This is a genomic window from Nostoc sp. (assembly GCF_036917515.1).
GTDB lineage: Bacteria > Cyanobacteriota > Cyanobacteriia > Cyanobacteriales > Nostocaceae > Nostoc.
The window spans coordinates 1-57,671 of sequence record NZ_JBALDE010000099.1 but is presented as its reverse complement, the minus strand read 5'-3'; the positions used below and the strand labels follow the sequence as shown (position 1 = coordinate 57,671).

At 39.7% G+C, this 57,671-nt stretch carries 44 protein-coding genes and 1 tRNA gene (1 of these 45 running past the window's edge); 25 read left to right on the top strand and 20 right to left on the bottom strand.

Annotated features, from left to right (window positions below; translation table 11 throughout):
- On the top strand, nt 1-403 hold the 3' portion of the coding sequence (gene hetI / locus V7K89_RS11670; protein WP_335187250.1) for a 4'-phosphopantetheinyl transferase HetI. It extends 305 nt beyond the left edge of the window; 403 of the gene's 708 nt are visible here — the last part of the coding sequence; its start codon lies off the left edge, out of view; the stop codon is at nt 401-403.
- Nucleotides 404-461: 58 nt separating this feature from the next.
- Here hetI and V7K89_RS11665 read toward each other — a convergent pair whose 3' ends face one another.
- The 6 genes from V7K89_RS11665 to V7K89_RS11640 form a co-directional block, all read right to left on the bottom strand.
- Nucleotides 462-1,265: an SDR family NAD(P)-dependent oxidoreductase gene (locus tag V7K89_RS11665; RefSeq protein ID WP_335187248.1), complete on the bottom strand. Its 804-nt coding sequence runs from the start codon at nt 1,263-1,265 to the stop codon at nt 462-464.
- Between the two features lie 779 nt (nt 1,266-2,044).
- A complete protein-coding gene (locus V7K89_RS11660; protein WP_335187246.1) occupies nt 2,045-3,559 on the bottom strand; it encodes a thioester reductase domain-containing protein in 1,515 nt (504 codons plus the stop codon).
- A gap of 2 nt (nt 3,560-3,561) precedes the next feature.
- Nucleotides 3,562-5,238, bottom strand: coding sequence for a PfaD family polyunsaturated fatty acid/polyketide biosynthesis protein (locus V7K89_RS11655; protein WP_335187244.1), 1,677 nt, complete (start codon nt 5,236-5,238; stop codon nt 3,562-3,564).
- A 225-nt stretch (nt 5,239-5,463) separates the two neighbouring features.
- A complete protein-coding gene (locus V7K89_RS11650) occupies nt 5,464-10,215 on the bottom strand; it encodes a PfaB family protein (protein WP_335187242.1) in 4,752 nt (1,583 codons plus the stop codon).
- A 146-nt stretch (nt 10,216-10,361) separates the two neighbouring features.
- Entirely contained in the window at nt 10,362-12,077 is a 1,716-nt protein-coding gene (locus V7K89_RS11645) for an SDR family NAD(P)-dependent oxidoreductase (RefSeq protein WP_335187240.1), read from the bottom strand.
- 118 nt (nt 12,078-12,195) lie between these two features.
- A complete protein-coding gene (locus V7K89_RS11640) occupies nt 12,196-17,667 on the bottom strand; it encodes a beta-ketoacyl synthase N-terminal-like domain-containing protein (RefSeq protein ID WP_335187238.1) in 5,472 nt (1,823 codons plus the stop codon).
- Nucleotides 17,668-19,580: 1,913 nt separating this feature from the next.
- Between V7K89_RS11640 and V7K89_RS11630 the strand changes: the two genes are divergently transcribed.
- The 19 genes from V7K89_RS11630 (at nt 19,581) to hypB (ending at nt 39,799) form a co-directional block, all read left to right on the top strand.
- On the top strand, nt 19,581-20,789 hold the full coding sequence (locus V7K89_RS11630) for an ABC exporter membrane fusion protein (protein WP_335187236.1): 1,209 nt from the start codon (nt 19,581-19,583) through the stop codon (nt 20,787-20,789).
- Nucleotides 20,790-20,863: 74 nt separating this feature from the next.
- Entirely contained in the window at nt 20,864-22,042 is a 1,179-nt protein-coding gene (gene devC, locus V7K89_RS11625) for an ABC transporter permease DevC (protein ID WP_335187234.1), read from the top strand.
- Nucleotides 22,043-22,250: 208 nt separating this feature from the next.
- Entirely contained in the window at nt 22,251-23,255 is a 1,005-nt protein-coding gene (locus V7K89_RS11620) for an NAD-dependent epimerase/dehydratase family protein (RefSeq protein WP_335187232.1), read from the top strand.
- 191 nt (nt 23,256-23,446) lie between these two features.
- A complete protein-coding gene (locus V7K89_RS11615; RefSeq protein WP_335187230.1) occupies nt 23,447-24,433 on the top strand; it encodes a glycosyltransferase family 2 protein in 987 nt (328 codons plus the stop codon).
- 77 nt (nt 24,434-24,510) lie between these two features.
- Nucleotides 24,511-24,978: a DUF2141 domain-containing protein gene (locus V7K89_RS11610; protein WP_335187228.1), complete on the top strand. Its 468-nt coding sequence runs from the start codon at nt 24,511-24,513 to the stop codon at nt 24,976-24,978.
- Nucleotides 24,979-25,208: 230 nt separating this feature from the next.
- The gene (locus V7K89_RS11605; RefSeq protein WP_335187292.1) at nt 25,209-26,468 is read left to right on the top strand and encodes a glycosyltransferase; all 1,260 of its coding nucleotides are present in this window, start codon (nt 25,209-25,211) and stop codon (nt 26,466-26,468) included.
- 649 nt (nt 26,469-27,117) lie between these two features.
- Nucleotides 27,118-28,401 (top strand): glycosyltransferase, encoded by a 1,284-nt coding sequence (locus V7K89_RS11600; RefSeq protein ID WP_335187226.1) that lies wholly within the window; start codon nt 27,118-27,120, stop codon nt 28,399-28,401.
- A 218-nt stretch (nt 28,402-28,619) separates the two neighbouring features.
- Nucleotides 28,620-28,751 (top strand): hypothetical protein, encoded by a 132-nt coding sequence (locus V7K89_RS11595; protein WP_335187224.1) that lies wholly within the window; start codon nt 28,620-28,622, stop codon nt 28,749-28,751.
- Between the two features lie 373 nt (nt 28,752-29,124).
- Complete coding sequence (locus tag V7K89_RS11590; RefSeq protein ID WP_335187222.1) at nt 29,125-30,099, top strand: hypothetical protein; 975 nt, start codon at nt 29,125-29,127, stop codon at nt 30,097-30,099.
- Nucleotides 30,100-30,179: 80 nt separating this feature from the next.
- The gene (locus V7K89_RS11585; RefSeq protein ID WP_335187220.1) at nt 30,180-30,446 is read left to right on the top strand and encodes a hypothetical protein; all 267 of its coding nucleotides are present in this window, start codon (nt 30,180-30,182) and stop codon (nt 30,444-30,446) included.
- Nucleotides 30,447-30,454: 8 nt separating this feature from the next.
- Nucleotides 30,455-30,679, top strand: a complete 225-nt coding sequence (locus V7K89_RS11580; RefSeq protein ID WP_292774648.1) for a hypothetical protein — start codon at nt 30,455-30,457, stop codon at nt 30,677-30,679.
- Nucleotides 30,680-30,735: 56 nt separating this feature from the next.
- On the top strand, nt 30,736-31,581 hold the full coding sequence (locus V7K89_RS11575; protein ID WP_335187218.1) for a NifU family protein: 846 nt from the start codon (nt 30,736-30,738) through the stop codon (nt 31,579-31,581).
- 636 nt (nt 31,582-32,217) lie between these two features.
- The gene (locus V7K89_RS11570; RefSeq protein WP_335187216.1) at nt 32,218-33,432 is read left to right on the top strand and encodes a hypothetical protein; all 1,215 of its coding nucleotides are present in this window, start codon (nt 32,218-32,220) and stop codon (nt 33,430-33,432) included.
- Nucleotides 33,433-33,459: 27 nt separating this feature from the next.
- The gene (hypF, locus tag V7K89_RS11565) at nt 33,460-35,808 is read left to right on the top strand and encodes a carbamoyltransferase HypF (RefSeq protein WP_335187214.1); all 2,349 of its coding nucleotides are present in this window, start codon (nt 33,460-33,462) and stop codon (nt 35,806-35,808) included.
- A gap of 82 nt (nt 35,809-35,890) precedes the next feature.
- Nucleotides 35,891-36,151 (top strand): HypC/HybG/HupF family hydrogenase formation chaperone, encoded by a 261-nt coding sequence (locus V7K89_RS11560; RefSeq protein ID WP_335187212.1) that lies wholly within the window; start codon nt 35,891-35,893, stop codon nt 36,149-36,151.
- A 136-nt stretch (nt 36,152-36,287) separates the two neighbouring features.
- Complete coding sequence (gene hypD, locus V7K89_RS11555) at nt 36,288-37,466, top strand: hydrogenase formation protein HypD (RefSeq protein WP_335187210.1); 1,179 nt, start codon at nt 36,288-36,290, stop codon at nt 37,464-37,466.
- 40 nt (nt 37,467-37,506) lie between these two features.
- Nucleotides 37,507-38,610 carry a hydrogenase expression/formation protein HypE gene (gene hypE / locus V7K89_RS11550; RefSeq protein WP_335187208.1) on the top strand — a complete coding sequence of 368 codons (1,104 nt, stop codon included), beginning with the start codon at nt 37,507-37,509 and terminating at the stop codon, nt 38,608-38,610.
- Nucleotides 38,611-38,630: 20 nt separating this feature from the next.
- A complete protein-coding gene (hypA, locus tag V7K89_RS11545) occupies nt 38,631-38,972 on the top strand; it encodes a hydrogenase maturation nickel metallochaperone HypA (protein WP_335187206.1) in 342 nt (113 codons plus the stop codon).
- On the top strand, nt 38,963-39,799 hold the full coding sequence (gene hypB / locus V7K89_RS11540) for a hydrogenase nickel incorporation protein HypB (protein WP_335187204.1): 837 nt from the start codon (nt 38,963-38,965) through the stop codon (nt 39,797-39,799). Before hypA ends, hypB begins: the two co-directional genes overlap by 10 nt.
- A gap of 206 nt (nt 39,800-40,005) precedes the next feature.
- Here hypB and V7K89_RS11535 read toward each other — a convergent pair whose 3' ends face one another.
- The 6 genes from V7K89_RS11535 to V7K89_RS11510 form a co-directional block, all read right to left on the bottom strand.
- Nucleotides 40,006-40,380: a hypothetical protein gene (locus V7K89_RS11535; protein WP_335187202.1), complete on the bottom strand. Its 375-nt coding sequence runs from the start codon at nt 40,378-40,380 to the stop codon at nt 40,006-40,008.
- Nucleotides 40,370-41,377: an LLM class flavin-dependent oxidoreductase gene (locus V7K89_RS11530; protein WP_335187200.1), complete on the bottom strand. Its 1,008-nt coding sequence runs from the start codon at nt 41,375-41,377 to the stop codon at nt 40,370-40,372. The genes V7K89_RS11535 and V7K89_RS11530 overlap by 11 nt, the downstream gene beginning before the upstream one ends.
- A 158-nt stretch (nt 41,378-41,535) precedes the next feature.
- On the bottom strand, nt 41,536-41,898 hold the full coding sequence (locus V7K89_RS11525) for a hypothetical protein (protein WP_334764246.1): 363 nt from the start codon (nt 41,896-41,898) through the stop codon (nt 41,536-41,538).
- Between the two features lie 189 nt (nt 41,899-42,087).
- On the bottom strand, nt 42,088-42,399 hold the full coding sequence (locus V7K89_RS11520) for a hypothetical protein (RefSeq protein ID WP_335187199.1): 312 nt from the start codon (nt 42,397-42,399) through the stop codon (nt 42,088-42,090).
- 2 nt (nt 42,400-42,401) lie between these two features.
- The gene (locus V7K89_RS11515; protein WP_292739819.1) at nt 42,402-42,689 is read right to left on the bottom strand and encodes a hypothetical protein; all 288 of its coding nucleotides are present in this window, start codon (nt 42,687-42,689) and stop codon (nt 42,402-42,404) included.
- Between the two features lie 35 nt (nt 42,690-42,724).
- Nucleotides 42,725-43,147: a hypothetical protein gene (locus V7K89_RS11510; RefSeq protein WP_335187197.1), complete on the bottom strand. Its 423-nt coding sequence runs from the start codon at nt 43,145-43,147 to the stop codon at nt 42,725-42,727.
- A gap of 1,002 nt (nt 43,148-44,149) precedes the next feature.
- Here V7K89_RS11510 and cysK point away from each other — a divergent pair.
- The 4 genes from cysK to V7K89_RS11490 all read left to right on the top strand — a co-directional run bounded on the left by cysK (nt 44,150) and on the right by V7K89_RS11490 (nt 48,393).
- Nucleotides 44,150-45,109 carry a cysteine synthase A gene (cysK, locus tag V7K89_RS11505; protein ID WP_335187195.1) on the top strand — a complete coding sequence of 320 codons (960 nt, stop codon included), beginning with the start codon at nt 44,150-44,152 and terminating at the stop codon, nt 45,107-45,109.
- 683 nt (nt 45,110-45,792) lie between these two features.
- Entirely contained in the window at nt 45,793-46,488 is a 696-nt protein-coding gene (locus V7K89_RS11500) for a LabA-like NYN domain-containing protein (protein WP_335187193.1), read from the top strand.
- Nucleotides 46,489-46,588: 100 nt separating this feature from the next.
- A complete protein-coding gene (locus tag V7K89_RS11495) occupies nt 46,589-47,299 on the top strand; it encodes a response regulator transcription factor (RefSeq protein WP_292725822.1) in 711 nt (236 codons plus the stop codon).
- 5 nt (nt 47,300-47,304) lie between these two features.
- The gene (locus V7K89_RS11490) at nt 47,305-48,393 is read left to right on the top strand and encodes a sensor histidine kinase (protein ID WP_335187191.1); all 1,089 of its coding nucleotides are present in this window, start codon (nt 47,305-47,307) and stop codon (nt 48,391-48,393) included.
- A gap of 298 nt (nt 48,394-48,691) precedes the next feature.
- Here the strand turns inward: V7K89_RS11490 and V7K89_RS11485 are convergent, their stop codons facing one another.
- The 3 genes from V7K89_RS11485 to V7K89_RS11475 form a co-directional block, all read right to left on the bottom strand.
- Complete coding sequence (locus V7K89_RS11485; protein ID WP_335187189.1) at nt 48,692-49,573, bottom strand: succinate--CoA ligase subunit alpha; 882 nt, start codon at nt 49,571-49,573, stop codon at nt 48,692-48,694.
- A 417-nt stretch (nt 49,574-49,990) separates the two neighbouring features.
- Nucleotides 49,991-51,217 (bottom strand): succinate--CoA ligase subunit beta, encoded by a 1,227-nt coding sequence (locus V7K89_RS11480; protein WP_335187187.1) that lies wholly within the window; start codon nt 51,215-51,217, stop codon nt 49,991-49,993.
- Nucleotides 51,218-51,659: 442 nt separating this feature from the next.
- The gene (locus tag V7K89_RS11475; RefSeq protein ID WP_335187185.1) at nt 51,660-51,812 is read right to left on the bottom strand and encodes a hypothetical protein; all 153 of its coding nucleotides are present in this window, start codon (nt 51,810-51,812) and stop codon (nt 51,660-51,662) included.
- A 53-nt stretch (nt 51,813-51,865) separates the two neighbouring features.
- Here V7K89_RS11475 and V7K89_RS11470 point away from each other — a divergent pair, with 53 nt between their 5' ends.
- On the top strand, nt 51,866-53,614 hold the full coding sequence (locus V7K89_RS11470) for a hypothetical protein (protein WP_335187183.1): 1,749 nt from the start codon (nt 51,866-51,868) through the stop codon (nt 53,612-53,614).
- Between the two features lie 349 nt (nt 53,615-53,963).
- Here V7K89_RS11470 and V7K89_RS11460 read toward each other — a convergent pair.
- From V7K89_RS11460 to rsmA, 5 genes are all read right to left on the bottom strand, one after another.
- A tRNA-Gly gene (locus V7K89_RS11460) sits at nt 53,964-54,035 on the bottom strand.
- Between the two features lie 170 nt (nt 54,036-54,205).
- Nucleotides 54,206-54,811, bottom strand: coding sequence for a sporulation/spore germination protein (locus tag V7K89_RS11455; protein ID WP_335187181.1), 606 nt, complete (start codon nt 54,809-54,811; stop codon nt 54,206-54,208).
- A 189-nt stretch (nt 54,812-55,000) separates the two neighbouring features.
- A complete protein-coding gene (locus tag V7K89_RS11450) occupies nt 55,001-55,327 on the bottom strand; it encodes a DUF3082 domain-containing protein (RefSeq protein WP_335187179.1) in 327 nt (108 codons plus the stop codon).
- A gap of 150 nt (nt 55,328-55,477) precedes the next feature.
- On the bottom strand, nt 55,478-56,431 hold the full coding sequence (ispE, locus tag V7K89_RS11445) for a 4-(cytidine 5'-diphospho)-2-C-methyl-D-erythritol kinase (protein WP_335187177.1): 954 nt from the start codon (nt 56,429-56,431) through the stop codon (nt 55,478-55,480).
- A gap of 90 nt (nt 56,432-56,521) precedes the next feature.
- A complete protein-coding gene (rsmA, locus tag V7K89_RS11440; RefSeq protein ID WP_335187175.1) occupies nt 56,522-57,364 on the bottom strand; it encodes a 16S rRNA (adenine(1518)-N(6)/adenine(1519)-N(6))-dimethyltransferase RsmA in 843 nt (280 codons plus the stop codon).
- Nucleotides 57,365-57,671 lie beyond the last annotated feature (307 nt).

The following is a 57,671-nucleotide window of genomic DNA, read 5'->3' as shown; positions in this document are numbered from 1 at the left end:
GGCGTTTAACTTGTCTCATTCCCAAGGATTGGGTTTGTGTGCAGTGAATTGCACTCGCCCAATTGGTGTAGACCTAGAATATATTCGCTCGATGTCTGATTTAGAAGCTCTTGCCAAACGGTTCTTTTTAGCGAGAGAATATCAAATGTTGCGATCGCTATCTCCCAACAAACAGCAAGAGGTATTTTTCCGTTACTGGACTTGTAAGGAAGCTTATTTAAAGGCAACTGGAGACGGACTATCCCAGTTAGAACAAATTGAAGTATCACTGACTCTCACAGAACCAGCCAAGTTACAGATATCTGAAGACTGGAGTCTTTTTGAATTAGTACCTGCTAACAATTATGTTGCTGCTGTTGCTGTAGAGAATTTTGGCTGGAATTTAAAGTGTTGGCAGTATTAATCCTAGTCATTTGTCATTTGTCATTAGTTATTAGTGAATGCCCAATCCCCAATGCCCTCTACTTATCTTCCTGCATATTTCGTACAATTTTTGTCACCAGCTTTCTGGGTACAAATCTGACACTTTTTGCAAGTAATTTATTCATAAAGCCAGGAATCACAATGGTTTTGCCTTTCATTAAGGCGTGAAAACCAATTTCGGCTACTGTTTGTGCATCCATCATCTTTTTGCCCTTGAGCAACTTAGAACCAGCCATTCCCGTTCTTTCGTGGAAAGCAGATTCGGTTGAGCCTGGGCACAGAACTGTCACAGTGACACCTGTACCTTCTAGCTCATTAGCGATCGCTTCTGAAAAAGATAAGATATAAGCTTTAGTTGCAAAATAAACTGCCATCAAAGGCCCTGGTTGAAAAGCAGCGGCTGAGGCAACGTTTAATATTTTACCTTCACCTTGCTTTACCATGCCCTTCACGAATAGCTTGGTTAAATGGGTGAGACACACCAAATTTACCTGTAGCATTTCCAGTTCAGTAGCTAGGTCAGTTTCGTGAAATAATCCATAAATCCCAAATCCGGCATTATTTACCAGCACATCAACATTTATATCGGCTTTTTGCAACTCTGTAAAAATTTCTTCAGGAGCCGTTGATATAGATAAATCCTTAACAATAGGTTTGACAAAAATTCCAAATTCTTCTTGGAATTTGACAGCAACTTCTACTAGCTTTGGCCCATTTCTGTCTACTAAGACCAGATTATAATCATGAGCAGCAAAAATACACGCTAATTGGTAGCCAATTCCACCAGCTGACCCAGTAATAAGAGCAGTTTGTCTACTCTGTCCTTGATGTGTTTTGTTCATGTAAGAATATTGGTGAATTCAATTTGATGAAGCTGTATTGCATTTACAGTCGTTCTCGTTCTACAATTAAGTGCACGTAATATTTGAACGGAGAAAAAATATATTAAGTTATTCTCCTTGTAAATAACTTGTGTGATGCCTTAGATATAAGATTCCTATTTGATTTTTGAACAAGATTCAGTACGTATTCATCCCTTTTTTTTATACCCTATACCCTGTTCTCTGTTCCCTCTCCACGCAAGTAAATTCAGGAATCAAACCGGATTCCTATAAATGTATCAGTACAAACGCAAATTTAGCACTTATGCATCGAATAAGTTGGGCATTAAAGAAGTTCAGTTATTTCAAACTACTAGCGTTTGGCTTTTGATTACTCACAAAAGCCAGTAGGTAAAATCAAACCTTCATGCCCGATACTAACCATTCTACCCTCAATTGCTTCTGTCAAGAGTTGAATACTAAAAATTTATATTATTGGGCAGAAAAAAACAAGGCAATTATATTGCTGCTGTTAGTCTATAATTTGTTGCTGGTATCTGAAATATTGGCTATTCAGTAGTACTGAGTTTTAAAAAAATGGACTAAATAAAATTATTTTGTAGTGAAGGTTCCCGATGCTCGATAGCGAGGCGGTAGCGAGTACTAGAGCGTCTGTAAAAGCGTCTGAACTCGCTACCACTGCGCTATGCGTAGCAACTAGCGTTGTGCTTTTGTAACGCACCGAAAATATCTGGGGCGGTATGTTAAGTTCCTACACATCCTACACAATTTTTGAGTTTCTAAGCGATATTTAAGAAGCCACTTTGAATTAAGTAGGCAGTGTAAGTCATAAACAATTGAGAATTAATTGGAGGACAAGCAATAGAACTACCTGCTAGTGCATGAAGAGTATCTTGGCAGCTAATATGAGGTCTTCTAGCTTGCAAATACAAATCAGGAATAGTCAGTTGCTCATCAGACCAGCGCTCTAGTAAAAATGGTCGCAGAGTATACAAAGGATTGTCTACAGAAGACACATTATTGATTAACTCTGATTGCCATTTTTCGTAGGGAATCATCTCAACTGAATAACCAAAAGAGCGTATCCAATCAACTAATATTTTCAAAGAGACAGGTTGAGGATGTTGTAAATTGAAAGCTTTACCTATAGATTCTTTTTGCCGTGATAGATAAACAATGGCTTGACTTACATAGTCCACAGGAGACATATCCAACATATAATCTACATCGGGAAAACTTCCCATTTGTAGACAGCCCTTGACCATCAGATTGATAAAGTCATGTGTATTACAAATACCTGTTTTGCTATCACCTGAAATCAGTGGTGGTCTGTGGATAGTTACAGGAAGTCCACGGTCACGAGCAATTTTTACTAACTTTTCAGCTACCCATTTAGTTTGTGAGTAACCAAGATAAATACCTTCCCAATGATTGAATTCATCCTGTTCTTTGACAACCTTACCAGCATAGGCAGTGGATTCAAAAACAGCCACACTAGAAACGTAATGTACAGGCTTGACTTTAATTTGACAAGCCAATCTCAAAACTTCCTGTGTTCCTAAAACATTGGCTGCTTTCAGTGCTGAATATGGAAAAACATAATTCAATAAAGCACCACTATGATAAATAGTATCAATATTGGTAGCTAAAACTTGAAATTGTTCCGAACCAACACCTAATAATGGCAAAGATAAATCACCGACAATTGGAATAATTCGGGAGTTAAATTCTTCCTGCCAAATTGCATATTGTTGCAAATTATTTTGGAGTTTTGTTTTGCCTTCTTCAGTATTAGCAGCACGCACTAAGCAATAGATATCCGCCTGGGTTTCTTGTAGTAATTCCCAGATGATAAAAGCTCCTAAAAAGCCTGTTCCTCCAGTTAAAAAGATGTTTTTGGGTTCACCCACAGCCACATTAGATGCAGCACCGGGATGGATGGTGGGGTCAAGAACAACCTCAGCACCTAAATCTAGAATAGAGGATGCAGCATTGGCATTAGAGGCTACCACACCTGTATCTTGAATCGGTGAATCTTCTTGTACTTCTTCAGCTAAACGCTGTGAAAGAGCTTCAATATTTGGGTAATGCCATAGAAGCAATGGAGAGGGTTGAAATCCGAGTAATTTTTCTAAGTTACTTACTAAAACCATTGCTTGAGCTGAATCCAACCCATAATTTTCTAAATGTTCTTTGATATCTATTTCATCAGTTGCAACTCCTAGCAACTTAGCTAAGTTAGATACCAAAAATATTTGAATATCGTCTGCTGTAAAAGACTGTTTTATAGTCATTTTTAAATCTCCAACAATGATGTAGAACGAACAGGGTGATATTGACTGTAATAATCGGAAGTTTGCAGTCCTTGAATTTTCAAATTTTGGACACGATACAAAAAGGCTGCACCAGTCATAATTTGATTAGCAACATCAACTACACCACGATTATTTGGTTCAGACAGATAAGAACCGCGTACCCAGTCATTGAAACCGCCCATTGCTGGACCACACCAAATTTGATAATCGACTTCTCTACCTTTTTCACCAGAACTAGACCAGCGAGAAGATAATCCTAGATACCAGCGGAAAATCAACGCCATTTTCAGTTTAGGATTATTGACTGCTTTCCCAAGTTTCTCTGGATTCTTTTGGGACAAATAAGCCGCAGTTCCTTCCCATACTTCAGCAATAGTTTTGCGAAAAACTTGTTTTTCTAATTTCTCTTTTTCTGCCAAAGGAATCTCTTCGATGGAATTATAAGCGCGATAGAGTTCAAATAATTTCTGCGCTCGCATAGGGAACATCGTACCCCGTTTGAGAACTTGCAATTTGACTCCCATTTCAAACATATCTGCGGCTGGAGCCATAATCATATCAGCCATTTCTGCTTGAGCTAGTAACTTTTTGGTATGTTCACAAGCCCCAGATTCAACGCATGACTGATTGATTGAGCCAGTCATTATATAAGCAGCACCCATCATGAAAGCTGCTAATGCTGATTGAGGTGTACCAATTCCACCTGCAACACCGATTCTAATCGGTGTTTGGTAATGATATTGTGCTTGAATTTCATCCCGCAAAGCAATAATAGAAGGTAACAAACAAACCAAGGGACGGTTATCTGTATGACCTCCAGAATCAGCTTCGACGGTAATATCATCAGCCATTGGAACTTTAGCTGCAAGAGTTGCTTGTAACTCAGTAATTAATCCTTGTTGCAGAAGCTCTTTAATAATTCTAGCTGGTGCTGGATGTAGGAATTTAGTAGCAACTTCTCGGCGAGAAATTTTGGCAATGACTTTATTTTTGATTTCAATTTGATTGGCGTTATTCAACTCCAATCCAGTAACGCGGTAATAAACAATGTTGGGCGTCAAGTCGAGAAATGCAGATGCTTCTACTGTTCTCACCTGATATTTGAGGTATAAATCCACAGCCCGGCGTTCAGTTGCAGGTTCATTAGGGCTGTGAATTAAATTAAAAGCATAAGGCCCTTGAGGTAAAGCTTCTTGAATGCGATTTATGGCTACTTCCAAACGTTCTGGAATTAAACCACCTGCACCAAAGGAACTCAAAATTTGCTCTTTTCCGAGTGCAATGACCATTTCTTCAGAAGCAATTCCGCCAGCCATTGCGCCGGTAACGTAGGCATATTTCACTCCATGAGAGGAGAGAAAATTAGGATCTCCAAATTGTTGAATGCGGATTGGTGCTGCAAATGTTAGCAGTTCTACTTGTGCTGTTGTGCCATTATCACCAGGGGATAAATAACCCTCATTAGTGACACCGATTTTTCCGGCAACTTTCACGATGTAGCAGGGTTTATTTAATACCATCAATTTATCTTTGATGGTTTGTTTTTCAAAAGATACAGTTTCTAAAGAACCTTTCCAAACCTGGTTTTTGTTATAAGACCAGGAAGAGAAATTAAGACCATTATCGTGTTTACTTAGTACCGTATCTACGGTTGTCACGGCAGTTATCCCTCGGATTACAAACAATGGATGATAAAATTGAAAAAATCTATATATTCATACCAATCCTGCACGAATATGCACGTAATAATTTTTAAATGAACCGCCTTCTCTACGAGAGGCTTCCGCCAACGCGTAGCGTCTCGTAGAGAAGACGCTAAGGGCGCAAAGGAAGAAATGAGTTAAGAATTAGTCAGTGCAAGTTTAGAGAATTGGTATGATTTATTAGGATTCGTCGTTAAGCAAGTTTTGAGCACAAGCTAGTTGCAATTGAATTATTTCGCTCATTTGTTGACTGTAATCTTGTCTAGCTTGTAAAAAGGCTGTGTGTGCTTTAGTTATCTTTGAATTATTAGCATTGAGCTTTTGATACTGGGTCTTATTTAAATCGAACATGCTGATGATGCTACTAATTTTTTTAGTTCTGACGGGTGGGGAAAAAATAGGAATCGGCTGTTGAATTGCGCTTGACTCAGAAGATTGTAATTGTTCTCTCGGTTCAAAAACGTTATCAATGATATTTTTTTGTTTGAGTTCTTCTAACTGAGGCAAGATGTTAGGGGAATAACTTTTTTGTTCGGTGATTTGGTTGGAAGTGTTAAGAGAATCTGTGATTTCAGATTGTTGGATATCAGGTATATTTAGATACTGTATTTTGAAACGATCGCTCCTAAGATCCCCAGCGAAATCTTCAACAAGTTTACGATTCTCTTCGCTCAAAATTGTAGCTGCGATCGCTTTCCCACCCAAGGTAACTGTTCTCAATGTCGCTTTATTAGAATTAGCCGTTTTTTGAAGTTTGCTATACAGTGGTGATAAATCTAAGTTCACCTGATGACTGAGTAGTTTTGCTAATGCTTTGACCATCGAAACATGGTCATCCATGCCTCTACGATTCAGAGAAACTGTGATATGTTCTTTGCTACCGAGAATTTTATCAATCCATCGTGAACAGACACTACCAGCGCCTGCTTCCAAAAATATGCGGACTCCATCACCGTAGACACGATTAACTAATCGTGGAAAATCAAGTTCTTGACACAATCCTTTGGCAATGTTGTGAGCGATCGCTTCACTTTCTACTGCAATTGGTTGATAATCGGCAGCAGAATAAAACACAATACCGGGGAGATTTTGCGATGGTAAGGTGTTTACCTTCTTGATTTCCTCGTACTGCGATCGCATCGCTTCACAATGTATCACATGGTCGAAGGGAGCGGGGAAAGCGTTACAACCTAAAGTTTGAATGACTCGTTTACAGGCTGCATCCTCACCAGCAATTAATACTTCTTCTGGTGTGTTGATTTGAGTTAAGTAGACGTGATTTTCATGTTTCAGGCATTCTCTAACTTGAGATGGAGTAGCCATGAGAACATAGGTATTCCAAAAATTATTGTTAGGTGAATCTGTTAATCCCCAATATTCACGTACAGCATTTTTCGGGCCGGATAACTTATCGCCAAACAGAGGAGATGAATTTAAAGTGTTACTTCCACCAGAAAAATTGCTCCAAACTCCTTGGGCAGACATCATGCTAGTTTCACCGAGGCTATAGCCAAAAACACATTGTGGTTTGACTTGGAAATCATCTCGAATAATTGTAGTAATCAGTCGAGAATAGGCGATTTCTGTTTCAAACATCGCTAGGGAATCATCTAGAAATTCTTTTTCCAGAGTTTCTAGTTGCCTGGTGGAAAATTTCTGCAAGCTTCGGGGATAAAGTCGCTGATGAATTTCGATAGCACGATTAGCAAGACTATTGAATATTGTGTCATCGTAGATTTTTGGGAATAAGCGGAAGAGATTCTGACCGATACCTACATAAGAATTGACAGCTGCCGGATAAACGTAAGCTAATGCTCCAGTTTTACCCAATGGTTTAGCTGTGAAATAGCTTCCTATTGGTGTTTGCCAATCTGTACCGTTCTCAAAGGCATTATTTACACCTTTGCGAGCAGATTCAATTTCTTTGAATAGTTCTTTTTTATTACGTCCTGTGATTGATAAGACGTATTTTGCATCAGAATGTCTTTCAAAATTGGCAAATGTTTGGCTAGCGGTAGCTGATAAAGAGGAACTTTCTTCGATGGTTTGTTGAAGATTGTTTAGTAAATCTGGTATGTTGGAGCGATCGCTAACTGCGATCGGGAACAGATGATAAGGTATTTGCTGCAAATACCTGTTGTCCCGTTCTTGTTGGCTGGGTTCTTCCGATAAGATTAAATGGGCATAACTTCCATCTATACCCATGCTATTAATTGCTGCTATTCTGCGTGTAGCGCCTTGATCGATAAACCAAGGTCTTGATTCCATCGCCACATAGAAGGGACTACCTGACCATACTTGCGGTGTTTTAACACCAGACCATTTGGGTGTGGCGGGAATATACCTGTAATAAAGACAGAGAGCGGTTTTGATTAGGCTAGCGATTCCCGATGCTGTATAGGTGTGACCGATATTGGCTTTGACGCTGCCCAATGCACAGTGCAAACCATTGCCCACTTTCGGATAAGCTTGCAATAAACCTGTGATTTCCGCTTCATCCTCTTGGGGAATGCCACTACCGAAGACTTCCACATAGTTAACCTCTGTGGGTTGAATATCTGCTATCTGGAAGGCTTGTTTACAGACATTGCTGATAATTGAAGCATCAGGTTTTACCAAAGTGTTACCCAAAGTAGAATTACTTTGAGCGAAACTCACTGCATCAATTACTGCATAGATGCGTTCATTCTCTTGTTTAGCAGCTTCGTAACGCTTCAGGACAACAGCACCTGCACCTTCGCCAACCGTCCAGCCATTAGCTTGTTGGTCATAACCCAACGTATTGATACCCGTATTAATCGGTGCAAATTGGTTGCGGAACAAGACATTTTCCACACCGCCTGCCAAATCTACTGCACCAACAACCACTGCATCTACTTCTCTAGTTGCGAGTAGCATTTGGGCAACTTCCAACGCCTTGAGAGCAGAATTTTCGCCAGCCGTCATGGTGAATGCAGGGCCGGTGAAATCCCACAAAGCAGAAATTCGACTTGCCATGATGTTGGCAATATGACTGACATATTCGCCGATTTCTACTGGGTGGTGAATGCTGTCTTTGACAATGGTTTCTAGTTGCGCCAGCTGTTCAGTAGGCAAAGAAATTTCTTGGTTGAGTAAGCCGTCCTTAACCTGCCAAGATAGGTTCCATCTTTGCTGTAGCTGATGCACAGAAAACTCTGTCTCAGCAGCGATAATAACTGCTACATTGCTACCCTCCTTTAGTTTCGCATCTTTAGCCGCGCGATCACTAACTTTCAGGAGCAACAATTGTTGTGGGTTTAATTTCTCTATTTCATTTGGTGGAATTTTACACGATAAAGTATCGATTTCAAAATCTTTTATGTATGCCCCTACTGGTGCTTTTCCATCTGTTAAACCATACTCTTTCAGGATACTTTCTTGATTTTCTATACCATGCCATCTTTGAGGCGGTAGAGAAGTAAAATGCTGTGTTCCATCATAAATACTACGTTCAAAAGCATCTAAACCATCACAGTTACCAAAAAAGGCATCCATGCCCACAATGGCAATTTTGCTAGGTGGAACAGGTGGAATTGATTCAACTGATTCTGTTGTAGTTCCTTGTTCTAAAATCAGATGAGAATTAGTGCCGCCAAAACCAAAAGCGCTAATAGCTGCTCGTTTTGTTGATAAGTTGTTATTCGGCCATGTCGTAGTTTTTCTAACAATTGTATCGGCGGAAATTGTCTTATTTTCCGAAGATAAAGGTTCAGTAACATTAATGGTTGGTGGAATTACATCATGAGACATACTCAAAATTACTTTAGTCAAGCCAACCATGCCAGCAGCAGTTAGCAAGTGACCAGTATTTGCCTTGGCAGAACCTACTAAAGGCGCAGCTTTATTTTCACCAAAGAAGGTTTCTACAGAGTTGACTTCAGTTGTATCTCCTAGTAATGTGCCAGTAGCATGACACTCTAAATAATCAATATTTTTTGGATTAAGATTTGCCTCATTATAGGCTCGCTCAAAAGCTAAAATTTGTCCCTTAGGATTCGGACTTAGTAGATGCTTGCCTTTGCCATCATTTGAAAGTCCATTACCACAGATGGTAGCGAGAATATTATCGCCATCTCTGATAGCATCAGAATATCTTTTCAGCATCACCATCCCAACACCATCGGCGGGAATTAATCCTCTAGAGGATTTATCTAAAGGACGACTGATATCATTTTCTGGATAGCCTTGAACACCAGAAAATAACATCCGCACAAATAGTGAATCTGCACTACTGATGGCTCCAGCTAACATGGCGTCAGCTTTACCAGACCATAAGTAATGAGATGCTAATTTAATAGCATAAAATGATGATGAACAAGCAGCATCTAGACAGAAATTAATCTCAGATAGAGAGAGGGCTTGAGCAATGATAGATGCTGGTAAGCCAGATATCATTGCATTGTACAAAGACGCTTTATTGACAGTTGGTAGAGTAGCTAAATCAAAGTCTTCATACTGCAAAAGTTCTTTAACAGCAGGGATAAGAACTTTTTGGTAAATGGGAGAGAATAATTGATTAGATAGTTTTGTCGGTAATGACAAATTACCTAAAATGATGCCACATTTTGAGAGAATAGTTTGATTCCCCCAATAACCACTCTGCACAATTGCTTGTTTAGCAGTATACAATGACCATTTGAAGGTGTTATCTAAACTAGCAACAAATTCTGATGGCAAATTGTATTCACTAGGATCAAACTGAAAGTTACGGATGTATCCGCCTTTGAGTGAATAGGTTTTGTCTGGTGTACCTTTAACTGGATTGTGAAAGATTGTCGGATCTACTCCGATTTCTTCGAGTGTTGCAGAGGATATCGAATCTTTTTGAGTAACAATATTTTGCCAGAATTCTTCTGGATTTTTAGCATCAGGAAATAGACAGGATAATCCGATGATAGCTATTTTTTCCACTATTTATATCCTTAAGGTTGGGTATTAGGCAAGAGATATTTAAAAGGCAGGATTTACGCTGTTCCCCAAACTTTCAAGACACGGTTGCTAAAGAAATAGCTGACGTATGAGGCAAAAGAGTTGCACAGAGAAGAAGTTAAAAATTACTAGTTTCTGAGTGATTTCATTGACCAAATAATTGCGTGGGCACCGAGCATACGCGAATATATTTGTCCTTGACGGTCATGTATGATAAAGTCAGCGATCGCACTAGTTGCTGTTTTCGCTTTCACTTCACAAGAAACGTAAAAGGGTTTGTTATGTGGTGTAGGTGCAAACTGTTCATATATTTCCACCTTCCCAGGTAAACAAGCTTCTTGATAAAAGTGCTGTGTCCAAATCCATAACCCGTGCATACTCAAATCAATTGTATAAGGATTGACCCATTGCACTGGAAATTGTCCTTGTTGCTGATGGCTGATTTCTTCCCAAAGGCATTCTGTAGTAATTTTTTCAGGGCTGATATTTAAAACTTTTTTGACTTCCTGAAAAGCAGGGCCATGAAATAATGTAGTTCCTCCATTTTGGTAAAAAGCTTTTCCGGTAGCGGTGATAATGTTATCTTGTTCTAAATTAATTGATTCATAAATGGGGGCAATGGGGATTTCTCGCTGGAGATTGAGTTGAGCGCTAAAATGGTAATGAGTTTTTCCTTCTGGGTTTTTACTCCAGATTTTTGCTTTAACTTCAATGTTTTCCAAGCTAACTTTGGAAATTTCTTCTATTTCTAAAGTATGTTCCTTTGCTAAAGATTCATTGAAAGTAATTCCTTTCAAAATTTTAAAATCTTTGTGATTGAACAATCTGTAACCAGGATAAAGTTGTTCACAGGTATTAATCATCCATGTCATTGCACAAGTTGCTGGTAAAACTGGAGAACCAGCGATAGTATGATCCAGCAAAAAGGGATTATCTGCTAGTGTGATTTGGCGACGGATACGATGGGTTCGTAGTTGAGAATCTAGTTCTGTCGCAACTGGAATCAGTTTGCTACCAATCACAACTTGTGTAGTTGCATGATTAGCGTTACCCATTTCTTTAACGAGCATTTGTGCCCCAGCTGCAATCGGAATTACTTCAATTCCTCGCTCTTGAAAAACTTTTTTTAATTCCGGTGTCACCATTCCACTATCCCAAGCGCCCCAATTAATCGCCACTACATGACATGAGGGATATTGTTGCTTGACGATATGCGCTGATTTATTGAGAATTTCATTAGCGATCGCATAATCAGATTGTCCGATATTTCCGTGAAATCCTGTTACAGAAGAAAACAAAACTAAATGCTGAAGTTGATTAGGGTTAATGCAAGCCAACAGGTTTTCTAAACCTTTAACTTTAGCGGTGTAAACTTTTTCAAAATCTTCTTCTGTTTTCTTTTCAATTAACTTATCAGCTAAGTTTCCAGCGCCGTGAATGATTCCTGTAATTGACCCAACATTAGCCAGCTTTTCTTGTAAAGCCTGCGTATCTGTAACATCAACACTGATATATTCTGCTTTCGCTCCTGTTTTTTCAATTGCTGCTAGGGTCTTTTTAATCTCGCGGCTGGAGGTAATTTTGTTATATATTTTTTGCACATTCATGGGCGTAGGCTTCTCCCCTTGGGAAAGAAGATTTTCCATGATGCATTTTTTCAATGCGGATTCATCACAATCTTGAGCAAAATCTGGCTCAGTTTCTAATAGTTCGGAGCGACCGAGGAGGATGAATTTACAGGGTTGCTGTTGGGCTAATCTGATAGTACACTCAGCCGTAATCCCTTTTGCACCACCACTCACGACAAAGACAGATGATGGACTAAGCTGGGCTGTTTGTGTCATAAATCCTCTGATATTAATTCGTAATTAAGACAAGTTGTTTTTTATCTCTTTCTCTGTGTCCTCTGCGCCTCTGCGGTTTTTTTTAAACTAACCACAGAGACGCACACAGAAGAAATTTTTAATCGGCGATGAGGGTGACTCGTCCTTGTGAGCCGTAGCCAACTTCACTGATATAAAGATTGGGGTCGTGAAGTTCGGCGATGATATTGTGTACTGACTCTTTAGCGTCAAGTCTGGGGCTTAGGTCGATCGCACGAGTGAATACTTTTGGCCATTCCCATCTCAGGGTTTTGGTTAATCCAAACAAACCAGCGCCGATCGCACCGAAGTTAACTTTGTACTCTAAACCGAAGGCTCCATCGAGATGAGCTACTGTGCAGAAACAACTACGTCCATGCTTTGCGGCTTCGTTTAGGGAAGGTTTGAGGTGTTTCGCCATCAAGAATACATGCTTGACGATCGCCTTTTCTTGTTCGTTATAAGAAACACTTCCAGTGTGATTTCCTACAAACATCGGATGGAGATGGATGAAGGCCCCAATCGCTCCGCAGTGAGATGCGATCGCTTGCAATTGTTGTTGAAGATGTTCTTCACTTAAGTTTGCTAAGGTAACGCGGGTTACTCCTGTGGGTAAGGGCGCTTGTTGGGCGATCAGCGATTGGGGGAAGCTGATAACTACTACTTTCCAGCCTTTAGCGATTAGGGATTCGGTTAATTTATAAGTGGTGAGGGAACCATCATCGGTGATTAAAGCGATGTGTCCCTCTGGTAACGTGAAATCCAAATAATCGGGTTGTAGTAAGCTTCTGAGTTTGACCGGATGACGTTGGATATTATGCTCTAATTCCGGTGGCTGCTGCTGGACAAACTCAGGCTCATACTTTTTTTTTTCACCTCCAGCTAACTGCTGTAGGTAATCGACTATTTGACCGATGGTGCGGAGTTCTCCGAGTTCTTCGATATTCGGTTTGGGTAAGTTGGGGTACAGTTCTTGCATCGCCCCTAAGATTTCTACCCGTTTGATAGAGTCAATCCCTAAGTCGGCTTCCATGTCCATTTCTAGTTCCAGCATCTCTACTGGATAACCAGTTTTATCGCTGGTGATGGCTAGTAGGGTTTGACCTAAGTCTGCAAATTCATCAGTTACAACTAGTTCTGTGTTGAATGCGACAACTATACTTGCTTCAGGTGAAGTAACTACCTCAACTACGGGTACAGTCTCTACTACAATCTCGGTTGGTTGTTGTACTTCGTGAATTGCAATTTCTACAGTAATACTTCTGGAAGCCTGGGATTGCAGATACTCTACAACTTGACCGATGGTGCGGAGTTCTGCCAGTTCTTCCACGTTTGGTTTGGGTAGGTTGGGGTACATTTCCTGTAGCGCCCCCAGAATTTCTACCCGTTTGATGGAGTCAATCCCTAAATCGGCCTCCATATCCATGTCCATTTCCAGCATCTCTACTGGGTAGCCCGTCTTGTCGCTGGTGATAGCTAATAGGTTTTTATCCAAGTCAACAACATCAATGATTGCGCCAGATACAGGTGCAGCAGTTATGGATGTTGGTTCTGGGGTGAATGCAACAATTTCATTGACTGGAGGTGAACTAATTTTGACTACAACCTCGCTTTGAGGTTCTACAACTGGGACAGGTGGCTCGGCTACAGGCTCTACTGTCTCGACAGTGGCGAAGTGGGGAGTGGGAAGTAAAGACGCGATTGATCGTGTCTCTGGGGATACAGGAGTTTCAACTACAGGCTCTATAGCAGCCGCGAGAGGTGCTTGGGTAACATTTAAGCCATTTTTAGCTACAGGCTCAGTTACAGGCAAAGGCTGACTTTCTACTATCTTGGTAGTAGGAGGTACTGGTGCATCAGTAACAGTTGTTTCTGTAGTGAAGGGAGTGAAATTGCTGAGTTTTTCTGGAGGTTGAGTTACTCCCTCACCAGAGATGATTTGAGAATACTCTTGCTGTATGAGTTGGAAAAAGTTTTTAGTATATTCCAACTGCTCTTGAAGATATTGTTCATGGATGCGTAGGGTTTCACCTTGTTGAGAGTGAAACTGCATCATGCTGCGCTCTAAGCTTTCCATGACAACTAACTTCATTTTGGCAGTTTCGGCTGTTGATTTACTTTCACTCAACAAAGAATTCTGCTGCTGCATCAGTTGGAAAAACGCTTTAGCATATTCCATTTGATGGTTGAGATAAGTACCGTGAACTTGTAAATTCTCGGCTTGATTTTCCTGGAACTGTGTCAGGAGATATTCTAAACTTGCTAAAAGTTGTTCGTAATTTGTAAGTTTTTCTGGCGTTGGTTGCATCTTAGATTCCTGGGCTGGTTGTGAAAGGGTCACAGGATTCATCTGTTGCTCTGTTTGGGTGATGAGATGAGAAGTCACACCGTTCATTGATGGGGTGGCGATTAGGGGTGTTTTATGATGTCCGTTAGTTTTTCCCACTGCAAGAGTTGGATCTGGACTAGTAAATAAAGGAGCCACATCAAAATATTCGGGGGTGGGATGACTCGGTGTCACAGTAGGTAATGTAACTTTGTGTCCGTTCTCCAAAGCTTGAGCGAAGGCATTTTTCGTTTTTTCGGATCTGTAGTTTATCCCGTTTAAACGGACATTTAATGTCTTCTTCGTCTCAATTGGGGGGATAGTTTGGGGAAGTTGGTAAGGATCGAGGTTATTCAAAGCCAAACCAATCACCCGCAACTGCACAACTGCTTCTCGTAAGCAGCGATCGCTATTCTTTTGAGTGCTGGGGTTCAAAGATACGGTAATATGAGGGCGATCGCCAAGGATTTCTTTGACCAAGTTGCTGAGAATTCTTCTCGGCCCAAATTCCACAAAGCAAGTACCACCTGCTGCATAGATATTTTCAATTTCCTGTTTAAACAGCACTGAATTAGAAAGGTGCGTTTCCAAGATTTTTTGAATATTTAGGGGTTCTTTGGGATACTGCTTACTGGTGACGTTGCTGTAAACAGGGATTTTGGGACTTTGGAATTTGACAGACTTGGTGGCGATCGCAAAGGATTTTTGAGCAAAGGCGATTAGCGGTGTATGGAACGCTGCTGATACAGGTAACAATACAGCTGTATATCCTTTCTGGTGTAAAGCGTCTCTGACTCTCGCTATTTCTGCGGTCGGTCCAGCCAAGACAAATTGAGTTGGAGAATTTTGATTAGCGATCGCAACTTGCGGAAAATGTCTGATTACTGCTTCCACTTTGCTGATGTCTTCTTTGACAGCCAGCATACTACCTGCATCATGATCCGGATCTTCGGGAGCCGCCATTGCTTGACCCCTAGCTTTCACTAAGAACAGGTAATCTTCCGTACTCAAAACTCCCGCAGCCCATAGCGCTGTCAGTTCACCAAAACTATGTCCCGCCACAAAATCTGACTTGAACCCAGCTTGTTGCAGAATGCTGTACATCCCTGCACTCAACACCCCAATAGCTGGTTGAGCGTATTCTGTGCGTTGTAAGGCAGCAATTTGGACATTTTTTTCTGCTTCTCCAAACACAGGATGAGGAAAAACGATTTCTGACAACGGCTGCAAATTATCTTTGAGCAACAGGCTATCCATATAACCATGAAGACGGCGCATCAAAGGGAAATTCATTACTAATTCCCGGCCCATCTCCAAGTATTGCGAACCTTGACCAGAAAATAGAGAGACAACTTTTCCGCCCAACTCCATACCAGAGGCGCGGTAATAAATTCCTTGGGGATGCTCCCAAGATGCTGCTGTTCCTTTGTGTTTCAGCCAGTCAATGCTAGTTTGCAGCAACTTGCAAGCTTCTTCGAGATTCTCAGCTACAAACCCAAATCTGGGAGCAGAAAGGGGAATTTGTGGCGATTTGCATTCATTGACTAATTGTGCATAGTGTGCGTGGGCATCTGGCGATACTCCTGCGGAGTCACTTCGTGAACGCAACTTACCTAAAATCTCTTCCGATTTGCTCAACAATTGCTCTACTGTCGGAGCAAACAACAGCACTTCACTAGCACCAGTGTGTAAGCGGTAAGCGTCGTTTTGGTCGGCTTCATATTCTTCCAAAACGACGTGATAGTTGGTTCCGCCAAAGCCAAAGGAACTTACACCTGCGCGTCTGGGTGCTTCCCCTTCTGGACGAATCCAAGGTCTGGTTTCAGTATTGAGATAAAAGGCTGAATTTTTAATGTTGAGTTTGGGGTTTGGCTCAGTAATATTAATTGTGGGCGGTAATACTTTGTGATGTAAAGCCAAAGCAGTTTTAATCAAACTCGCCGCACCCGCAGCCGCTTTTGTGTGTCCGATTTGTGATTTCACACTACCCAAAGCGATGTGCTGCTTTTTGCGATCGTGTTCATCAAAGTAGTCTTTTAAAGAACCGAATTCTGTCGGATCTCCAGCCATTGTACCAGTACCATGTGCTTCCATTAAGCCAACGGTAGCGGGAGAAAAGCCGGCATCTTCATAAGCACGTTCTAAGGCTTTGACTTGACCTTCTTTGCGGGGAGCATAAATGCTCTTATAACGCCCATCACTAGAAGTACCAATACCTTTAATTACGGCATATATTTTATCGTTGTCCCGTTGAGCATCTTCCAAACGTTTAAGGACAAGCATGGCGATACCTTCACCTAGCATCATCCCATCGGATTTAGCATCGAAAGGTTTGACATTTTCACTAGGAGAAACCGCCGGTGTTTTGCTGAAAGATATGTAAGCCATGATGGTGTTATCGGTATCAACTCCACCAGTCAGCATCATGTCAGAACGATGCTCAATTAGCTCACTAATCGCCATTTTTAAAGCACCAAAGGAACTAGCGCAAGCGGCATCAACTACACAATTCATCCCGCCAAAATTCAGGCGATTAGCAATTCGTCCAGCGACTACGTTAGCTAACATTCCAGGGAAAGCATTCTCATCCCATTTCACATAAGCGCTTTTGATTTTATCAACGATTTTTTGCGTATCTTCGTCAGATAAACCACTGCTTTTGAGTGCTTTTTCCCAAATCGGATATTCCAATCTTGCAGAAAGTGGCATTCCTAATTGCTTGGCCATAGCCACGCCTAAAATTACCCCAACCATCTCGCGGTTAAACTCACGTTTTTCCCCATAACCTGCATCTTCCATTGCCTCTTTCGCAACCACTAAACTTAATAGTTGCGATACATCTGTAACTTCCAAAATACTAGGTGGTATACCGAATTCCATCGGGTTAAAATCTACCTCTGGAAGAAATCCACCTCTTTTACAGTAGGTTTTATCTTCCGGAGTTCTGGGATTTGGATCGTAATAATCTTCAATGCTCCAGTGGGTAGAAGGAACATCCGTAATACAGTCAATTTTGTTTACTATATTTTGCCAGTATTCCCGCAAATTCCTGGCTTGAGGCAATAGAGAAGCCATCCCAACAATGGCGATAGGATTATGTTGTAATTGTCTGTTAATTTTGTTGATTGACACTGATTTATCTGACTTCATGTTTTTTTCCTCTATAGACCTCATCACAGCCTTTTCACAATTACTGATCAGGCTCTCTAACTCCGCTAAGGCAGCATCAATTGAATAAGCAGACATAGGGCATAGTTAGTACTGTGGATTGTGTAGCTACAGTAATTTCTGTTGCCTACTAATTAATGAAAATCTCTCATCTTGTAAAGCAGCTAGCTATCCTATCTGTGCTAAATGCTTATTTTGAAATCAACACCACACGACACATACTGCCTTGACAAAGCCTTAGATTTATAGGCGATTTTGGCACACTGCGATCGCGAAAAAATGTTATACAACGCTAGACTCTTGATATTGTGGCAATAGGTCAACCAATTTTGGATTTTAGATTTGCGTTAGTGATTAATCAGGCGTAGTTACGAGCATCTTTTAGATTTGTTTCATCCACAACAAATGGAGAATGAACCAAAAAAATTCAAAATTCAAAATTGGCACAGTCGATGAAGTCGTTAAAACTGGTAAAATAGTTTTGGAGTGTAACAACTGCTTGACCAGTGAATTCAATCCATTTGTAATAATAGAGATTTTGAGCAATGGTATCCTACTGGAGCGAAGAAAACTGAGGAGTAGCTAAGGAAACAGAAACGTTTTTTTACCGGAAATCGTTTGATTATCTAGGCTAAACACAGCAACATAGCTGATGTTATAACAACGTTCTGTATCTCAATAAATATCATAGCTAGTTTCAACGTCCGGATAATATATTTTATGGGATTTAACCCAGTAAAGTTGACAAGTTCGTTACAGAAAAGACACCGCCTTTAATCCGAGTTTAAGCAAGTTGAAAAAGTAATTAAACAATCGCTAGGTAATGACAACGCAGTTATCTTTAGTTATTTTTAATTTCAAAATATCAATTAAATAACTAGTTTGTTTAACCACTTTAAAGCATTGAATTAATAAAAACACTAACATACTTTACAGAAACTAAATCATTCCTTTAAAGTTATTTTATAAATAACCACTAATATAATTTTGAGTTAAACTCAGTATAAAGTATAATTTATAACTATATAAATATGTGATTATTTTAGATATTTACGGATTAAGCATAAATATTCTCTTGATTAAGCTAACACTACAAATCTATTGTTTAGTAAGTAACAATTCAATGAATACATAGATAAATTCAATAACTATAAGTATTATTTTTCAGAAAAGCATCATAATTGAGACAAAGTTTTTGGTTATTTTTTAATATAAGTCAATTTCAGAAACAAAGTAGTTATTTATAAAGCAAATATTAATTTTTAATATGTTGCTTGATAAACATAATATGGCTTAAATGAATCTTCAGTAAAAAGTATACATACATTTCATCTACGAACTAACCCGCTTTGCAAGTCCCTTATAGGGCTAATAGCTTAAGTAAGGGCAATTTATCAATTACCCCTACTAGAAATCGCTAGAAGAATGTCTCATATTACACAACCTTGCTCATAATAATCTGTTATTAATATCAAATCTGCTTAATAACGAACTATTTGTAGGTATTCAATTGCTAGACAATAGATTAGCGAGCGGTACATTTTTTCAGCACCTAATTTGATAATGATAAAATATTTTAGTGAGAGAATCAGGACTTATACAAATTCAATTAGTTGACAATAATCAACTTTTAGACCATACTTAATAACAAGTTTATCCAGGTTTTGATATTATTTTTTAGCGCTTAATTGTCCTTGAAAGTTAAGTTTTCTGAATAGCGCTATTGTATTTTACGCTACGGGATTAGATGACAAAATAGGATATAACTTAGGAAGCTTTGAAGTAACACGCCATTAATTTTCACGCCACAATAATAAGTTTGGGCAGTAAAAGCGTACAACAATTCATATAAAACCAATTTAGACCCATCCACTTGATTTAAGGTAGAAAACCTAGAGAAAAAACACTCTTGGTAGTTGGTGGATGAGTCTATTCTAATCGACTAAATATAACCAGGATATCCTCTAAAAAAGCAGAATTGGAATGAAAATATGGCAGTAAATAAAGAAAGTCGATTATTCACAAAACCCGTAGGGCGATCGCAAGTAATTTTAGCAGCTTCTCTGACTTTAGCGGCTGGATTAATCGCTTTCTATAGTTTGGCATCCTATTGGTCTAAACCTAAAGTTGTGACATCGCAAGCGATTCCTCCAAAAGTTGCCACGCCTGTAAAAGCTGCTGTGACAGCTTTGGGACGTTTAGAGCCAGAAGGCGAAGTTACTTCTTTGACTGCTCCTGCTTCTAATAATGGAGTAAGAGTAGACAAACTGTTGGTGAAAGAAGGAGATACGGTTAAAGCAGGGCAATTATTGGCCTATCTTGAAAATTATGGTCGTTCTAAAACAGCTTTACAACAGGCTATAGACCAACTCCAAGTTGCCAAAGCTAAACTAGCGCAGGTGAAATCTGGAGGTAAAACCGGAGATGTCGATGCTCAAAAGGCTGTAATCGCCCGGTTAGAGCCACAATATAAAGGAGACGTTGCCACCCAACAGGCGACAATCGACCGCATCCAGGCAGAAGTAGATAATGCTCAAGCTGAGAACGATCGCTATCAGAAATTATATAAACAAGGTGCGATCGCGGCTTCTGTAGCAGATACCAAAGCTTTGCAACTAAAGACTACACAACAGCAGCTAACAGAAGCTCAAGCCACCCTCAAGCGGACTCAAGATACATACCAAGAACAACGCAAGCAAGCACAAGCGCAACTCACCAGTATTAGTGAAGTGCGTGGTGTAGATGTTCAAGTAGCACAAACTGAAGTTAACAGTGCCACAACTTCTGTTCAACAAGCAAAAGCTGACTTGGATTTGAGTTACATCAAATCTCCTATAAATGGCAAAATTTTGAAAATTAACGCCAAAACCGGAGAAGTCATCAGCACCAGCAGAGGATTTGCTGAGATCGGTAAAACATCTCAAATGTATGTGATTGCAGAGGTGTATCAAACCGATGTTCAAAAAGTGCGTGTAGGACAAAAAGCCACCATTACCAGCACTGCATTTACTGGAACAATAAAAGGAACTGTAAAAGAGATTGGTTGGCAAGTTGACAAGCAAAATATCTTCAGCCTCAACCCTAGTTCAGATACAGACCGCAGAATAGTTGAAGTAAAAATCTCCATCGATAATCCCGTAGATAGTGAAAAGGTTGCTCGTTTAACTAACTTACAAGTGGATGTCGCCATTCATATTTAGTCATCAGCCATAGATCATTCACAAATGACCAATGACAAATGACAAATAACAAATGATAAATAATAAATAAATCCATGATTTTCAAAATTCCTTTAGCATGGCTACAGCTAGCCCAGCAAAAAGTTCGTTTACTAGTAGCTGTAGCCGGTATTGGTTTTATTGTGCTGCTAATGTTTGTGCAACTTGGTTTTCAAGATGCCCTGTATTCCAGTGCAACCGCAGTCCATCAGAATCTCAAAGGAGATTTATTTTTAGTTAGTTCACAATATAAATCTTTGACTTCAAATCAAAGTTTTTCGCGGACTCGTTTATACCAATCTCTGGGGTTTGATGGTGTAGAGTCAGTTAGCCCCATGTATTTGCAATTTGCCAAACTGAAAAATCCGGCAACTAGTGAGAAATATTCAATATATGTTATTGGTTTCGATCCAGGTAGACCGGTGATGAACATTCCAGAAGTTGAGAACAATTTAGACAAACTCAAAACTCCTGATGTTGTGCTTTTTGATCGGGGTTCTCGCCCAGAGTTTGGCCCAATAGCCGAAAAATTTAATGCGGGAGAGACTGCACAGACAATTGAAATATTTCCCTTCAACTCATTAATTGGTTATAGAGTAAGAATTGGTGGCTTATTCACATTAGGGCCTTCTTTTGGGGTAGATGGTAATTTACTTGTTAGTGACTCAACTTTCTTGAGGATAAATCCTAATACTCGTCCAGCAGATATGATAGATATTGGTTTGATTTCCCTCAAACCTGGTACTAATGCAGACACAGTACTGAAAAATTTACAAGCAAGTTTGCCTAATGATGTTCAAGTTTTTACACGCCAAGGCTTCATTAATTTTGAAAAAACATATTGGGCTGTCAGAACACCCATTGGTTTTATTCTTAACTTGATGTTAACAATGGCTGCGGTTGTTGGTGTAGTTATTGTTTATCAAATTCTTTACAGTAATATTGCTACACAGTTCATTGCTTACGCCACTTTAAAAGCTATAGGTTATACCAATAGCTATTTACTAAATGTGGTATTTCAGCAAGCTTTGATTTTGGCAATATTAGGTTATATCCCAGGATTTATTACTTCTGTATTATTATATGATTTTGCAGCAGAAGCAACTAAATTACCAATACTTATGACTGCTAATAATGCGGTAATTGTTTTAACTTCAGCAGTTTTAATGTGCATAACATCAGGAGCACTTGCTATCAACAAACTCCGCTCCGCAGATCCAGGAGATGTTTTCTAACTAGTTCATGGTAGCAAAATAATCAAGTTATTTTGCCATGATATAGACTGATAGCTAAGTATAAATGCAGTCTCTCCACAGAAGATTTTTTCTTATACCAATTTTAGATTTTAGATTAAAAGTATTTACCAAAATTCCAATTTGGTGTTACTTCCAAGTCTTTTATCTAAAAACTCAAATTCACCTATTTAACAATAATTTCGATTTTATGAACCTCAAAGACAAAACTCTCCTAATTACTGGGATTAATGAATTTATCGGTTTGCGTACAGCCGAGTTAGCCATAGCACAAGGGATGAAGGTTCGTGGACTACAAAGTTCTACAGTACAAAACAAACAATTACAGAATTTAGGTGTAGAGGTAATTATTGGTAATATCACCGATTTTACTATTGCTCAAAAGGCTTGTCAGGGAGCAGATATCGTTTTACATACAGAGCAAATTATCGAAGAAGCTGGTGAAATTAAGCATTTTCGTGATGTCAATGTTGGCGGTACTATTAATATAGCTAAAGCCGCTAAACAGGCTGGTGTCAAAACATTTGTACATCTATCTAGTGTAATGGTTTATGGTTTCAACTATCCTGATGGTGTTACAGAATCCGGGCCACTCTCTGGCGAAAATAATCCCTACTGTCAAACAAAAATAGAAGCCGAAACAGCACTTTTAGAACTGAATAATTCCTCAGATTTTGGCATTATTGTGATTCGAGCTGGAGATGTTTACGGCCCAGGAAGTATTCCCTGGATAGTCAGACCAATTCTGATGATGCGCCAAAAATTATTTGCTTGTGCCAACGATGCTAATGGAGTAATTAATCATGTATATATAGATAACCTGATTGATGGCATCTTTCTGGCAATAGAAAAAGAAATTTACGGTGAAATATTTAATATTACTGATGGACAAGAAACTTCGTGGAAAGAGTATTTTATGCGTTTAGCAGCAATGGAAGATTTACAAGCACCCCTTTCATTATCGAAAGATGAAATCAAATTGTTTCTAAAGCTACGTATTCAAGGACAAAAACTTTTTCGGAAAAAAGTTGATATTTTACCAGAGTCTATAGATTTTATGACTCGTCCTTACGCTTGTTCCATTACCAAAGCCCAAAATTTGTTAAATTACAAACCAGCAGTTGACCTAGAATTAGGTATGCAGCAAACACATGAATGGCTGCAAAAAACAGATATTCAAAGCCTGATGAAATAGTTTTTAGGGAGTAGGAAATTATAAAAATTAGAATAATAGGTTGGATTGAGCAATAGCAAAATCCAACAAAACCTTGATATGTTGGGTTTGTTCCTCAATTCAAGCTATTAAATTCTGACTTTTTACGTTGCGTTTACCTAACTACGATTAAGCAGAAAATAATCCATAGATTTTCCGAATATTTGTTGTCTATGAGTAGTAATCAGCCACGATTGAGCATCGGATTACCTGTATACAATGGTGAAAAATTTATCAAAGAAGCTATAGATTCACTCTTAGCTCAGACCTTTGAAGATTTTGAACTAATTATTTCAGATAATGCATCTACAGATAAAACTGAGGAAATTTGTAGAGCTTATGCCGAGCAAGACCAGCGTATTTGTTACTATCGCAATGACAAGAACATCGGTTGTGCTCGTAACTTTGATCGCGTCTTGAAACTGTCTTCAGGTGAGTATTTTAAATGGGCAGCCCATGACGATCTACATTCTCCAGATTTTATCAAGAAGTGTGTTGACGTACTTGACCAAGATCCTACCATAATCTTGTGTCACTCCCAGGCATATTTCATTGATGAACAGGGGAATTTTATCCAAAATTATGATATCAAAGTCAAGGCAGATGCACTAAAACCACACAAGCGTTTTCACGAATTGCTGACCAAGCATTTATGTTATCAATGTTACGGGGTAATTCGTACTAGTGCTTTGAAAAAGATACCGCCTATGGGTGGTTATGGTAATGCAGATGGAATTCTCTTGTTAAGACTTGGTATTCTCGGTAGGTTTTATGAAATTCCTGAATACCTGTTTTTTTTCCGAAGTCATCCGCAACAATCAATGAGTATGTTTTTTCCCAATTATTTGTTGTTAACAAATACAAATCAAAAATCATTCTTGAGGATGTTGCCTGATTTTTATGCATATACAGTGTGGTTTGATTCAGCAAAGAAAGGAAAAATTTTATTACCACATTGGAGAATGATTTGGGAGTATATACTCTCCATCTGGTGTTGTCCCCTGAGTTTATATGAGCGGCTGTGTTGTCATATAAGTCTATATCAGCAGTTAAAAGGAACAGAATATCTTTTGCTGAAAGATTTACTAATAGCGCTGCAAAAACTTTGTAAACGTTGGCAACCAGTATCAATTAAAGAACAGCAAATCACGACGCTTTGAACGAATTGGTTTAGAAATAAAAGCTGATTAACGCAGCTTTCTATCAACTCCAAAATCACCTATTCTGACACAAAACTATGCTGAAACTATCTCAACTATCTCATGTTTTGCTTGCTACTTTAGTAAGCATCAGCTTTGCTAAGACAGCGAATGCAGAGCCAACTGCAACACTTAACGTTGTAGTAAATGGAATACATCACCAAAAAGGTGAGATTTGCTTTCGAGTTTATGCAAATGAAAAAGGATTTCCAATGAGTAGTACTAGTGAAGCTCAAAGTGGCTGCGCTAAGATTAATGGCAGTTCTGTGACAAAAAAATTCTCCGGTTTGAAACCTGGAACTTATGCTGTCGCTGTAGTTGACGATCAAAATGGCGATCGCAAACTCAATAAAGACTTTTTCGGTATTCCCAAAGAAGGTTTTGGAATTTCTAAAAATCCAACTGTGTCCATCCAAACAGGTACACCAAAGTTTCGTGATGCCAGTTTTGTTGTAAACAAAAATACAACAGTTAATATCATCATGAAATATTCGCTTGATTCGTAAAGGGACTGGGGAGTAGGAGAAGCAAGGGAGACAAGGTGACAAGGTGACAAGGTGACAAGGTGACAAGTTTTTCCTCCGAAGTTCTGAGTGCTGGAAGCCAGCGCTTAGATTTCTCTCCTTGTCCCCAATTCTCAAGAGTCCCCTTGTCCTCTTCCCAATGCCCAATGCCCGATGCCCCATGCCCAATCCCCAGTACCCAATCCCTCATTCTGTCGGAGACTAAAAATTTAATGGAAGATTTGGCAATATTTCTGTCTAAGTCTTTGATGGGTTGGCTGGTTATTCAGGTCTGTTTCACGCTTGTCTTTATATGGTATCTGCGCTCGTCTAAAAAAAACTTATTACCAGATGACCAGCTGCCCAAAACAGCGGTAATTCTTTGCTTACGTGGAGCCGATCCGTTTTTGCCGAGATGTTTGCGATCGCTCCTAAATCAAAACTATCCACAGTATGATTTAAAATTAATCGTTGATAGTCACGAAGATCCCGCTTGGAAAATTGCTAGTGAAACCATCACAGAGCAAGAAGCGACTAATGTTCAAATCAGCCCTTTGAGAATAGTACGCAACAATTGTAGTCTCAAATGCAGTTCTTTAATCCAAGCTATCCGTGAGTTGGACGATTCTTATAAGGTGGTTGCTTTAGTAGATGCTGATACTATAGTTCATTTAAATTGGCTGCGAGAATTAGTTAGTCCTTTAGGCGATGCGAAAGTCGGCGCAACAACCGGCAATCGTTGGTACGTACCAACTGGTAAGTATTGGGGTTCTTTAGTGCGGTACGTCGGCAATGTGTCCACGGTAGTGCAAATGTTTATCTTTCAGATTCCTTGGGGTGGAACTTTGGCTGTGAAAACAGAAGTACTTCGCCAAACAGAACTGTTAGATAAATGGGGACAAGCTTTAGGCGAAGATTTTATGATGCATGACATCCTGAAAAAACATGGTTTTCAGGTAAAGTTTGTGCCTTCGCTGCTAATAGTCAATCGTGAAGAGACTGATTTATTCAACTTAATAGACTATCTTAAGCGCCTTATCCTTTGTTCTCGACTGTATCATCCCCGTTGGTTGGCTCTTGTTGGTGAAGCTGTTTCGAGCATTTTGTTTCCGACTCTATTAAGCATGTTAGTTCTAGAGTTGTTGTTAGAGGCAAAATGGGAAGCTGCGGCTTTGTTGTTAGTCTGCTATGGAGTCTACACCGTCGGATTACTCTTGGTAATGCTGGTGTTGGAATTAGAGATACAACGAATGGTTCGCTCTAATAACCAGGCGATCGCCAAATTATCAGCTGCTACAATCATCAAAATGTTGATTGGGATTCCGTTGACACAGTGGGTTTATGGATTAGCGATGCTATCATCCCTGTGGACATCAACTGTCACCTGGCGCGGTGTTAGCTATCGAGTTCAAGGGCCTTGGAATGTCCGTCTGGTGGAATATCGCCCTTATCAATGGTTGGATCAGCCTATTAATAGCAAGGTTTCTCTTTGATTAAATCGCTAAATATCAACTAGGGCATGAAAGTTATTACACTAAACATTCCCTAGTCTTCAAATTGTATTATCTTATATTTAGTAAAACTATGTTAGCTATAACCCAATACGGTTTAGTTAAAGCTATATCTCTTTGTCAAAGTCAATTTTTTTTAACGAACCTTTCTAGGCGCAGAGAAGCCAGTGCGCCCTTGCGGTTCCCCGACTTGTACCCCTTCTCCTTCGGAGACGCTAGCGCGAACGGGGAAGCAAGCTACGCGCAGCATCTCCCCTTGGGAGAAGCAACTGGCGCGACACACAGAGAAGGGAGAAATGCTTAACTGACCTGTATTGAGCTATAACCCTTGTCAAAAGATACGTTTTTACTTGTTGAATACCAAAATGTATTTGCATTAATGGCAAGGGTTTAGATAAACGTATTAAGGGGAATTTTTACTTGAGCATTTTGGATGTTTTGATAGTTTCAATCCAGGTTTATAAACATCCGCTTTCAAATCGACAATTTCAGCTATTTGACAATGCGTAAATCCTTAGTCTAACTGTCTTAGTGGGAATTTCTGAGCCAAATAATCAGGATATTCTTCAAACATTTGCTGCGTAAATCCTAAGTTAACAACCAGCAATTTTGTGAAATATTCCCCTTTATTATGACTAAGCAAAAACTTCGCATTGCACTGTTTACAGGGTTGTACGCTCCTTTCTTGACTGGTGTTTCCGTTGCAGTTCACCAACGAGTTCGTTGGTTGCTAGAACAGGGACATGAGGTTTTTCTAATCCATCCCCAAATCAACGATCGCTACCCCAAAAATGTTGGCGATCGCCCCATGCCAGGTTTAGAGGAAATTCAATCTTTCCCCAATTTTTCTGCTTATGCATTCCCTACAGAACCATTGGTATTCTACAAGTCTCTTCCTCAACCGTTGAACTATCGGCATTGGAGCGATACCAAGTTGCTAGAGAAATTCCAGCCTGATATTATCGTGGTTGAAGAAGCAGCGCAAATGAGAGGGTTATACTCATTTTTCTTGCAAGGTTATGGTCGCCCTATCGGCACTCAATACGCAAAACGAACAGGCACACCAATAATATCACTCTTCCATACAGATATCGTTGCCTATATCAAATATTACTTTGGAGATCGGTTCTTCAATTTTGTTCGTCCGATTATTCCCGTTTTAGTCAAGCAATTTAGTGAGTCTTATAACTTCAATTACTTCTCTTCTAAAGAACAACTGACTAAATACGAAGAACTGAAATGCCAACGTGCTGAATACGTCGCTTATCAAGGTATCGATTGCGAAAAATTTCACCCGCGAAACATCTGTTACGATCCAATTCCCAATGATAACCGACCAACTCTTTTGTTTGTCGGACGCATTACCCCCGAAAAGAATGTCAACCAATTACTTGATATCTTTCCAGTCATAGCTGCCAAAATTCCTGATGTTCATCTGGTGATTGTTGGTAGTGGGCCACTAGATGAAGAGATCCGTGAGCGTGCTAAAAAGTTTGGATCGGGTATTACTGTATGGGGTGAGTCTCATGGTACAGAACTTCTGGGTTGGTTTGCTAGAGCAGATATTTTTGTCAACCCCTCCGTCACCGAGAACTTCTGCACGACAAATAATGAAGCATTAGCGTCTGGAACTCCTCTAGTTGCTGTTTTTGCACCGTCAACTTCAGAACAAGTATTTCCTGGTCGTAACGGTTTCCTTGCTCAACCTAACAATCCTACAGATTTCGCCCAAAAGGTAATTGCAATTCTGGAAAATCCCAGTTTGAAAGCAGATATGACTAGAAACGCTCGCCCTTCCATACTTGACTTTGATTGGTCAGCGTGTATGCAGAAATTTGAACACAAACTTTACCAAATCATTGAAGGAGCGCAGAAGGTGGAAGTAAGTACAACCAGTATAAGACCACAGCGATAAGAAATATGGCGATCGCTAGCATTTACAATATTAGCGATCGCTAATTAGTGACTTTGACTAAGGCTCTTGGTCTAATAATGCAATCACATTAAAATGAAGCCAGAGTTTAATAGCTGGGATAATAATGGAAGTTTTTCAACTTACGACAATTGTTGATGCATCAGGGCATTTGCATATTGACATCCCAACACAGCTAGCGCCTGGGCAGGTAAATCATTGTGGTTGTTCTAAATCCAGTTGCATCAAATAACGCACAGAAATCTAATTATGATTTTTCTGCTCTTGCGGGAAAATTAGGCTGGGAGGGAGATGCATTAACGATGCAAAAGGTGTTGCGGGATGAGTGGTAGTCGCTATTTGTTGGATACAAATGCGATCGTAAAATAATATTTGAATTGTGTCGAGTGTTGATACAAAAAGTATTTTAAAAATATTAGGTGTTTAAAGCTGACATTAATATTAGCAATTTCCCCCTAGAATTTTAGAAATAGGGTGTTTTATATTTTAATGACTGGGGATTGGGTATTGGGTACTGGGAAAAGTTTTCCTAGTCCCTAGTCCTCAGTTACTAATCCTAGTCTCAGACAAAAAGGGGAATTTTGCCTAAAGGACTCGAAGCCTGCGTAAATCAGTATGGCCCGTGATTAGACACATAAAGCGTGTTTTGATCGTTCATGGGCGTTAACAGACTCAATTCCCAATTGGCTAGAGTATGGCAGAGTTATGACCCCCAGCATTACAGATTCGGCGGTGAAAGCTGCGATCGCAGCTGTTGCATCGGAGTCAGCCTCAGCAGAGGAAAAAATCCAAATGCTGATTGAGATAGCACAAGGCTTTCAAAAAAAGCCCAAAACTGCCCAAGATTTACGGAATGCAGTTGGATTATATTACCGGGCTTATGAAATGTGTGGTGAGGAGTATCCCTTACTGAAAGCCAGGGCGCAAGTAGGTATGGCAGGCACATTACAGGCAATCCCTGATGTAGAGACTGAACTGCTACTGCAAGCGAAAGCAGGTTATGAAGAAGCACTACCAATTTTAGAACAATTAGCAATGCCTCAGGAAGTGGCAGAGACACAGATGAATTTTGGGCTGGTGTTGCAGTCACTTGTGCCATTCAATTTGGCGCGGATAACTGACAGCATCCAAGCTTATCATGAGGCTTTGCGAGTGTTTACTTGGGAGGATTACCCCCAGGAATACGCAATTTTATATAACAATATTGCGATCGCTTACCTTTCTATGCCCCTGGCATCAGAACGAGAATACTTGCGTCAAGGGCTAGCAGTGCAATCATTTGAGGTGGCGCTAAAGCATATTAATTTGATTGACCATCCCAGAGAATATGCGATGTTGCAAAACAATTTGGGTAACGCTTTGCAATATTTATTGAGTTCCCATCCTGTGGAAAATAACTTACGGGCGATCGCAGCTTATGATGAAGCGCTAAAAGTGCGTAATTTCAAAGATACACCCCTAGAGTACGCTAACACAATTTCAAACAAAGCCAACGCTTTATTCAACTTACCCGATGATTCAGAAAAGCCAGAAGCTGGCAATCCTAAAAATCTTTTACAAGCACGTATTTACTATCAGCAAGCCTTAGAAATATTTACCCAAAATCAACAACTTGAGCAAGCAGAAATAGTAGCCCAAGCCCTACAAGATATTGAAGTAGAAATAGGGAATAGGGAATAGGGCATTGGGCATTGGGCATTGGTTATTCTCCCTCATCCCCCACTCCCTACTTTCCTCATTAATAAGGAGAAAAAAACAGCATGATAGATATTTTAACAAACTCTACTGTGAGAGATTTTCTCACAAGTTTAGCGGATGGTGACTTAAACATAGTAACAGGATTAGTGTGGATAGTCATAGCAACAGTCTTGTCTATGGTTGGCGGTGCTATTGGTGGAATGCTGTTAGCTGGAAAAGATATCGGCTACCAGTTTTCAGCAATGCTTGGTGCATTATTTGCCCCTGCTGGTGTAATTCCTGCTATTCTATTAGGACTTGTAATCCTAAATTTATTGACAAACTATTAGGAGTAAGTATGTTAGAAATTGGCTGGTTTTCTGCCAAGTTATTTTTCAAAGGAAAATTACTGCGCGATCCAATGTATTTTGTTCAGCGAACTGCTATTGCTACTGCTGTAGGTTCGTTACTACTAGTGTTATTTGCACAAATTGACATTCCCTTCTACTTACCAATAACATTATCTAGCTTAGTCACAGGCTTGATTATGCCATTTCTACTCAAAGATTTCAAAATGAAGTAATTTGTCATTGGTCATTTATAAATAACCAATGCCCCATACCTAATGACTAATGATTAATGACAAACCTTGAAGAATTAGTTCAGGAAATTAACCGCTTTGAGGCAATTATATCCGAGTGGGATGAAAGCCAACGGTGTGTAGCAGTAGGTTTAAAAAGAGCAATTGAAGCTTTGCATAAAGCTGCTTTGACTAGTTTGATTAAAAGTTTAAAGCAAGAATCAATGTCAGCTTTGCGTCATGCAGTTGCTGATGAAGTAGTGTATGCAGTGCTGCTTTATCACGAACTAGTTAAACCACCAAAACCACCATTAGCACAGCGAATTCAAACAGCCCTTGAAGAAGTTCGACCAGGTTTAAAAAGCCATAATGGAGATGTAGAATTAGTGGCGATTAAGCCACCAGATATAGTAGAAGTCAGATTAATAGGGACTTGCAGCAGTTGTCCAACTTCTACTTTGACTTTATCTCAAGGAGTAGAACAAGCAATCAAAAACCATTGTCCCGAAATTACCAAAGTAGTTGCAGTCAATAACAACCTTACTGTTAACAACGCTAATTCTGGTTTAATCAGTCCATTTTCTGCCCAAATAACTAGTACTTGGATCAAAGTAGCAACTATTAATGAGGTTCCTGAACTTAGTGTATTGACAGTACAAATTGCTGGTAATTCACTAATTTTAAATCGTCAAGGTATTACGGTAAAATGTTATCATAATGCTTGTACTCATTTAGGATCTCCTTTAGAAAAGGGTAAAATTGAAAATGGTATTCTTACCTGTCCTTCCCACGGATTCCAGTACAAATTAGAGACAGGTGAATGCTTAACTGCACCTGATGTTTCGCTTCAGTCCTATCCAGTCAAAGTTAAAGACGATAAGGTTTTTGTAAAACTGCAAAAATGAGGATGCAAAGGTAACATTTCAGCAAATATACTTGACGATTAGTCAATCACGGCGATTTTGCTTTTTCATTTCAGTAGTTCGCGCATTCATTTTAGTGTCTTGTGCAAGCAAAAGACCTGAATGCTTTCTCAATATCCCTGAATTCATTCTCATTTGTGTAATTCAGGTATTCATTTTAGTGTTTTGAGAAAGCAAAATGACATATTACTTTCTCAAAATGGCATTTTACTTATTCAAATCCCAGTTTGCTTACTCATTTTAGTGTTTTCCGCAAGCAAAAGGTTATTTGACTTATTCAAACCCCAGTTTGCTTACTCATTTTGGTGTTTTCCGCAAGCAAAAGGTCATTTGACTTACTCATTTTGGTGTTTTCCGCAAGCAAAATGAGCTTTTACTTTTTCAAACCCCAGTTTGCTTTCTCATTTCAGTATATCGCGCACTCATGCCGAAGATTCGCTATGTAGCAAAAATTACTAAAGTTAGCTAGATTTTTTTAAGATTGATTAATAAGGGAAGTTGATTAAAGGCTTTAATTTAATTTGAAAAAAGCATAATGCCAAACTGTTACTGTTGTTACACGCTAATCAATATTAATGTTTTTAAATAATTATAATTATCAGCGTCTATTTGCGGTTCATGGATATCCCAATCAAAATTAATCCAATATCACAATTACCGCTAGAAGCAACAGAAATTTCTCAAGATTTACCTTTATCACCTCAAGGTGCAGAGGTAATTTTAGGCAACATTATTGAACCAGAACAATTAGTCATACCTGTAGCACCCAGTCCCGTAACAATGTTTGGGCCTCGTGGTGCTTGTTTATTATCAGAAACTGGCCCGTTATGGGTATCAGATACCGGACATCATCGATTATTAGGATGGCAGAATTTACCCACAAGAGATAGTCAACCGGCTGATTGGGTAATTGGACAACCTGATTTTTATCATGAAGGACAAAATGCTAAAAATACACCGGGAAAAGCAACCTTAAGTGTACCAACTGGAATTTGTGCTTGTGGCAAAGGGTTAGCTATAGCAGATGCTTGGAATCATCGGGTTTTGATTTGGAAAAACTTACCAGAAGATAATAATGTTCCAGCAGATTTGGTATTAGGGCAAGTTAGTTTTACCGATAATCAACCAAATCGAGGAAATCAACAAGCATCTGCTAGTACAATGCACTGGCCTTATGGTGTATTCTATCATCAAGGACGGCTATTTGTTGCTGACACTGGTAATCGAAGGGTATTAATTTGGCATCAATTTCCAACAGAAAATGGTCAATCTGCTGATGTAGTTTTGGGACAACCAGATATGATATCTCGCAATGAAAATGGCGGTGCTTCTCCAACCGCAGCGAGTATGCGTTGGTGTCACGATATCACTCTTTGGGGAGAGAATTTGGTTGTCAGTGATGCAGGTAATCATCGAGTGATGATTTGGCAAGGAATACCAACAGAAAATAATGCCTCTTGTGCAGTGATTTTAGGACAAAAAAGCTTTGATTTTGTGGAAATGAATCAAGGAGTTTATTATCCTAGTGCTAGTAGTTTGAGTATGCCTTATGGAGTGGGGGTGACTGAAGATTGGTTAGTAGTTGCAGATACTGCTAATTCTCGCTTGTTAGGATGGAGAAAGCTAGAATCAATTTTATCACTGCAAGGTACGGTGGCGAATGCGCTTGCAGGACAAATAAATTTTCAAAGTAAAGGTGAAAATCGTAATTTCGGACTACCTAAACGAGATAGCTTAAATTGGTGTTACGGGATAAAAATTTGTGGCAATACAGCAGTAATCGCTGATTCTGGAAATAACCGAATTTTGCTATGGCAGTTTCATAATTCGTAATTCGTAATTTTTGAAAGTCAAGTTTATATGGCGGCTGAAGAAATTAGAGTTAGCGGTACTGTTCAAGGAGTAGGATTTCGCCCTACCGTATATCGTCTTGCTAAAGCCTGCGGCTTACGTGGAGATGTTTGTAATGATGGCCAAGGCGTATTAATTAGGGTATCTGGTCGTGAGGAAGCAATAACAGAATTTGTTGCCAGATTGCAAATAGAATCTCCACTTTTGGCAAGAATTAATCAACTAACTAGAACTCCTTATGAAGGTGAATTGAAATTTGATAATTTCGTGATTTCTACTAGTGTTAATAATGCCATTAAAACAGAAGTTACCCCTGATGCAGCCACCTGTCCACAGTGTCAACAAGAAATATTCGACCCCTTTAGCCGTTTTTATCGCTACCCATTTACTAACTGTACTCATTGCGGCCCCCGCCTAAGTATTATTGGTGCCATTCCTTATGACAGATGCAATACCAGTATGTCTTCGTTTGCGATGTGTTCAGAATGTGGAAAGGAATACCACAATGTAGAAAACCGCCGTTTTCACGCCCAACCTGTCGCTTGTCATGCTTGCGGCCCCGCAGCTTGGTTAGAACGCGCCGATGGCAAATCGGTTACTGCTTCCATGTTTTCGATGTTGGATGATGTCGATGCCGTTTGTACCTTGTTGCAAAAAGGTGAGATTGTAGCAATTAAGGGATTAGGTGGTATTCATTTAGCTTGCGATGCAACACAGGAAGCCGTTGTACAAAAACTGCGTCAGCGAAAAAAGCGCTATCATAAACCCTTTGCTTTAATGGCGCGGGATCTTGAGATAATTGAACAATATTGTATTGTCAACGTCAAAGAAAAAGAATTATTAACAAGTTCTGCTGCACCAATTGTTTTATTACAGGCTTCAGGTAAAAAACAATTAGCATCGTCAGTAGCATCAGGACAAAATACTCTTGGTTTCATGCTACCTTATACGCCCTTGCATCATTTAATTCTGCGGCGGATGAATCGCCCAATTGTTTTAACAAGTGGCAATCTTGTTGATGAACCACAATGTATTGATAATGACGAAGTAAGGGAAAAATTAGGGACAATCGCTGATTATTTTATCTTGCACAATCGAGAGATTATTAATCGGGTAGATGATTCGGTTGTGCGTGTTATGGGTGATAAAGCTCAAACAATTCGCCGTGCCAGAGGATATGCACCAGCATCAATTAGTTTACCACTGGGATTTCACAAAGTATCGCAAATTTTAGCAATGGGCAGTGAGTTAAAAAACACCTTTTGCTTATTGCGTGAAGGAGAAGCAATTCTCTCTCAACATCTAGGAGATTTAGAAAATGCTGCCGCTTTCAACGCTTACCAAGTAAATTTAAATTTATACTTAAATTTATTTGAGTATAAACCAGAAGTAATCGCCATTGATAAACATCCTGAATATCTCTCAAGCAAACTTGGTAAAGAACTTGCGGACGCAAATAAAATCAAAATTTATCCAATCCAACATCATCATGCCCATATTGCCGCTTGTATGGCAGAAAATGGGATTCCTCTAGATTCATCTCCAATATTAGGTATTGCTTTAGATGGTTTAGGTTACGGTGATGATGGTACACTCTGGGGTGGAGAATTTCTTTTAGCAGATTACCGAAATTTTAAACGACTAGCAACATTTAGATCAGTAGCAATGATTGGTGGTGAACAAGCAATTTATCAGCCTTGGCGTAATACTTATGCTCAATTAATAGCTGCTAATCTTTGGGATGATTGCCAACAAAAGTATACTGATTTAGAAATATTTAAGTTTTTAAGAAATAAGCCAATTGAGCTACTCAATCAACTTATAGAGAAAGGAATTAACTGTCCTCCAGCTTCCTCAGTGGGACGATTGTTCGATGCAGTGGCGGCGGCTATCGGTATTTGTCAAGACAAATGTAGCTATGAAGGACAAGCTGCGATCGCAATGGAAGCTATAGTAGATGTTAGCAGCTTAAATAATAATAAAGAAACGCTAATATATCCTTTTAGTTTTAGCTTTTTAGATAGTATTTATTGTATAGACCCACGCCCAATGTGGCAAGCCTTGCTTGATGACTTACAGCAGCAGATTCCACAAGCAGTTATGGCTGCCAAATTTCACCAAGGTTTAGCTAATGCGATTGTGGAAATGGTTAAGCATCTTAGTCAAGAAAATCTGATTTATCAGGTAGCCCTAACAGGAGGAGTATTTCAAAATTGTATATTGTTAGAGCAAGTTACCAAAAGATTACAAACATTGGGAATAAAAGTACTTACTCACAGCTTAGTTCCAGCTAATGACGGCGGGTTATCTTTAGGACAAGCAGTGATTTCAGCCGCACAATTAATACATGATTGTTAATATCTAGCAACCATTTTCTGACAAATAATTCTCTCTGTGTTCTCCGCACCTCTGTGGTTCGTTCATCTTTATAAATCAAAAAATGTGCTTAGGAATCCCCGGACAAATTATAGAAATTACCAACGTTAACCATAAATTAGCCATAGTTAACATTGGTGGTGTTAAGCGCGAAGTAAATATTGCTTGTATCGTAGATGAACAACATCCTCCCGAAGCTTGTATTGGGGATTGGGTGCTAGTGCATGTTGGCTTTGCGATGAATCGAATTAACGAACAAGAAGCGGCAGAAACATTACAACTATTTCAAGAAATAACAGCAGCAGAAGCAGGGATTAGTACGTGAAGAAAGTAGGAGGCAGAAAATAGAAATCTAGATGAGGCAACTCTTGGAGACGCTGTGCCAACGCGATTTGTTAAAAAACTCTCTACTACAAAAGCGAAATTAACAGATACATAAAACTCACTACTCCTCACTTTCTATGAAATATGTTGACGAATTCCGCGAACCGGAAAAAGCAGAAGCACTATACCGTGAAATCACCAAATTATGCCATCGACTAGAAAAACCTATCAAAATAATGGAAGTATGTGGCGGACATACCCATTCTATTTTTAAATATGGTATCGAAGAAATTTTACCCCAAGATATTGAACTAATTCATGGGCCTGGTTGTCCAGTATGCGTTATGCCAAAAGGGAGATTAGATGATGCGATCGCCATCTGTCAAAATCATAACGTCATTTTTGCCACCTTTGGCGACGCAATGCGAGTTCCCGGTTCCAAAACCAGTTTACTGCAAGCCAGGGCACAAGGTGCAGACATCCGTATGGTTTACTCTCCCCTAGACAGCCTGCAAATTGCCAGAGATAATCCTGACAAAGAAGTAGTTTTCTTCGCATTGGGCTTTGAAACCACAGCCCCTAGCACCGCCTTCACCATCCTGCAAGCAGCAGCTGAAGAAATTCATAACTTTAGTATGTTTTGCAATCACGTCCTCGTGATTCCCGCCCTCAAAGCACTATTAAATAATCCTGACTTGCAACTGGATGGATTTGTTGGGCCTGGCCATGTCAGCATGGTAATTGGCACTGACCCATATCAATTTATTTCTCAACAATATAATAAGCCAATTGTCGTCTCAGGATTTGAACCCTTAGATATTCTCCAATCGATTTGGATGCTATTGCAACAGCTAGTAGAAAATCGTTGTGAAGTTGAAAACCAATATAACCGAATTGTAGAAAAAAGCGGGAATACAGTAGCCCTACAAGCTATAAACAAAGTTTTTGCTGTTCGACATAGTTTCGATTGGCGCGGCTTAGGTGACATTCCTTATTCAGGATTACAAATTAAACCTGAATATGCCCAATTTGATGCCGAACTTAAATTTACCATTCCTAACCTCAAAGTAGCCGACCATAAAGCTTGTAAATGTGGAGAAATTCTCAAAGGAGTCTTAAAGCCTTGGGAGTGCAAAGTATTTGGTACAGCTTGCACACCAGAAACACCAATTGGTACTTGCATGGTATCTTCTGAAGGTGCTTGTGCAGCCTATTATAAATACGGGCGACTCTCCACAATTGCCAAAAGAACAATCGCCCAAAAACCAAAAATAACTCAAGAACCCCTCCCCGCCTGCGGCTTCTCCTCAGACTAATAATACTCCGCGTTCCTTTACATTTCCAAAAAAGTTTAATATGAATATTTCCCCGACAAACTCAATACAAAATCCCCTATTTCAAAAAATAGAACAAGCCCGTCGTTACCAAAGTAAAGTGCATGACACTCATATAACTCTCGCACATGGCAGTGGTGGTAAAGCCATGCGTGATTTAATAGATGATATCTTTGTCAGCAATTTTGATAACCCAATTCTCTCGCAACTAGAAGACCAAGCTAGCTTTAACTTAGCCAGTCTCATGCAACAAGGAGACAGACTTGCATTTACTACAGATTCTTATGTAGTAGACCCATTATTTTTTCCCGGTAGTGATATCGGAGAATTAGCTATAAACGGTACAGTTAATGATTTAGCTGTCAGCGGTGCCAAACCTTTATATTTAACTTGTAGCGTAATTTTAGAAGAAGGATTACCAGTTGAAACCTTACGCCGTGTCGCAGCCAGTATGAACGCAGCCGCAAAAAATGCTGGTGTTCAAATTGTCACTGGTGACACAAAAGTTGTACATCATGGTGCTGCTGATAAACTCTTTATTAATACTGCTGGGATTGGTATCATTCCACAAGGAGTTAATATTTCTGCTCATAACATTCAACCTGGAGATACAATAATAATTAATGGTGAAATAGGCAATCATGGGACAGCAATTTTAATTGCCCGTGGCGAATTAGCCTTAGAGACTAATATTGAAAGTGATTGTCAGTCGTTGCATAGTTTAGTAGAAACTATTCTCCATACATGTCCCCAAATTCATGCTATGCGAGATGCTACACGCGGTGGTTTAGCTACAGTATTAAATGAATTTGCCCTTAGTTCCGATGTGGGAATTTGTCTTTTTGAAGAATCTATCCCAGTGCGTGAAGAAGTCAACGGAGTTTGCGAAATTCTTGGTTTAGACCCATTGTATTTAGCTAATGAAGGTAAGTTAGTTGTAGTAGTTCCAAAAAAGAATGCTGACAATGTTTTATCAGCTATGAAATCCCACCCAGTAGGCAAAGATGCTTGTATTATTGGCGAAGTTATTACCTCACCCCCAGGTATCGTTTTATTAAAAACAGCTTTTGGTGCTGAAAGGATTGTTGATATGTTGGTAGGCGACCAATTGCCACGAATTTGTTAATTTTTAAGAGATTTTATTGGATGCACGAACTTGGAATTACTCAAAATATTGTGGCAATCGTGACTGAACATGCCAAAGGTGCAAAAGTGCAGCGAGTTTTATTAGAAATTGGCAAACTTTCAGCTATTATGCCCGACGCTATCCGATTTTGTTTTGATATTTGCACTCAAGGCACAGTTTTAGCAGGGGCGACATTAGAAATTTTGGAAATTCCTGGCTTAGGGCGATGTCGCCAATGCGGTGCAGAAATTTATTTAGATAAACCATTTGGTATCTGTAACTGCGGTAGCGCGCAATTAGATTTAATTACTGGTGAAGAACTGAAAATTAAAGAAATAGAAATAGAGGAATTATGTGTGTAACCTGCGGTTGTTCTGATGATGGTGAAACTAAAATTACCAATCTGGAAACAGGTGAAGCTGAACATAATCATCATCATACTCATACTTTAGCAGATGGTACTGTGATCACTCATTCCCACAGTCACGACACTCATATAGAAGCGTCTCAAATTCATGCTAAAATACACAATACAACGATATCCTTAGAACAGGAGATTTTGGCAAAAAATAATTTGATAGCAGCCCAAAATCGGGGATGGTTTAAAGGTCGAAATATTCTCGCCTTAAATTTAATGAGTTCTCCTGGTGCAGGGAAAACAACTCTTTTGACACGAACTATCAATGATTTAAAGCATCAATTATCTATTAGTGTCATTGAAGGCGACCAAGAAACTGCTAACGATGCCAAAAAAATTAAAGAAACAGGCTCTAAAGTTATTCAAATTAACACTGGAACAGGCTGTCATTTAGACGCATCAATGATAGACAAGGGTTTACAACAACTGAATCCGCCACTAAACTCAGTTGTGATGATTGAAAATGTGGGGAATTTGGTTTGTCCAGCCTTATTTGATTTAGGAGAAAATGCAAAAGTTGTGATTCTCTCCGTCACGGAGGGAGAAGATAAGCCAATAAAATACCCGCATATCTTTCGTGTAAGTAACATCATGATTCTCACCAAAATTGATTTGCTGCCTTATGTAGATTTTGATGTTCAAAAGTGCATAGCTTATGCTAAACAAATAAATCCCCAAATTCAGATTTTTCAGCTTTCTGTAACTACTAGTAGTGGGCTAGAAAAGTGGTATGCGTGGCTAATTGAAAAGTTAAAAACTTGTCAACATTAATCCCTTTTTTTTGACGAATACCTAATTTTTTTTACAACCCGCTAAGAATGGTAATAACGCAAAAGAAGAAATACTTAACTTAACTGTATTGGCTTTATCACTCTTCTAAAATTGTAACACCCTGTACTTTAGAGTACAGGGTGGAAGACAGCGATAAGAATGAATAAGCTGTATTTCGCGTGATTCCCAATTCTGATATATTTACCTCAAAGCCAATCTCGATAAGCAGATATTTCATTTACGCTGATCTCAAATGGCATCCCTTTGCCAAATGGCGGATAAACGCGGATTTTACCATTGCTAGCAAACCGCTCTAACCTATTACCCAACTGAGGAATATTGCTGACGATATGCCAGTAAGATACTAAGTCAGGGCAATCAATAATTAGTGTGAGGATGCTAGTATTTGTTGTCAGATACCACTGACAATTAGACAACAGTACTCGTGTAATGCGATCGCAAGCTTGATAAAAGCATCTGCCAGTAGACTGTTCTAGCTCCATTTGCAGCATTCCATCCTGTTTTGTTACTTCAGCTGGAGGTAAGTCATCGGGAGGAAGCAGGTATAGTTTAGAAGACATAATTTCGCACCTCTTGGTTGTAGCGCGTCAAACTCTCTAAGTTTTTTTGCAGATTCGCAGACGAGGGTTTGAGTGCTAGCGTACCTAAATCTAATTCGTCCTGAAATTTCTTGATTTTGTCTCGACAAGTCCCCACATCACCGATAATTGAGTTCTCAATCAAATAGTCTTCATCGAAACAAATATTTGTGCGATCGAATGGTTTTTGGTTGAGATTCGGATTATTCTGCAATAGTTGAGCCGAATTAGCTTTCATTTTCTGGCTAAATTGGCGAACGAAAGGTAACGCTTGACTCACTGCCTCGTCAAATGTTTTACCGACAAAAAAGAAGCGTGCCAGCACAAAGTTTTCCGTACCACTAGAATTTAAGGCTCGATATTTGCTAACAGTATCCTTCAATCTCTTTAAGGAAAATGGCGGGCCACCCATCAAGCTGAAGGAATGTTTTGCTGCAAACTCGATACCGTCATTACCACCAGTGGCAACATACACTGGGATTTGATTTTGCAATGGTTTGGGGTAAATTGTCAAGCGATCGCATTGAAAATATTGCCCATTAAATGATACATCAGTTTCATATAACAGCTTCTGAATCAATGCGATCGCCTCTAGCATCTTGGGACGGGATTCACTTGATAGTGTCGCAAAATGTTTGTTTTGTTGAGGAAAGGGGCCGCCTTTGGCAACTCCAAATAATAATCGTCCATTGCACAGATTATCCAAAGTGGCAATATCTTCTGCCACTCTAATGGGGTTATGGAATGGCAGCAACACCGCAGCAGTGCCTAATTGGATAGTTGAAGTCAATCCCGCCAAATGTGCCATTAACACCAACATGGACGGGCTGAGATTGGATTCACTAAAATGGTGTTCGCTCACCCACGCTTCCTCAAAACCTAAACTTTCTGCTTGTTTTACCAGTGCAACTTGCTCAAAGATGGCACGACAAGCATCTTGGTGAAAATTATCGTAATTGCAGAAAATTCCAGTTTTCATTACTTGTGTTGATACTTTGTATTCACCGTAGGTGCTAGTTATTCTAGTGAGCGACAGGTTTGTAATAAGCACTAAAGTGCTTAAATATTTGAATTTGAGGAATAAAGTCCTCTCTACAAAAGCATTTACCCCTCTCAATTAATGAATGCGATAAATCACTAAGTCGCAACCCACTGTAACTCCAACCATAGACGTGGGTTGCTCTCTTTGACCTTCGACATCGGATCGCGCAATAATCGCTTGGCATTCATGCAAACAACCTGGATTAAACCCATATTGTCTGCTACTTCTCTGAGTATTTCTTTTTGAGCTTGTACACAAGAAATCATTTCGTCAGAGCAATAAATTCCTATATATTGCAAACGTCTAGCAGGTCGTCCCCAAAAACAGGTGATGACTTTCACATAACACCCATCCAGCAATTCTCCAACTTGCGGGTAGTAATGGTTGACGACTCTTGTGAATTCTTTGGCTAAGATATCTTCAGCAATCATTGGAACTGATATTTCTGTAGCGTCCATCACGCTATTTAATATAACATAACTTTATCATTTAAATCTAATAAAATCGTCTATTAAGCTTAAATAAAATATTAAATATTACATAAAAAAAGAGATGTACCTCATTCAGTATCACCTCATATTTGCGTAAAGCATCTTTTTATTCAATGATATTTCATTGAATTATAATTTGTAAACTTTTAATTATTATTACCGAGCATTGCGTTCACAAACTAAGACCTCTGCTATGATATCCGGTACATTTACGACGTCTGTAAATCCTTCAGAACCAAGGATTGGTGAAATAAATGTATAGTTTGGATCGCACACTCCATTGTCATATACTTGAATAAACCACCTATCAGGAAATCCTTCTATACCTAATTCCACAGTGTACCAACTCTCGCCAATCAAACGAGAGTTAAAGATTGTGAACCACTCTCTATTCTCTTCTGAAATATTCCAGTCTGCCATCAGCAGTTCTAAAGCTATTTGTCCCGCATCCGTTGAAGTCAACAACATTTTTACTCCTTATTTGCAACTTCAGGATTTGCAACTTCAGTATTGGGAACTTCTGGGTATAAACCTAACTCTTTAGCTAGCTCACGCGCCACAAAAAATAAAAATTGGGCACCATCTTGATTGCCTTCATGGGCAAACATAGTTGCTACTTGTAACATTGTTTCTACTAAACCGGAATCAATCAATTCCGGCTTAGATTCCAAAATTTCTGGTTCTTGACCATTAGGACATCTAAGTAACTCATCAATTAGATTAAAATATAGGCTTTGGCGTTGTTCTTGGTCTGTCATGGTAATTTTCTTGATTTTAGTAAATTGTGAATAAGTTACTGTTCGATACTTTGGTGCCACAGTCTTTCCAACATTTCAACTTGTTCTTTTAAGACAGCAGTACGATGAACAAGATATCTGTCGTAAAAAAGAATCCCTAACCCAACACAAATCGGGGTTAACAGGAAGAACCATTGCAGGATAGTGGCAAATTTATATTGTTCAGCAACAGTCAACATTTGATGAACCACATTACGATCAAAGGATTGAATGCTAGTCTGAGGGGAATGTGTACCCTCTGTCTGGGGAGCCAAGGCGGGAGCATTTGTAGTTATGTTGTTAACTTCACAAGCTAAATTATGAGATTTGACTAACTCCAGATGTCGTTCCCAAACGATGCCAAATACTATTAGTTCTGGTGAAAGCACTGCTAAGGTAACAACGCAAACTGTGAGAATATTTAAAAGTTTGGCTTTCATCTTGACTCTCCCTTGCTAGGTAGTATACACCCAGTAAGAAAATATCTTTAGCTGTTTATCTAAAGTAGTTATATATTTCTACCTTTCAAACAGCTATGATATGAAAATATGTGTAATCAGTAATTTTTACAATCGTTAGTTTTCAGTTATTTTTCTCATCACTACTGACTACTGAAAAGTTACCAAAATTTTCACAAATATAGATTATTCAGTTAGAAGTAACGTACTTAGATTGGAGAATCTAGTTTCATCCTACTCTCAAAAGAGAGATTAAGAAGTCCCCCCTAGTTCACTAAGCTTGCGCTTAAGAATGTTGGGGGGTAGAGGGGAATCTCTGCGTAAATCCTATACGATTTATATCAGCCGCTCTCCACAAAACAGTTTACCCCAGCCCTGTTAAGATTATTAAATTCATTAGAATAGTACTCAAAGCCTATAAGCCTTACCTAATAAGTATTTAAAAAATTCATTGGGGTATGGGTGCTAGTATTTTTCGCACAAGGTTCTAGTTTTTCCGAGGTAGGGTTCTGGTGTTTTTGCACTCAACTTTAAAGCAATGTCAGCAATAGTTAAAGACTATTTACGATAGAATTTTTGACTGAGAAAATCTGTACTCAAAATAAAAGTCCAATGTCTCTTGCTAAAGATAGACTAAGAAATCAAGAAAAGCAATTAAATATTTTAAAAATCAATTATAATTTCTTAACAAAGTAAAAATTATTTATATATACAGAATTGCAAAAATTGAATCTCAGCCCAAAAGACAATAGTCAGCAATTCCAAATGGTAAAATAGAATAATGATAGATAAGCTAGCCTCTTCTCAAGTGAGAAGCAATGGGAATATCTAATAAAAGTTCTTCCTAAGCTTTCATATTGTGTGGTTTAGTTAGAATACATACTATATGCACTCATTGGCATGAAACGGCAAAATAAATACATCAAAGCTTATTGTTACAAGTAAATACTCTGTACTAAGATTTAGGATTTTAGGAGTTAAATAATGCGGATTGCTCAAGACGTAACAGAATTGATTGGACGAACTCCTTTAGTTCAACTGAACAAAATTCCTCAAGCTGAGGGAGTAGTAGCAAGGATAGTTGTTAAATTAGAAGGGATGAACCCAGCGGCTTCGGTGAAAGACCGCATCGGGTTAAGTATGGTACTCTCGGCAGAAGCAGCTGGCTCAATTTTCCCAGGAAAGACCATTTTAGTAGAGCCTACTTCAGGTAATACAGGAATTGCTCTAGCGATGGTAGCAGCAGCACGTGGCTACCGTTTGATTTTGACGATGCCAGAGACTATGAGTCAAGAACGACGGGCTATGCTTAGAGCTTATGGTGCTTCTTTGGAGTTGACACCAGGCATTGAGGGTATGCGGGGAGCAATTCGCAAAGCCGAAGAAATTGTAGCTAGTACTCCCAATGCTTTTATGCTGCAACAGTTCCGCAACCCTGCTAATCCCAAAGTTCACCAAGAAACCACTGCCCAAGAAATTTGGGCAGATACAGACGGGGAAGTAGATATCGTCATTGCTGGGGTAGGTACTGGTGGAACGATTACTGGGATTGCAGAAGTACTCAAACAGCGCAAGCCGACTTTTAAGGCGATCGCAGTTGAACCCAGCAATAGCCCAGTCCTCTCTGGCGGTGAAGCCGGGCCACATAAAATTCAAGGTATTGGGGCTGGATTTATCCCAGATGTCCTCCGCCTAGAATTGGTTGATGAAGTAATTAGAGTCAGCGATGAACAATCGATCGCCTATGGGCGACGTTTGGCAAAAGAAGAAGGCTTATTGTCTGGCATATCCTCTGGTGCAGCTTTGTGTGCTGCAATTCAAGTAGGTAAACGTCCAGAAAATGCTGGACGTTTAATCGTGATGATTCAGCCTTCCTTTGGCGAACGTTACCTCAGCACACCCATGTTTCAAGATTTGTCTCTAGAAACTGCTGCGGTGCGTTAAAAAGACAGGGGGGCTAGAGATTAACAAACCTCCCTGTCCTATCATTTAACTCTTACATAAATTAAGGCAACTTACCTTTTGAGGTGCGATCGCATATCACATTACATTACTAGTACAGCGGGCGCATAAATAAACTACCCCTTCCAAATCAACGAAACAGTTATACTGCATTCGTTTTGAATTTTAAATTTGGAATTCAGGCTTGCGGTACTACTGTTTTTAACTCCTTGACATTCCCACGGCTGCGTAAATATTGCTACGCTCATTCCCCTTAAAAGCCGTGGTATTCTTGTGCGGAACTTGCCTATGTTGGGTTGCCCGGATTATATGTCTTATAGTTCATGCTTACCTAAACTATAGATATGGGGCTTCTGAGTTGAGTGCAATAATATAGACCTAATAAGAACAGCCCCTAACCTTACGAAAAGATTTATTTTCTCCAAACTCTTGCTGTCTCAGTAGGTAAAGATTAACATATCTGTGGGCAGAGGCAATATCTTCTTAAATCAACCCTAACAGCAGTGAAAACCTTGGGCTGTCTATTTTAAATCTTGTTTAGCACCAGTTAAGCTTATCTGCATATAGTGACTTAAGACCATTACCTGCTAGGTTATAAATCAGTACAGACTATACTATAGACAATTTACTCAAAACTCTTTCCAGCTTTAAAATCAGAGGTATCAATGATTATAACTAATTTTAGCAAACAAAGAAATGAATTTAAGGAATCTAAAGTACTCAAAACTAAACCACATTGGCAAGGGCAAAATTTGAGCGATACTGCTGTCAAAGGTAAAGATACCAAGATGCAAGATCCTGCACCTGATAGTTTGATTTTGAATAACTTAAATCGCGGTCGAGTTGCTATTTTTATTGATGGCTTAAGCCTGTTCCATACAGCCTTACAACTCGGCATAGAAATTGACTACGTTAAATTGCTTTGTCATTTAACCAGTGGTTCCAGACTGTTGCGTGCTTTTTTCTATACTGGGGTTGATATCAGTAATGAAAAGCAACAGGGTTTTTTATTGTGGATGCGTCGTAATGGCTATCGCGTAGTGGCAAAGGAACTCGTTGTCCCAAGCGAGAATTTCAAAAAATCAAATCTGAACGTAGAAATTGCTGTAGATATGATAACTTTATCTCCTTACTACGATACAGCGGTTTTAGTCAGTGGCGATGGAGATTTAGCTTATGCTGTAAACGCTGTCAGCAGAATGGGCGTTCGAGTGGAAGTAGTCAGTCTGCAAACAACGACTAGTGAAAGTTTGATTGATGTTGCGGACTGTTTCATTGACCTCGATAGTATTAAAGTACACATTCAAAAAGATTCTAATCTTGGCTATAGTTATCGCACAGCGTCAAACTCAAACCTCTAATTAAAAAGAGGCAAAGAGTGGGAGACACAAGGAGGCATAAAAGATATCTCTGTGTCTCCGTGTCTTTGCTCTACCCATTTTGCTCGCTCCTATATTTCAGATGGATATTTTAATAGTTGAAGATGAACCAGAAATTGCTCATTTAATCGAACTCTCTTTAGAAAAAGAAGGATTTTTTTGTCGCACTAGCCGCGATGGCATGAATGCTTTGCGGATGTTTCAAGAGCAACCACCTGATTTAATCATTCTAGATTTAATGATTCCTGGTTTGGATGGGTTGGAAGTTTGTGCTCGAATTCGCCAGAAACCAGGTGTCAAAGATCCTTACATTTTAATGCTTACTGCTAAGGGTGAAGAAATTGATCGCGTCATCGGTCTATCTACTGGTGCTGATGATTATATGGTCAAACCCTTTAGCCCCAGAGAGTTGGTAGCTAGGGTGCGGGCACTATTACGACGTAGCCTCCGCCAAGGGGGACAACATCAAGTCAATCGTACCCAACACTTTATTGTCGATGTAGACCAGCGCACTGCCAGTCGCCAGATGAATTCTCAAGAAGTTGAAATTTTGGACTTAACTACCCTAGAATTTAACTTGCTAACCACCTTTGTCAGTAATCCTGGTCGAGTTTGGAACCGCACTCAACTAATTGATAAACTTTGGGGAGATAATTTTTTTGGTGATGAACGAGTTGTAGATACTCATGTAGCTCGGTTGCGAAAAAAGATTGAACCCGATCCGGCAAATCCTACTTTTATTAAAACTGTTGTTGGGGTGGGCTATAAATTTGAAGATCCTTTGGTAGCGTAAATATTATGAAGATGGGGCTGAGAGGGCGCCTATTTTTCTCCCACTTAGTAGTAATGATCGTGGGGGTAGCTAGTCTGGTGAGCATCAGCAAAATCTCTTCCCCCCGCTTGTTTGTCTTGCATTTGGAAGGATTAGAAAATCAGGGGTTCGACTTAATCGATGTCCGTGCTGAATTGGTGACAGGATTTGAACTTGCTTGGCAGCGAAGCACTCTTTGGTCAGTCTTAGTCGGCACTACCGCTGCCGGAGGATTGAGTTACTGGGTGTCCAGACGGATTATGCAACGATTGACCGAGATGGAACAAATTACCCAAAAATTTGCTGCTGGTCAGATGGATGCACGGCTACCTGTGTCTGACATTCCAGAACTTAGTGGACTGAGTACCAGTTTCAACCGAATGGCAGCCAGTTTAGAAGGTGTAGAAGCGCGGCGGCGAGAAGTGATTGGAGATATGACCCATGAATTACGAACACCATTAACTGTGGTGCGCGGTTATTTGGAAGAACTGGCTGATGGGGAAATTGAAGCATCTCCTGAAATCTATCGGCGTTTAGCTAAAGAAACTCGACGCTTAGAGCGATTAGTGAACGATTTACAAGAACTATCTAAGGCAGAAGCTGGTTATCTACCAATTAATATCCAACGGGTAAATTTACGTCCGTTGTTAGAGTCATTAGTAGAGAAATTTACTGACCAACTATTAGAAGATGGGCCAGTTCTGTTTTTGCAATGTCCATCTGTGCTACCTCTTGTATTGGCAGATATTGACCGCACAGAACAGGTGCTAGTTAATTTGCTAGGTAATGCAGTACGTTATACTAACGAAGGTTCAATTACCATTAGTGCTGGGACTGAAGCATCTCAACTCTGGATTGCGGTTAGTGATACAGGTATTGGTATCGCTCCAGAAAATTTGCCTCATGTGTTTGAGCGTTTCTGGCGAGCTGACCAATCGCGCGATCGCCATTCGGGAGGTACTGGTATTGGTTTAACTATTTCCCGCCGTTTGATTGAATTACAAGGCGGTCAAATTCAGGTAGAAAGCGAATTGGGAGTTGGTAGTAGGTTTCGCTTTTTTTTGCCTTTGGCTTGAGTTGAGCCATAAAACCTTGAAATCTCAGGGATTGACACAAGGTAGTCATAGCTGTGTCATACCCAATTGCTAATTTGAAAGTATCCAAAATTTTAGCTTGTTGATGGATGCCGAGATTTTGGAAGTGCATAGAGTATAACATTATGTCTACTTTTATTTTGGCTGCTTTTTTGGTTAGTTTACTCAGTGCTTCGGGTTACGCTGCGATCGCCTACCTGTTCCCTCAAAATCGTTCCCAAGACTGACCAATTAAAATAATTCGTAATTCGTAGTTAAGAATTGAATTACGAATTGGTAATTAGTTAATTTCCTTTCGCAATAATTCTGGAATTTGAGAAGGGCGTTCAGCTACTGTCACTTTTGCTTCTTTTAAAGCAGCTAATTTACTTTGGGCTGTACCAAAATTCGGATCGCGTCCGATAACTGTTGCTAAAGTCCCAGTTTGACGCCAACTTTTTCCTGGTGGTGCTTGTTTACCTGCAATGTAGGCAATTACTGGTTTATCAATTGCCTCAGCAATGTATCGTGCTGCTGCTTCTTCACTACCACCACCAGGTTGACCAACTAAAACGATCGCTTGTGTGGTTTCATCCTCATCAAGAATTTGCAGCCATTGGAGAAAGGAGGAACCGACGATCGCATCACTACCAATACTGACACTAATCGACTGCCCTAAACCTGCTTTTGTTAATTCGTAGGCAATTTCGTAGGTGAGGGTACTGCTACGACTAACGATCCCCACTGTTCCAGGGGTATAAAATTCGCTGGGTTGAGTTCCTAAGAGAATTTTTCCTGGTACAATGATCCCCGGACTATTTGGTCCGATTACCAAAGTTTCATAAGCTTCGGCTTTGCGGAGTAATTGCACCATATCCAAAGGCGGCACACCAGCAGTAATAATAATAATCTGGCGAATCTTAGATGCGATCGCTTCTAATGCCGCATCTAACACATCATAAGGATCTACACAAATAATTGTCGTGTCAATTGCCCCAAATTGTTCTATTACCTCTTCTACCAAATCAAATACTGGCAGTCCATGCAGTTCCTGTCCGCCGCATCCAGGATTGACACCAGCTACTAAATTCGTGCCATAAGCTTTCATTTGAGCAACATGATTGCCTGATATAAATTCACAAAAGCCTTGAATTAACACTTTACTTTCTGGCGTTAGGTTCATAAAAAATTACCTTCAGTTTGGCAACCAGTGCCTTCAACCACTGAGCATAGAAAGACACTTTTACAGTGTCCTATTGATTCAAATGTTACTGAAATTTCAAAAACTAGTCTTGAAGCTGAGTGTTCCAAAAGTGAGAAAACCCGTTTCTAGCTAGGAATATTCAGGTTGAATGCATTATCTAATTTAAGTAGAACGATGCGGAAAAACCAAACTATATTAAGAAAAATTAAATAAATTCAAACCCTCTTGCCTCCTGCCTCCTGCCTCCTGTTTTATCCCAACGATAAATATTCACACCGACCTACTTAGCCCCAGGAAGCAAAGCTGTACTTGATTTGAACATCAAATTTAAAAATTTATACCTGACGGTAAAAATTAATAATTTTTGATTTTTGAATTGTCACAAAATGACATTTACTATCTTTTCTTAGCCGTTGGTTTAGCAAGACGAACTGCTGCCGCCACTGCCTCATCTAAATTTTCTACCACGAGGAGCGCGTCGCTATGGGTTTTTAGTGTTGCTAAATATTTTCTCGCAGTGTTAAATTCAGAACCAGCAAGACGGACAACTAAGGATGGAAAATTAAGCTCTTGCCGAACTTTACTACCATTAGAACGTACAACCTGTGATTGAAGTTCGCTGTTGTCTGGCTGCACAACTCTAGCTATAACTTCAGCCACTTCCTCAGTTTGTGGAATGCTACCCAGAAAGTTAATTAGTATTACTTGAATGCTTTGATCAGCCTCCAGCATTTTCAAACCTGTTTCTAGGCGATCGCGGAAGGTAGTTGGTGTAGTATCTGTAAGAAAAGCATGACGTAGATTCAAACAAACACCTGGATTGCCACCAGCATTCCCAACTAAATCTAAAGTTGCCATCACTGAACCAGTACCATTACCTAAAATACCGATTTTTCCATGCATTTGTACACCATCCCAGTCGCCCAAAATACCATTGATTTCAGTACTGGTATGACGACTGATAATTTTTGCTGCCATCTCGGTCAGATCAGGATGACGCTTGATCGACCGTTCGTTGACCCTGACTTTACCATTAAGAGCCATAACTTGACTAGTAGTACTAACTGCCAAGGGATTAATTTCGACTAAATCCAGGTCTTTTTGGACAAATAACTCGTACATCTTCTCTAAAACGCTGCTTACCGACTGCATTAGCGTCCCTTGCAAACCCATTTTCAAAGCCAATCGTCGCGCATAAAATGGCGAGAATTCTTGTTCTACGACAACGTAGTGCATTCTTTCCCCAGCGGATTCCCAATCGATGTCTGCTTCTTTGCAACCTAAAAGTACCGGTCGGCAGACAGCAGTATCTAAAACCACCGCTAAATAAAATTCCTGGTTGGCGTCGTATTGAGATTCTGCCAGCACAACTTCCGGCAATTCGCCCCATATTGGTAAACTAAAAATATTTTGAGCTGCTGCGATCGCATCGATAGTTGTTTGGGCAAACCTGACTCCACCCGCTTTTGCCCGTTCCGCTCCGTGGACTTGAGATTTCAGTACAATTGGAAAGCGAATTTTTAACCGTTTCAAATCTGTAGGATGGTCAATTCGTTGGGAAGGCAATACCGGAATGCCTATCTTCGCAAACCATTCTTTAACTTGGTACTCTAATAAATCCATTGATACACCTTGTATTGACACTTTCCAAGCTTTTGGTTAGTCCTGTCTTAATATTTTGCAGCACCTTTATTGCAGAATTAACCTTTTTGCAGCTATAAAAACTTATTTTTTACGGATCAATTCTATCGAATTCAGCAAATTCAGCATATTAATTTCGATAGCCAACCTGTTTGTAGCTCTGCTACAACAGGTAATTAATTTTCTCAGCAAGTTTCCCAGCATAGAAGATAACTAGCATTTCTGTCAAAACCCTCTGACATAGCATGGTTTTCTTAACCTCTAGATAATTTGGCAACAATTGCTTGCAACTAGCATTTTGCAAAGCAGTAGCTATTGTGAATTTAATTGTTGCAAAATAATCCAGTGAAAATACTCAAATCTTCTATTCTTCCCATTTTTTATTTGTAATTTATATCTGAAGACAGATTATTTAATTTTGCATCTAGCTGTGTAAAAATGTATCGCCACGAACAATAATTACTTTTTTAACTTTTGGTGAAAAGTCAGAATTTGTGTTAGAAAGTTGGTCGTTCAGATTCTCAGGCTGTGGTTGATTAAACTGTGTATTTGCATTCAACAAACCTAAAAAGTTCATTTCATCCCCTTAAAGATAATCAAAACAATATAGAAGTTCAGCGGGAAAGCTCTATGAAAGTAGCAGTCCAGCAGGAAGATTTACAGCTTTTAGCCAAAACTTTGCAAGAACAATTACTTGTAGAAGTCTCAACCGCTGAAGTCTTAGAGGTTAAGTGCGTCGTCAATAAAGACGAGCTAATGATTTTAACGCAACACGCGTCAGATGTAATAGTTGACGCTCAACTAATTTTTGCAGTCATTGAGGAAGTAATTCAATCTCTAGCACCCCACAAAGAGCAGCGGGTGCAATGTTTCCTCAGAGTTTTTGGCGAACAACTTCCTTATACTAAATGTTTCTTGGCGTTGAAGCCGACTGAAGGATGGGTCGCAGAAAAAGATGAGGAAGCAGAAGAAGATAAGGAAGTAATATCCTCCTCATCGTCTCTGACATCTTCTCCATCAATCAATCAGAGTGAAGAAGAAGAACTGTTTGACCCGTTTGCAGATGTGCCGAGTTTGTCGGCTTCAAAGCCAGGATTCCAGGTCAAACCTATCCTACTGGGTGCGGCGTTGGTGGGAATTATAGTTTTGGGCGGTGGTGCTTACTTATTGACTCGCCCTTGTGTAATGTCTGAGTGTAAAGAAATACAAAACGCCGAGCAATTAAAAACAAAATCTCCACAGCTGATGCGCCGCGCCAAATCTGAAAAAGAATTAGTAGCTGTACAACAGCAACTTGCAACAGCCAGTACAAACCTGAATGTAATTCCTAGTTGGTCGCCTCGTTATCAGCTGTCACAGGAACTAAAAGCAAGTTTGTCTGGGCGAGCAGAAAAAATCAATCAGGTGGTTAAAGCTTTGCAAACGGCATCTTTGGCGACACAAAAAGTTCAAACTCCTGCATCTAGCTTAGAGGAATTACAAACTAGGCAACACTTATGGCAACAGGCTATAGCGCCACTAGAAAGTATAAGTTCCAGTAGTGAACTCTATGGGTTGGTGCAGGGTAAATTACTGAATTATCGTGTCCGTTTGCACGCTGTAAATCAACAAATATTTATTCAGGAAAAATGGCTGAAAAAACTAACTGCAGCAAAAGTTGTAGCCGTTGCAGCCGAGAAGCGCGAAGCTACTGCTAAATCCTTGAATGACTGGCAAAAGGCGCAGTCTACTTGGCTGGTAGTAATTAATACCTTGAATACTATTCCCCGAAATAGCGTTGGATACCAAGAAGCCCAAAAGCTGTTGGTAGATTATAAACCTAAGTTAGTATTAGTACGTGATCGCGCTACTAAAGAACAATTAGCTGTTAAAACCTACCAACAGGCCCTTAGCACTGCCAAGCAAGCCAAAATTTATCAACAACAAAACCAATGGCAAGCAGCAGCGATATATTGGGATCAAGCTTTGCAAACGGCTAAAAAAGTTCCCCAAGATAGCTCGTATTACACTCAAGCTCAGTCTCTCATCGAACCCTATTCAGCTGCGCTCAAACAAGCACAAGAAAAATTACAAGTTGTTAGTAGTTTGCAACAAACCCGCACTGACTTGGATAAGACCTGTACTAATGGAATTCGGATTTGCACCTTTAGCATGGACAATGCAGGAATTATTGTCCGGCTAACCCCAAAGTATGATCAAATAAGGCAAAATAACTTGGCTAATCCTTATTCTAAGAATTTGGATACTGTTGTTGACGTTACCAATCACTTGCAAATCTTGCGGGAAGCCCTAGCCGTAATTGGTGATAATGCCAATCTGTCCCTTTTTCTTTATGATTCCCAAGGTCAGGTAATTTATACGCGGACTTTAGGCGGGTAAGTAGAATACCCATTGAAGTATAAAGGATGAATTAGTACATTATCCCTCATCTGTCACTTTCCGGAGTGAGCTAGTAGTAAATAAGTGAAATCGTAGTTATTTCCCAGTATGTTATCGCTCTTTTTTTCCGATAAACTATTTCTCTGATATATCTGGTTTCTGATTTTTGATTACTAAATGTTCTGGAGAATTTACACCATTTATTCGCCCTACCGCTCTGTAAGGAAAATGGCGATCGCATCAGTGGGTGAAGATAACAGATTTTAGACAATGACTTCACAATAAACCTAAGCAGTTGCCCAACTATTGGGTGATATTTCCGTTGATAGTGAAAAATTACAGATTTTAAAGCGGGCGATGGGACTCGAACCCACGACGTTCACCATGGGAAGATGACATTCTACCACTGAATTACACCCGCAAATTGCTACCATAAACCTCTGGCTAAAATTAAGCATACCACTATTTACAGCTATTTTCAATTGGCTAGAACATACACCATTTTGACAACTGCTGATATATGAGTCCTGTGGCTGTTCAGATTAGGAAATTTTTTAGCTAGCTGATGACGCCACTTACTACCATATTTAACTAAAGAACAATGTCCTCGCCTCGCTCGGTGAAGCGAACCTCTTTAATATTCCATTGAGCATTACTCGTTAAGGTTTTGCGGAGACTGCCAAACAGAGCAAACTGTTCACAACTAGAAAGAGAAGTTATTTGCCGCTTTGACTCAGGAGATATGCGTAAATCAACTGTAGCAATGCCATTTTTGATGTTGACACGATACCCAGACAAGCTAAAGTCGCTAGTATCTCGTTTTTCTAATATTTTACTGACTACATTTATTACTGGTTCCTCGGCTGGTACTGAAACCTTTTGGGGAATTAGTTTTTGACATTGGGTATCACTTGTGTATAGTGTAGCGCTAATAGTTTTGCCAGTGGCAACTTTAGAAGTTGATGAGGAAGGCTTATTTTCCTTAGAAGATTCTTGATTAGGAGATTTTTCTCTCAACTGAGCTACGCTAGGAATTTGACTCGGAGTCTGAGACGATAAGCTATTCGTCGGTGCTGTATTAGGGGATAGCGTTCCGCTGTCAATATTACTCACGATGGGATTAGAACTACAACTGCCGAGGCTGACAACTATTGTCACAAAAATAAGGCGTAAAAAATATCTCTTGATTGTGCTCATAAATTTTGCTTATAAATAATGTTGCTGCTATCAATTTCAGTGTCACTGGTATCAATTCCGCATAAATTTGTGAATATTAAGCCAGTCTATAAAGTGTCAACCCGAAACCTGTTAAAGTCAAGAGTTATAATATAAGGGGTAAATCGTGCTACCTTATGTGCTTTTAGATTACAGATTAAAAGCAAATTACTAGTTTTCACTACTTTTTTGCTTGGTCAATTGCTGAACTAATAATTGCAATCCCAAAGCCAATAAACCAATTGCCACTATACCAAAAATTCCGCTACCTAAAGCAACGACACCAACAACCAGAGTGCGGACAGCAGAAGAAATCTTTACTACCAATGGATTGATTGAATGGATCGGTTTAGTAGCAAAATTTGTCGCGATCGCAATCATCAGCGAATACGCTGCAAATCCCATTCCTCCCGAAATCACTGCCCCTGTCAAACAGCGTAACGGACTCGTTGTCACCTGTTTAGCATCTGTTTGGGGCGTTAGATTTTGGTCATTCATAATATTTAGATTTTAGATGTTAGATTTGGGATTGGAGCATTAGGAATAATTATTGTTCTCTACATCTTTGCGTTTTTTTAGCAATTTGAACTATGCAACTTCAAAGCTGATCAGCTTATTCCTCATACTCCATTAACGATAAAGATTTATTTAAACTGAGGATGCCACCTGAATACCATGTGTAATTGTTCGAGTCACAAATAATTCTAAGTCTTCATCAAGAATTGCTTCCCTGACTTGCAGTTTAACTTGTTCTGCCTGCTGTTGAGACTTAAAAAGAGCAAATACTGTTGGGCCAGAACCAGACATCATTGTTCCTAAAACACCTTCTTGATTTGCAAACACCTCTCGCAGTTGCAAGACTTGAGGATATACTGACAATACCACCCGTTCTAAATCATTGTGCAGCTTTTGGGCAATCTCTCCCGCATCTTTATCCAGGATAGCTTTTACTATTGCTTTTGAATGAACTGCATTAGCACGTGCTACCAAACTGTCGCTATCTCTAATATAAGAATGACTAAACTGCTGCCGATAGGTTTTGTATGCCCAAGCAGTGGAAACTTCCAGGCTGCGGTATTTTGCTAACACTATATACATAGTATCCAAATTTGGCAGCAAAGAAAGTTGTTCACCTCTACCTGTTGCGATCGCAGTTCCACCCGCTATACAAAATGGTACATCTGAACCAAGTGTACCTGCCAACTCCTCTAATTCTGACTGAGTTAGCCCCAACTTCCACAGTAAATCTATCCCTACCAACACAGCTGCTGCATTTGTCGAACCCCCAGCCAACCCAGCAGCGACAGGAATCTGCTTGTTGACGGTAATCTCCACGCCTCCATATTTAGCAAAGGCTTGGGGAAATTGCCTCACCATTAATTCTGCTGCGCGGTATGCCAGATTACTTTTATCTGTCGGTACTTGTGGATGGTTGCAGCGAACACGGATATTGTCAGTGCTGCTCGAACGCACACCAATTTGGTCTGCAAGACCAATACTTTGAAGTATCATGGCTAACTCGTGATAGCCATCGGGGCGATCGCCAATAATTTCTAGATACAAATTGATTTTCGCAGGGGCAATTAGGCTATAAGAACGCATTTTCTAGAAGTGGGGAATAGGTAATGGGGAATGTGGGGCCCCCTCTGGGGATAAGGGGTAATGGGGAATGGGAAAAATCTGTTTTGTTCCCTACTGCTTACTCCCCACTCCTAATTCATTTGCTAGAATTACCCATTGCTGAACGCTGAGGTCTTCAGCTCTAGCTTGGGGGTTTATTTTTAATTGTTCCAGTAAGTGGCTTAAGCGATCGCGTTCTATAACTGATTGCAAATTATTTCGTAACATTTTGCGCTTGGCACTAAACCCCAACTTTAAGAAATTCTCTAGCTGTCCGGGATTAAGCGCTGGTATTTCTATTTTTCGGGGACGCAATCGCACCACTGCCGAATCAACTTTTGGCGGTGGATGGAATGCGGCCGCTGGGACTGTGCAGATTAACTCACACTCAGCTAAATACTGTACCCGCACACTCAACGCTCCAAAAGCTTTCGATCCTGATTTAGCATATAACCTTTCTGCTACTTCTTTTTGTACCAGCAATACTATTGAGTCAAATGGTTCGGGATTAGGATTAGAGATCGTACCCAGTAGTTTCTCAATGATTGGCCCTGTAATGTTGTAAGGAATATTGGCTACTACCTTATTTAGCTTTTGGAAATTGGGAAAGGCTGCCAGATAAGATGGTAAATCTAGAGTAAGAAAATCGCCTTGCAGGAGTAAAAAATTTTCAGTCTTACCAAGCTGCTTTGACAAGAGTTGGCATAAGTCGCGGTCTATTTCAACTGCAACCAGAGATTGCACTAAGGGTAATAAGCGACGAGTCAGAATGCCAGTTCCAGGCCCAATTTCTAGGACGCGATCGCCTTTGAGGGAGCGATCGCTTTCTGTACACTCTGCTGCTTTAATAATTGCGTCAAGTGCCTTTTCACTTTTGAGCCAATGTTGAGCAAAGACCTTACGCGGTCGGATCATCTGTATTTCTTGCCTAGTCTAGTTTTTAGCTTTTTCTCAAAAATTCATTATAAATTTTGAAGTTCCTCTACAGCGCTTGACTCACTGTAACGCCTATTTTGTCTTCCAAACGCTCTACGAACGTAGTGATGGCGATCGCGTAAAAGTCAAGCGCTCTCGCGCCGAAAATGAACGGGGTTAAGCGATGTACCGAAGCTGTGGGATTAACTGATTGTTATACCAATTCTCTAAAAGCTGGCTACAGATAGTGCCTCTAAAATATATTGCCTTCGGGCAATAGATGCAATAATTGGTTTGGTTAATTTGC

Bases quoted from the DNA above. Each gene is read 5' to 3' on its own strand.
- V7K89_RS11515 (WP_292739819.1), bottom strand. From the start codon at position 42,689: ATGACAGACCAAGAACAACGCCAAAGCCTATATTTTAATCTAATTGAT.
- V7K89_RS11490 (WP_335187191.1), top strand. From the start codon at position 47,305: ATGAAGATGGGGCTGAGAGGGCGCCTATTTTTCTCCCACTTAGTAGTA.
- V7K89_RS11560 (WP_335187212.1), top strand. From the start codon at position 35,891: ATGTGCTTAGGAATCCCCGGACAAATTATAGAAATTACCAACGTTAAC.
- V7K89_RS11495 (WP_292725822.1), top strand. From the start codon at position 46,589: ATGGATATTTTAATAGTTGAAGATGAACCAGAAATTGCTCATTTAATC.
- devC (WP_335187234.1), top strand. From the start codon at position 20,864: ATGATTTTCAAAATTCCTTTAGCATGGCTACAGCTAGCCCAGCAAAAA.
- V7K89_RS11500 (WP_335187193.1), top strand. From the start codon at position 45,793: ATGATTATAACTAATTTTAGCAAACAAAGAAATGAATTTAAGGAATCT.
- cysK (WP_335187195.1), top strand. From the start codon at position 44,150: ATGCGGATTGCTCAAGACGTAACAGAATTGATTGGACGAACTCCTTTA.
- V7K89_RS11570 (WP_335187216.1), top strand. From the start codon at position 32,218: ATGGATATCCCAATCAAAATTAATCCAATATCACAATTACCGCTAGAA.
- V7K89_RS11620 (WP_335187232.1), top strand. From the start codon at position 22,251: ATGAACCTCAAAGACAAAACTCTCCTAATTACTGGGATTAATGAATTT.
- V7K89_RS11455 (WP_335187181.1), bottom strand. From the start codon at position 54,811: ATGAGCACAATCAAGAGATATTTTTTACGCCTTATTTTTGTGACAATA.
- V7K89_RS11610 (WP_335187228.1), top strand. From the start codon at position 24,511: ATGCTGAAACTATCTCAACTATCTCATGTTTTGCTTGCTACTTTAGTA.
- ispE (WP_335187177.1), bottom strand. From the start codon at position 56,431: ATGCGTTCTTATAGCCTAATTGCCCCTGCGAAAATCAATTTGTATCTA.
- V7K89_RS11575 (WP_335187218.1), top strand. From the start codon at position 30,736: ATGACAAACCTTGAAGAATTAGTTCAGGAAATTAACCGCTTTGAGGCA.
- V7K89_RS11590 (WP_335187222.1), top strand. From the start codon at position 29,125: ATGACCCCCAGCATTACAGATTCGGCGGTGAAAGCTGCGATCGCAGCT.
- V7K89_RS11615 (WP_335187230.1), top strand. From the start codon at position 23,447: ATGAGTAGTAATCAGCCACGATTGAGCATCGGATTACCTGTATACAAT.
- V7K89_RS11665 (WP_335187248.1), bottom strand. From the start codon at position 1,265: ATGAACAAAACACATCAAGGACAGAGTAGACAAACTGCTCTTATTACT.
- hypF (WP_335187214.1), top strand. From the start codon at position 33,460: ATGGCGGCTGAAGAAATTAGAGTTAGCGGTACTGTTCAAGGAGTAGGA.
- V7K89_RS11580 (WP_292774648.1), top strand. From the start codon at position 30,455: ATGTTAGAAATTGGCTGGTTTTCTGCCAAGTTATTTTTCAAAGGAAAA.
- V7K89_RS11450 (WP_335187179.1), bottom strand. From the start codon at position 55,327: ATGAATGACCAAAATCTAACGCCCCAAACAGATGCTAAACAGGTGACA.
- V7K89_RS11630 (WP_335187236.1), top strand. From the start codon at position 19,581: ATGGCAGTAAATAAAGAAAGTCGATTATTCACAAAACCCGTAGGGCGA.
- hypA (WP_335187206.1), top strand. From the start codon at position 38,631: ATGCACGAACTTGGAATTACTCAAAATATTGTGGCAATCGTGACTGAA.
- V7K89_RS11480 (WP_335187187.1), bottom strand. From the start codon at position 51,217: ATGGATTTATTAGAGTACCAAGTTAAAGAATGGTTTGCGAAGATAGGC.
- V7K89_RS11535 (WP_335187202.1), bottom strand. From the start codon at position 40,380: ATGTCTTCTAAACTATACCTGCTTCCTCCCGATGACTTACCTCCAGCT.
- hypE (WP_335187208.1), top strand. From the start codon at position 37,507: ATGAATATTTCCCCGACAAACTCAATACAAAATCCCCTATTTCAAAAA.
- V7K89_RS11640 (WP_335187238.1), bottom strand. From the start codon at position 17,667: ATGTCTGCTTATTCAATTGATGCTGCCTTAGCGGAGTTAGAGAGCCTG.
- V7K89_RS11475 (WP_335187185.1), bottom strand. From the start codon at position 51,812: ATGAACTTTTTAGGTTTGTTGAATGCAAATACACAGTTTAATCAACCA.
- V7K89_RS11470 (WP_335187183.1), top strand. From the start codon at position 51,866: ATGAAAGTAGCAGTCCAGCAGGAAGATTTACAGCTTTTAGCCAAAACT.
- hypB (WP_335187204.1), top strand. From the start codon at position 38,963: ATGTGTGTAACCTGCGGTTGTTCTGATGATGGTGAAACTAAAATTACC.
- V7K89_RS11530 (WP_335187200.1), bottom strand. From the start codon at position 41,377: ATGAAAACTGGAATTTTCTGCAATTACGATAATTTTCACCAAGATGCT.
- hypD (WP_335187210.1), top strand. From the start codon at position 36,288: ATGAAATATGTTGACGAATTCCGCGAACCGGAAAAAGCAGAAGCACTA.
- V7K89_RS11485 (WP_335187189.1), bottom strand. From the start codon at position 49,573: ATGAACCTAACGCCAGAAAGTAAAGTGTTAATTCAAGGCTTTTGTGAA.
- V7K89_RS11585 (WP_335187220.1), top strand. From the start codon at position 30,180: ATGATAGATATTTTAACAAACTCTACTGTGAGAGATTTTCTCACAAGT.
- V7K89_RS11660 (WP_335187246.1), bottom strand. From the start codon at position 3,559: ATGACTATAAAACAGTCTTTTACAGCAGACGATATTCAAATATTTTTG.
- rsmA (WP_335187175.1), bottom strand. From the start codon at position 57,364: ATGATCCGACCGCGTAAGGTCTTTGCTCAACATTGGCTCAAAAGTGAA.
- V7K89_RS11600 (WP_335187226.1), top strand. From the start codon at position 27,118: ATGACTAAGCAAAAACTTCGCATTGCACTGTTTACAGGGTTGTACGCT.
- V7K89_RS11525 (WP_334764246.1), bottom strand. From the start codon at position 41,898: ATGGACGCTACAGAAATATCAGTTCCAATGATTGCTGAAGATATCTTA.
- V7K89_RS11520 (WP_335187199.1), bottom strand. From the start codon at position 42,399: ATGTTGTTGACTTCAACGGATGCGGGACAAATAGCTTTAGAACTGCTG.
- V7K89_RS11510 (WP_335187197.1), bottom strand. From the start codon at position 43,147: ATGAAAGCCAAACTTTTAAATATTCTCACAGTTTGCGTTGTTACCTTA.
- V7K89_RS11645 (WP_335187240.1), bottom strand. From the start codon at position 12,077: ATGACACAAACAGCCCAGCTTAGTCCATCATCTGTCTTTGTCGTGAGT.
- V7K89_RS11605 (WP_335187292.1), top strand. From the start codon at position 25,209: ATGGAAGATTTGGCAATATTTCTGTCTAAGTCTTTGATGGGTTGGCTG.